The sequence below is a fragment of the Streptomyces laurentii genome (assembly GCF_040635425.1).
Taxonomy (GTDB): Bacteria; Actinomycetota; Actinomycetes; order Streptomycetales; family Streptomycetaceae; genus Streptomyces; species Streptomyces laurentii.
Genome location: NZ_JBEYHT010000022.1, coordinates 1 through 56500, shown reverse-complemented (window position 1 = coordinate 56500; position 56500 = coordinate 1). Strand labels below are relative to the sequence as shown.

At 74.6% G+C, this 56500-nt stretch carries 47 protein-coding genes, 1 tRNA gene and 4 pseudogenes (1 of these 52 cut by a window edge); 24 read left to right on the top strand and 28 right to left on the bottom strand.

What is annotated here, in order from left to right; genetic code table 11:
* The 6 genes from ABZ693_RS16450 to ABZ693_RS16425 all read right to left on the bottom strand — a co-directional run.
* Positions 1 to 677: the 5' portion of a M48 family metallopeptidase gene (locus ABZ693_RS16450; RefSeq protein ID WP_359877088.1), read on the bottom strand. It extends 589 nt beyond the left edge of the window; the window shows 677 of its 1266 coding nt (coding positions 1-677); its start codon is at positions 675 to 677; the stop codon falls past the left edge of the window.
* 231 nt (positions 678 to 908) lie between these two features.
* The gene (locus ABZ693_RS16445; RefSeq protein WP_359877085.1) at positions 909 to 3938 is read right to left on the bottom strand and encodes a tetratricopeptide repeat protein; all 3030 of its coding nucleotides are present in this window, start codon (positions 3936 to 3938) and stop codon (positions 909 to 911) included.
* Entirely contained in the window at positions 3939 to 5816 is a 1878-nt protein-coding gene (locus ABZ693_RS16440) for an HSP90 family protein (RefSeq protein WP_359877082.1), read from the bottom strand.
* Between the two features lie 293 nt (positions 5817 to 6109).
* Positions 6110 to 7075: a hypothetical protein gene (locus ABZ693_RS16435; protein ID WP_359877079.1), complete on the bottom strand. Its 966-nt coding sequence runs from the start codon at positions 7073 to 7075 to the stop codon at positions 6110 to 6112.
* 171 nt (positions 7076 to 7246) lie between these two features.
* The gene (locus ABZ693_RS16430; protein WP_359877076.1) at positions 7247 to 8515 is read right to left on the bottom strand and encodes an MFS transporter; all 1269 of its coding nucleotides are present in this window, start codon (positions 8513 to 8515) and stop codon (positions 7247 to 7249) included.
* Positions 8516 to 8647: 132 nt separating this feature from the next.
* A tRNA-Leu gene (locus ABZ693_RS16425) sits at positions 8648 to 8735 on the bottom strand.
* A 195-nt stretch (positions 8736 to 8930) separates the two neighbouring features.
* On the opposite strand from ABZ693_RS16425, the pseudogene ABZ693_RS16420 reads away from it, so the two are divergent.
* Positions 8931 to 9302: pseudogene (locus ABZ693_RS16420) on the top strand (hypothetical protein); the annotation flags it as partial.
* 84 nt (positions 9303 to 9386) lie between these two features.
* Here the strand turns inward: ABZ693_RS16420 and ABZ693_RS16415 are convergent.
* Positions 9387 to 9788, bottom strand: coding sequence for a nuclear transport factor 2 family protein (locus ABZ693_RS16415; RefSeq protein ID WP_359877204.1), 402 nt, complete (start codon positions 9786 to 9788; stop codon positions 9387 to 9389).
* A 234-nt stretch (positions 9789 to 10022) separates the two neighbouring features.
* On the opposite strand from ABZ693_RS16415, the gene ABZ693_RS16410 reads away from it, so the two are divergent.
* From ABZ693_RS16410 to ABZ693_RS16385, 6 genes and pseudogenes are all read left to right on the top strand, one after another.
* The gene (locus ABZ693_RS16410) at positions 10023 to 10772 is read left to right on the top strand and encodes a hypothetical protein (RefSeq protein WP_359877073.1); all 750 of its coding nucleotides are present in this window, start codon (positions 10023 to 10025) and stop codon (positions 10770 to 10772) included.
* A gap of 33 nt (positions 10773 to 10805) precedes the next feature.
* Positions 10806 to 11234, top strand: a complete 429-nt coding sequence (locus ABZ693_RS16405) for an NUDIX hydrolase (RefSeq protein ID WP_359877071.1) — start codon at positions 10806 to 10808, stop codon at positions 11232 to 11234.
* Positions 11235 to 11604: 370 nt separating this feature from the next.
* Positions 11605 to 11973, top strand: coding sequence for a BlaI/MecI/CopY family transcriptional regulator (locus ABZ693_RS16400; protein ID WP_359877069.1), 369 nt, complete (start codon positions 11605 to 11607; stop codon positions 11971 to 11973).
* A gap of 44 nt (positions 11974 to 12017) precedes the next feature.
* A pseudogene (locus ABZ693_RS16395) lies at positions 12018 to 12278 on the top strand (pyridoxal-phosphate dependent enzyme); the annotation flags it as partial.
* Positions 12279 to 12498: 220 nt separating this feature from the next.
* Positions 12499 to 13707: an AI-2E family transporter gene (locus tag ABZ693_RS16390; protein ID WP_359877067.1), complete on the top strand. Its 1209-nt coding sequence runs from the start codon at positions 12499 to 12501 to the stop codon at positions 13705 to 13707.
* Positions 13708 to 13853: 146 nt separating this feature from the next.
* On the top strand, positions 13854 to 14795 hold the full coding sequence (locus tag ABZ693_RS16385; protein ID WP_359877065.1) for a glycoside hydrolase family 113 protein: 942 nt from the start codon (positions 13854 to 13856) through the stop codon (positions 14793 to 14795).
* An 86-nt stretch (positions 14796 to 14881) separates the two neighbouring features.
* Here ABZ693_RS16385 and ABZ693_RS16380 read toward each other — a convergent pair.
* The 7 genes and pseudogenes from ABZ693_RS16380 to ABZ693_RS16350 all read right to left on the bottom strand — a co-directional run bounded on the left by ABZ693_RS16380 (position 14882) and on the right by ABZ693_RS16350 (position 22788).
* Positions 14882 to 16089: pseudogene (locus tag ABZ693_RS16380) on the bottom strand (CaiB/BaiF CoA transferase family protein).
* Between the two features lie 105 nt (positions 16090 to 16194).
* A complete protein-coding gene (locus ABZ693_RS16375) occupies positions 16195 to 18084 on the bottom strand; it encodes a helix-turn-helix domain-containing protein (protein ID WP_359877062.1) in 1890 nt (629 codons plus the stop codon).
* Positions 18085 to 18222: 138 nt separating this feature from the next.
* The gene (locus ABZ693_RS16370) at positions 18223 to 19056 is read right to left on the bottom strand and encodes a 3-hydroxybutyrate dehydrogenase (protein ID WP_359877059.1); all 834 of its coding nucleotides are present in this window, start codon (positions 19054 to 19056) and stop codon (positions 18223 to 18225) included.
* A 55-nt stretch (positions 19057 to 19111) separates the two neighbouring features.
* On the bottom strand, positions 19112 to 19594 hold the full coding sequence (locus tag ABZ693_RS16365; protein ID WP_359877056.1) for an NUDIX hydrolase: 483 nt from the start codon (positions 19592 to 19594) through the stop codon (positions 19112 to 19114).
* 68 nt (positions 19595 to 19662) lie between these two features.
* Complete coding sequence (lnt, locus tag ABZ693_RS16360; RefSeq protein WP_359877054.1) at positions 19663 to 21300, bottom strand: apolipoprotein N-acyltransferase; 1638 nt, start codon at positions 21298 to 21300, stop codon at positions 19663 to 19665.
* A gap of 73 nt (positions 21301 to 21373) precedes the next feature.
* A complete protein-coding gene (locus ABZ693_RS16355) occupies positions 21374 to 21940 on the bottom strand; it encodes a hypothetical protein (RefSeq protein WP_359877051.1) in 567 nt (188 codons plus the stop codon).
* Between the two features lie 53 nt (positions 21941 to 21993).
* Positions 21994 to 22788, bottom strand: coding sequence for a glutamate racemase (locus tag ABZ693_RS16350; protein WP_359877048.1), 795 nt, complete (start codon positions 22786 to 22788; stop codon positions 21994 to 21996).
* 58 nt (positions 22789 to 22846) lie between these two features.
* On the opposite strand from ABZ693_RS16350, the gene ABZ693_RS16345 reads away from it, so the two are divergent.
* The 5 genes from ABZ693_RS16345 (at position 22847) to ABZ693_RS16325 (ending at position 29547) form a co-directional block, all read left to right on the top strand.
* Positions 22847 to 24046, top strand: coding sequence for a glycosyltransferase (locus tag ABZ693_RS16345; protein ID WP_359877045.1), 1200 nt, complete (start codon positions 22847 to 22849; stop codon positions 24044 to 24046).
* 374 nt (positions 24047 to 24420) lie between these two features.
* A complete protein-coding gene (locus ABZ693_RS16340; protein ID WP_359877042.1) occupies positions 24421 to 25089 on the top strand; it encodes a DUF6643 family protein in 669 nt (222 codons plus the stop codon).
* A 96-nt stretch (positions 25090 to 25185) separates the two neighbouring features.
* Positions 25186 to 26031 (top strand): MOSC domain-containing protein, encoded by an 846-nt coding sequence (locus ABZ693_RS16335; RefSeq protein ID WP_359877039.1) that lies wholly within the window; start codon positions 25186 to 25188, stop codon positions 26029 to 26031.
* Positions 26032 to 26171: 140 nt separating this feature from the next.
* Complete coding sequence (locus ABZ693_RS16330; RefSeq protein ID WP_359877037.1) at positions 26172 to 26897, top strand: Rv1733c family protein; 726 nt, start codon at positions 26172 to 26174, stop codon at positions 26895 to 26897.
* Between the two features lie 217 nt (positions 26898 to 27114).
* Complete coding sequence (locus tag ABZ693_RS16325) at positions 27115 to 29547, top strand: right-handed parallel beta-helix repeat-containing protein (RefSeq protein ID WP_359877034.1); 2433 nt, start codon at positions 27115 to 27117, stop codon at positions 29545 to 29547.
* Here ABZ693_RS16325 and ABZ693_RS16320 read toward each other — a convergent pair.
* Positions 29520 to 31970 (bottom strand): hypothetical protein, encoded by a 2451-nt coding sequence (locus ABZ693_RS16320; protein WP_435842437.1) that lies wholly within the window; start codon positions 31968 to 31970, stop codon positions 29520 to 29522. The two genes, ABZ693_RS16325 and ABZ693_RS16320, sit on opposite strands and share 28 nt — an antisense overlap.
* Positions 31971 to 32440: 470 nt before the next feature.
* Here ABZ693_RS16320 and ABZ693_RS16315 point away from each other — a divergent pair.
* The 3 genes and pseudogenes from ABZ693_RS16315 to ABZ693_RS16305 form a co-directional block, all read left to right on the top strand.
* Positions 32441 to 33262, top strand: a pseudogene (locus tag ABZ693_RS16315) (DeoR/GlpR family DNA-binding transcription regulator); the annotation flags it as partial.
* A 170-nt stretch (positions 33263 to 33432) separates the two neighbouring features.
* On the top strand, positions 33433 to 33885 hold the full coding sequence (locus ABZ693_RS16310; protein WP_359877029.1) for an SRPBCC family protein: 453 nt from the start codon (positions 33433 to 33435) through the stop codon (positions 33883 to 33885).
* Positions 33886 to 33957: 72 nt separating this feature from the next.
* Positions 33958 to 34461, top strand: coding sequence for an SRPBCC family protein (locus ABZ693_RS16305; protein ID WP_359877027.1), 504 nt, complete (start codon positions 33958 to 33960; stop codon positions 34459 to 34461).
* Here the strand turns inward: ABZ693_RS16305 and ABZ693_RS16300 are convergent.
* Entirely contained in the window at positions 34421 to 35539 is a 1119-nt protein-coding gene (locus tag ABZ693_RS16300) for a PLP-dependent cysteine synthase family protein (RefSeq protein WP_359877024.1), read from the bottom strand. The two genes, ABZ693_RS16305 and ABZ693_RS16300, sit on opposite strands and share 41 nt — an antisense overlap.
* 251 nt (positions 35540 to 35790) lie before the next feature.
* Between ABZ693_RS16300 and ABZ693_RS16295 the strand changes: the two genes are divergently transcribed.
* Both ABZ693_RS16295 and ABZ693_RS16290 read left to right on the top strand, forming a co-directional pair.
* Positions 35791 to 36081 carry a hypothetical protein gene (locus ABZ693_RS16295; protein WP_359877021.1) on the top strand — a complete coding sequence of 97 codons (291 nt, stop codon included), beginning with the start codon at positions 35791 to 35793 and terminating at the stop codon, positions 36079 to 36081.
* A 275-nt stretch (positions 36082 to 36356) separates the two neighbouring features.
* Positions 36357 to 36911, top strand: a complete 555-nt coding sequence (locus ABZ693_RS16290) for an ATP-binding protein (protein WP_359877018.1) — start codon at positions 36357 to 36359, stop codon at positions 36909 to 36911.
* An 83-nt stretch (positions 36912 to 36994) separates the two neighbouring features.
* On the opposite strand, the gene ABZ693_RS16285 is transcribed toward ABZ693_RS16290, so the two are convergent.
* Positions 36995 to 37297 carry an SHOCT domain-containing protein gene (locus tag ABZ693_RS16285; protein WP_359877015.1) on the bottom strand — a complete coding sequence of 101 codons (303 nt, stop codon included), beginning with the start codon at positions 37295 to 37297 and terminating at the stop codon, positions 36995 to 36997.
* Positions 37298 to 37454: 157 nt separating this feature from the next.
* Between ABZ693_RS16285 and ABZ693_RS16280 the strand changes: the two genes are divergently transcribed.
* Together ABZ693_RS16280 and ABZ693_RS16275 are read left to right on the top strand one after the other, a co-directional pair.
* Positions 37455 to 38042, top strand: coding sequence for a TetR/AcrR family transcriptional regulator (locus tag ABZ693_RS16280; RefSeq protein WP_359877013.1), 588 nt, complete (start codon positions 37455 to 37457; stop codon positions 38040 to 38042).
* Between the two features lie 106 nt (positions 38043 to 38148).
* A complete protein-coding gene (locus tag ABZ693_RS16275; protein WP_359877011.1) occupies positions 38149 to 38742 on the top strand; it encodes a DUF4865 family protein in 594 nt (197 codons plus the stop codon).
* Positions 38743 to 38942: 200 nt separating this feature from the next.
* Here ABZ693_RS16275 and cpt read toward each other — a convergent pair whose 3' ends face one another.
* From cpt to ABZ693_RS16260, 3 genes are all read right to left on the bottom strand, one after another.
* On the bottom strand, positions 38943 to 39476 hold the full coding sequence (gene cpt / locus ABZ693_RS16270; protein ID WP_359877008.1) for a chloramphenicol phosphotransferase CPT: 534 nt from the start codon (positions 39474 to 39476) through the stop codon (positions 38943 to 38945).
* Positions 39477 to 39547: 71 nt separating this feature from the next.
* Positions 39548 to 40378 carry an SAM-dependent methyltransferase gene (locus ABZ693_RS16265; RefSeq protein ID WP_359877005.1) on the bottom strand — a complete coding sequence of 277 codons (831 nt, stop codon included), beginning with the start codon at positions 40376 to 40378 and terminating at the stop codon, positions 39548 to 39550.
* Positions 40379 to 40389: 11 nt separating this feature from the next.
* Entirely contained in the window at positions 40390 to 41622 is a 1233-nt protein-coding gene (locus tag ABZ693_RS16260) for an ROK family protein (RefSeq protein WP_359877003.1), read from the bottom strand.
* Positions 41623 to 41804: 182 nt separating this feature from the next.
* Here ABZ693_RS16260 and ABZ693_RS16255 point away from each other — a divergent pair, with 182 nt between their 5' ends.
* Positions 41805 to 42563 (top strand): maleylpyruvate isomerase family mycothiol-dependent enzyme, encoded by a 759-nt coding sequence (locus ABZ693_RS16255; protein ID WP_435842438.1) that lies wholly within the window; start codon positions 41805 to 41807, stop codon positions 42561 to 42563.
* 25 nt (positions 42564 to 42588) lie between these two features.
* On the opposite strand, the gene ABZ693_RS16250 is transcribed toward ABZ693_RS16255, so the two are convergent.
* The 3 genes from ABZ693_RS16250 to ABZ693_RS16240 all read right to left on the bottom strand — a co-directional run bounded on the left by ABZ693_RS16250 (position 42589) and on the right by ABZ693_RS16240 (position 45728).
* Positions 42589 to 43260: a response regulator transcription factor gene (locus ABZ693_RS16250; protein WP_359876998.1), complete on the bottom strand. Its 672-nt coding sequence runs from the start codon at positions 43258 to 43260 to the stop codon at positions 42589 to 42591.
* Entirely contained in the window at positions 43257 to 44606 is a 1350-nt protein-coding gene (locus ABZ693_RS16245) for a sensor histidine kinase (protein WP_359876995.1), read from the bottom strand. The genes ABZ693_RS16250 and ABZ693_RS16245 overlap by 4 nt, the downstream gene beginning before the upstream one ends.
* Before the next feature lie 417 nt (positions 44607 to 45023).
* A complete protein-coding gene (locus tag ABZ693_RS16240) occupies positions 45024 to 45728 on the bottom strand; it encodes a TetR/AcrR family transcriptional regulator (protein WP_359876992.1) in 705 nt (234 codons plus the stop codon).
* 142 nt (positions 45729 to 45870) lie between these two features.
* Between ABZ693_RS16240 and ABZ693_RS16235 the strand changes: the two genes are divergently transcribed.
* Positions 45871 to 46332, top strand: coding sequence for a nitroreductase family deazaflavin-dependent oxidoreductase (locus ABZ693_RS16235; RefSeq protein ID WP_359876989.1), 462 nt, complete (start codon positions 45871 to 45873; stop codon positions 46330 to 46332).
* Between the two features lie 75 nt (positions 46333 to 46407).
* Here the strand turns inward: ABZ693_RS16235 and ABZ693_RS16230 are convergent, their stop codons facing one another.
* Positions 46408 to 47769 (bottom strand): geranylgeranyl reductase family protein, encoded by a 1362-nt coding sequence (locus ABZ693_RS16230; RefSeq protein ID WP_359877202.1) that lies wholly within the window; start codon positions 47767 to 47769, stop codon positions 46408 to 46410.
* 268 nt (positions 47770 to 48037) lie between these two features.
* On the opposite strand from ABZ693_RS16230, the gene ABZ693_RS16225 reads away from it, so the two are divergent.
* Positions 48038 to 49405: a dipeptidase gene (locus ABZ693_RS16225; protein WP_359876986.1), complete on the top strand. Its 1368-nt coding sequence runs from the start codon at positions 48038 to 48040 to the stop codon at positions 49403 to 49405.
* Between the two features lie 92 nt (positions 49406 to 49497).
* On the top strand, positions 49498 to 50184 hold the full coding sequence (locus ABZ693_RS16220; RefSeq protein ID WP_359876984.1) for an MBL fold metallo-hydrolase: 687 nt from the start codon (positions 49498 to 49500) through the stop codon (positions 50182 to 50184).
* A gap of 20 nt (positions 50185 to 50204) precedes the next feature.
* On the opposite strand, the gene ABZ693_RS16215 is transcribed toward ABZ693_RS16220, so the two are convergent.
* Together ABZ693_RS16215 and ABZ693_RS16210 are read right to left on the bottom strand one after the other, a co-directional pair.
* Positions 50205 to 51389: an NUDIX hydrolase gene (locus ABZ693_RS16215; protein ID WP_359876982.1), complete on the bottom strand. Its 1185-nt coding sequence runs from the start codon at positions 51387 to 51389 to the stop codon at positions 50205 to 50207.
* Positions 51390 to 51584: 195 nt separating this feature from the next.
* Positions 51585 to 52535 carry an ROK family protein gene (locus tag ABZ693_RS16210; protein WP_359876979.1) on the bottom strand — a complete coding sequence of 317 codons (951 nt, stop codon included), beginning with the start codon at positions 52533 to 52535 and terminating at the stop codon, positions 51585 to 51587.
* A gap of 205 nt (positions 52536 to 52740) precedes the next feature.
* Here ABZ693_RS16210 and ABZ693_RS16205 point away from each other — a divergent pair, with 205 nt between their 5' ends.
* Positions 52741 to 53778: a LacI family DNA-binding transcriptional regulator gene (locus ABZ693_RS16205; RefSeq protein ID WP_359876976.1), complete on the top strand. Its 1038-nt coding sequence runs from the start codon at positions 52741 to 52743 to the stop codon at positions 53776 to 53778.
* 59 nt (positions 53779 to 53837) lie between these two features.
* Here the strand turns inward: ABZ693_RS16205 and ABZ693_RS16200 are convergent, their stop codons facing one another.
* Together ABZ693_RS16200 and ABZ693_RS16195 are read right to left on the bottom strand one after the other, a co-directional pair.
* Positions 53838 to 55136 carry a DUF6986 family protein gene (locus ABZ693_RS16200; RefSeq protein WP_359876970.1) on the bottom strand — a complete coding sequence of 433 codons (1299 nt, stop codon included), beginning with the start codon at positions 55134 to 55136 and terminating at the stop codon, positions 53838 to 53840.
* A gap of 184 nt (positions 55137 to 55320) precedes the next feature.
* Positions 55321 to 56295, bottom strand: coding sequence for an electron transfer flavoprotein subunit alpha/FixB family protein (locus ABZ693_RS16195; RefSeq protein WP_359876967.1), 975 nt, complete (start codon positions 56293 to 56295; stop codon positions 55321 to 55323).
* Positions 56296 to 56500: the final 205 nt, after the last annotated feature.

Genomic DNA, 56500 nt, shown 5'->3' with positions numbered 1-56500 from the left:
CGCCACTCGCCGAGCGTCCGCAGCGCGCTGCCGACGACCAGCGAATGACGGGTGTCGCCGTGCGCGTAGTGGCCGAACTCGTGCCCCAGCAGGGCGACTCGCTCCTGCGGGCTCAGCACGGCCCACAGGCTCATGCCGAGCCACAGCACCCGCTGCCGGCGCAGCCCGTAGGTCTGCACGGCGGCGTTGGCGTCCGCCTCGACCACGACGATGTCGACGCCGCGGGTTCCCACGGCCTCGGCGACGTCGTCGAGCAGCGCGAAGAGGTGCGGGGCGTCGGCCCGTTCGAGGACCGCCTCGCTCTCGCGCAGCCGGGCGGGGCCACCGAGGCGGGGGCGCAGCACGACCGCCAGGCCCAGGAGCAGCACACCGAGGAAGGGCTGTATCCCCTCGCCCCAGCCCGCGATCAGCAGCCACAGACCGGATACCAGTACCGCCAGGGTGATCCCGTGCACGAGCAGCGCGAGCAGCACCGCGAGCACGCGGGCGGCGGGCGAGCGGCGCGCGCCCGTCCCGGTCAGGGTGAGCTCCGCGTACAGCTGCTCGCCGTAGCGCCGGGCCATCCCGCGCCGCAGTCGCTCGAACAGCCCCTGGTCCGGCCGCTTCGCCTCGTCTCCGGGATCCGCGTCCCACCCGCAGGCGGCGCACCAGACCACGAAGCGCGGGTCGACCGGCATCCGGGATCCGCACGCGGGACAGTCCCGCGCCGGGCTCGCACCGGTCTCCGCGCCCGCGCCCAGCACCGGTGACGGCGTCGCGGGCCCCGGCTCGCACGCCGATCCCGACGCGGACTCCGCTGCCGACTCCGATGCCGGCGCCCGCACCGGCCTTCGGCTGTCGTCCGGTGCCTGCGGCTCCGTCATGTCCCCCACTCTCTCCCGCTGTGTACGACCGGTCCCGTCCCGATGTCAGCGGGACAGGTAGTCCTGCCGCAGGGCGTCCAGGATGCCCGCCGCCTCCTCCATCCCGGCCGCCCGGCACCGTGCGATCTCCCCGGTCAGACGGGTGATGGCGTCGTTCAGGCGCTCCAGTCCGTTGCCCTCGATGAGGGCCGCGATCCGGGTGGCCTCGGCGCGCGGGAACCCGCCGTTCTCGCCGCCGCGTTCGTAAGCGACGACGGCGGCCTCCGCCTCGGCGAGGGCCTCTGGGTGGCGGTCCGCGCCCGCGAGGACGCGGGCGCGCCGGTAGTGGACCTGCCCGGTCTCGTACCAGTGGGCGAAGTCCGTGGTGTCCTCCGGTACGGCGGCCAGCACGGCGTCCGCCCGGGCCAGGTGCTCCAGCGCCGTGTCGAGGCCCTCGGTGTCCCGGGACATCATGGTGAGGCGCGCGAACTCGCGTGCCATCTCGGCGATCCGGGGCCAGTTGGGCGCCTCTTCGTGGGCGGCGACGGCGCGCGCGTACGCGGTGTCCGCGGCCTCCCAGCGGTCGGCCATCGCCAGTGCGACGGCGGCGTCCGCGGCGACCATGGTGTGGATGTGCCGGTCGTCCTCCCACCCGGCGACGGTGTCCGCGAGGCGCAGGAACTCCTCGGCCGCCGGGAGGTACTCCTCCAGGTCCCGCAGCCCGCGTGCCAGTGTCAGCCGGACCTGGGCGAGCAGCCGGTCGTCCGGCGCGGGTGCCGTCTCGTCCCGGGCGCCGGACAGGACCGACTCCAGGACCGCGACGGCGTCGGCCTGCTGGCCGGAGCGGGCCAGCACGTCGGCGAGCTGGAGCCGGGCGTCGGTGGCGTCGTCGGGTTCCCCGGCCTGGTCGAACCGCGCGGCCGCTTCGGAGAGATGACGCACCGCGCCGCCGAAGTCGCCCAGGTGGGAGGCGGCGTGGCCGAGCATCGCGTACGTGGGGGCCAGCGGGAACTCGGTGTCGTCGTGGCGCACGGCGTCGGCGATCGCCTGGTGCAGCAGCTCCGCGGCCTCGGCCGGCTGGTCCTTCGCCATCAGCAGCCGGGCGAGCTGGGCGCGCGGGCGCGAACCGCGCCACGGCCGGCCGGCGGCGGCCACGTCCCGCAGGGCCGCGCGCAGTTCGGCCTCGGCACGGTCCAGGTCGCCGCCGCGCCCGGCCATGTCGGCCGCGTACTGGCGGGCGTTGGCCACCTGGTGCGGCAGGTTCAGCCGTTCCGCCTCGGTCCGCAGCGTACGGGTGTGCTCCTCCGCGCGGGCGAGGGAGGCGTCCGACGGCTCCGGCTCCTCCGCCATGGCCTCCTGGAAGGCCGCGTAGGCACGGGCGTTGAGCACGGTGAGGTATTCGACCGCGCGGGCCTTCCCCAGGTCGGCGCCGAACGCGGCCTCGCCCGCGCCCGCGTTCTCACCCGTGAACGGGGCCTCGGTGGTGAGGCGTTCGGCGTCGCGCAGGAGCGCGTCGAGACCGGCCCGCATGTCCTCGGCGGTGTCCGTCCCGTTGCCGGCCCCGCCCTCGGCCTCGTTTTCGTTCTCGCCGCCCTGGTAGGTGCCCCAGGCGAGGCCGCGGGTCCGGGCGGACAGGGCGTGCCAGGGCATGCCGGCGCGCTCGTACAGTCCGGCGGCCCGGTTCAGCCAGGCCAGGCCCTCGTGATGACGGTCCGTCATGCCATTGCGGAACGCCTCGTGTTCGGCGAGTTCCGCCCGCAGCCGCTCCTCCGGGCCGAGTTCGCCGCCGTACGGGACGGGGTCGGGGGCGGTGCCGTCGGCGAGGCGCTCGCCGATCCGGATCCACAGCCGGCCGGCGCCGGGGTGCCCTTCGAGGTCGAGCCGGCGTGCCTCGTGGACGAGGGTCACGAAGTCGTCGGGGACGGCGGTCACCGTGGCGAGGGCCGGTGCGGGCGCCGGTCCGGGCGTCGTCGCCCCGGCGGTACGGGCCAGGGTGGCGCGCAGCCCGAGTGGCAGGGGCTCGTCGAGCAGCGGGCGCCGGGCGAGGCGCTCCCGGCGGCGGTCGCCGACGGTGCCGGTGCCGTTGCGCGCGTCGAAGGCGGCGGCGAGCCGGTCCGCCTCGGCGCGGACGTGGGCGAGGAGTGTGCCGGCGGTCCACTCGCGGCCGGCCGGACCGGCGACCGCGGTGTCGGCGTGGCCGTCCTCGTCCAGCCGGGCGAGCAGCACCTCGACGCCGGTGAGGAAGTCCAGGTGGTCGAGCGGCGCGCTGTCGGAGGCGAACAGCGGGCGGTTCTCGGCGAGGATCTCCAGGCCGCGCCCCTCGTTGCGGGACAGCGCGCAGAACTCCAGGTGCAGGCCGACCTCGTTCTGCGTGCCGGTGTTGCCGCGCACCTGGCGGTAGCCGGCCAGGTGGAACGAGCGGGCCTCGTCGAGCCGGCCGGTGCGCAGCAGCGGCAGCAGGGCGCGGGCCTGGCTGGTCTTGGGCTCCTCGCTGCAGCTCTGGCTGCGGTCGAAGACCGGGCCCCAGGCGTCGAGGGCCGCCTTGTCGTCACCGGTCCGCACGAGGTGGGAGGCGAAGCGCCGGGTCTCGCACGCCTCGCAGTCGCTCAGCTTGGTGCGGGGCCGGGTGGCCCACAGGTCGTAGGCGTCCTCGATGCCGACGCCGGTGTGGGCGGCGATGTGGTAGCGCATGGCGGCGACCGGCTGGACGCCGTGCCCGGCGGCCTCGTACCGCTCGCGCATCCGGTCGGTCCAGCCCTGGACGGTGGCCAGCGGCACCTCGGGCACCTGGAGCAGGGAGGTCGTCACCCACTTGAAGTTCCAGAAGACGTGGTGGGCCTCCCACTCGCTGAAGGACTCGGGGGTGGTGTCCCAGAGCTTGAGGAGCCGGGCGAAGACGACGGGCGCCTTACGGTGCTCGCCGGTGTACTCGTACGCCGACATCAGCTCCAGCAGGGCGGTGACGAGGACGTCGGGCTTCTCGAAGGCCTCGGCCGCCTCGACGAGTTCCTCGGCGGTGACGGTGCGCTGGAGGCCGTAGGGCCGCTCGTGGTTCTCGCGCAGGGCTTCGAACACGGCCTCGGGGGTGTCGAGCATCTAGATGTCCTTCCGGGGCTCGGTGCCGGGGGTGTCGGTGCCGGGGGCGTCGGTGCCGGAGTGGTGCATGGCGTGCGTGAGCAGGCCGATGAAGGCCCGGTTGAGCAGGGCGCTCTCGCTGGCCTTGAGCGGGCGGCGGCTGAGCAGCAGCGCCTGCCCGTACAGCGCTTCGGCGGTGGTGACGGCCAGGCCGCGCTCGGTGATCGTGACGGCCTGGCGGACCAGCGGGTTGAGGTGGTTCAGGACGAGCTGGGCGCGCGGGGTCTCCTGGCGCAGGGAGCCGAGGATGTCGGCCCACAGTCCGTCGCTGTCGGCGGCGAGCCCGGCCCGGGTCCGCTCGTGCCGTGCCTCGCGGTTGTCGAGGAGCAGCGCGGGCGCGGTGACCGGCTGGAAGTCGCGCAGGACGACGTCGCAGTCGTGCAGGGCGATCGTCTCGCGGGCGACGGTGAGGAAGCCGGCGGCGCGCAGTTCGGCGGTCGGGTCGACGGCGTCGAGGTGGGCGGTGACGGTGGCCGGGTCGAGGTCGGTGACGGACGTGCCGGGGCGGATCTCGGGCAGCCGGTGGACCAGGTCGTGGTCGTAGGTGTAGCCGCCGTTGACGACGCCGAGCCCCGCGGCCGAGGCGATCGGGGCGACCTGCCGGAACTCCTCGACGCTCCGGGTGACCAGGAGCGTCGGGTGGGTCCGGGCGAACTCCTCGAGGGTGACGTTGCCGTCGGTGGTCTCGAACGGCAGCCACGGCAGCACGATCCGCAGCAGCTCGTCGTCGTAGCGGGCGAGCGCCTTGACCGCGAGGTGGTGCGTGTCGATGAACCGGTGCAGAAGGGCCGGGTCGCTGGCGGCCAGGCCGGTGAGCCAGTCCCGGATCCGGTCGCCGAGGGCGTCGCGCACGGCGGACAGCGTGCCGTCCTCGTACAGCGACTCGCGCGAGGCGGTGGGCCGCAGACTGGTGGTGTCGACGACGCAGCGTACGAAGAACGCCCAGTCCGGGAGGAGTTCGGGCGCCTGGTCGGTGAGCAGCATGCCCTTGAGGTGCACCCGGTGGCCGGCCCGCTGGGCCGGGCTGACGGCGGTGGGCAGGACGTACGCGACACCGCGCAGTCCGGCCGCCGGGAGGTCCAGCTCGATCGTGTCGAGCGGGGTGAAGTCGAAGAGGGTGCGGCAGTACGCGGTGAGCGCCTCGCGGCGGGCGAGCGGGGAGCGGTGGTCCCGCTCCCACGGCGGCGCCTCGTTCACCCGGTGGGTCTCGCCGCGCGCGGTGACGACGGTGACCTCGTGCCGGAGCAGACCGCCGTAGTGCCGGGCGAGCGCCACGACCTGGTCGGGGCTGGTCCATTCGGCGTTGTCCGGGCGCGGGGTCAGTCGCACGGTGGTGCCGGGCTCGGGGACGGCGGACGGGGGCAGCGTACGCAGGGTGTAGCGGCCGTCGGAGTGGCCGCGCCACTCGACGGCGGGCGCGGCCGGGTCGGCGGCGGACCGGCTGAGGACGGTGATCTCGTCGGCGACGACGAAGCAGGCGAGCAGGCCGATGCCGAACTGTCCGATGAACTCGCCGCGCGCGGCGTCGAGTCCGGCGCCGTCGAAGGCGCCGTCGGCGGTCCGCTTGGAGCTGCGCCCGATGGTGGCGAGGAAGCGGTGGACGTCCGCCTCGGTCAGCCCGACGCCGGTGTCCGTGACGGTGAGGGTGTCGCCGGTGCGCACGGTGATGGTGCCGGGCGCGGCGGGATCGAGCGCCTGGCGGGCGGTGATGGCGTCGACGGCGTTCTGGAGCAGTTCGCGCAGGTAGACGCGGGGGCTGGAGTAGAGGTGGTGGGAGAGCAGGTCGACCAGTCCGCGCAGGTCGACCTGGAAGGTGTGGGACGTCTGGGATGGGGACACCTGGTGAGGTCCTTCGGTACGCGCCCCGCGCGGTGGGCGGGGCGGAAGACGGGGGTTCGGCGAGCGACGGGCGGGCTCGCCGTACGGGATGCGGGATGCGGGAGAGGGGTGCGGGAAAAGGGCGCGGGGTCACGGCCCACGGCGTACGGGATACGGGCGCGGGGTCACGCCGACCGCGGCCCGGCCGGTGGCCGGGTTGCGGGGCGGGGTCCTGGTCCGGGCCTGGGCGCCGTACCGGACGGCGGCCGGCCTCCCGGCCGGCTCGCGTCCGGTCGCCCGGACACGGCGTCGGGTCAGCGCGCCCACTTGCGGTAGGCGGCGGCCGGATCGGCGCCGTCGAGGTACTGCCAGGGGAACTCGCTGACCCGGCCCTCGATCGCGTCGAAGCACTCGCGCGCGGCGGGCACCTCGCCCGAGAGCGCGAAGGCCATGGCGAAGGCGTTGAGGACCCCCAGCCACGCGCCCTCACGGACGAAGTCAGGGTGCCGGTACGAGTGGTCGGCGGCCTCGTTGAGCGACGCCACGACCTCGGGCGAGGTGATGTACTCCCCGTCCGGTCCCGACTCCATGTCCAGCCACTGTTCGATGTGGGCGAGGGCGACCAGCTCGCCGAGCGGGGTGCCGGCGGGCGCGCCGAACACGGCCGCGCGCGCGAAGGCGTGCATCTCCTCGTGCGACCCGCTCCACTTCGCGCAGACCTGCTGGAGCTGCTGCTGGTGCGCCCCGGCGTGGTGCGGGGCGCGGCGTACGGTCGCCTCGAACCGGCGGCGGGCGACGGTCTGTCCGACCTCGAGCCCGCGGCCGCTGATCTGCAGGACGTACCAGGGCGAGGCCCAGCCCGGCTCCAGCTCGGCCGCCTCGTACAGCCACTTCTCGGCCTTGCGCAGCCGCTCGTGGAAGATCTCGAACTGCTCCTGGGAAACCTGCGAGGCGCGCGCTCCGGTACGGGCCTCCCAGCCCCAGTCGACGTACCGTACGCCGGCCACGAGACGCGGCAGCGCGGCGTCCGGCGCGTCGGCGATCACGCCGGTGATCCATGTCTCGACGCCGGCGGTCTCCCCGGCGGCCCACAGCAGTTCCGTCCAGTCCCCGCCCTCGGGGCGCGCTTCCAGCAGCGCCCGCAGGGTCTCCCAGTCGGCCGCCTCGGCGGCCATCCGCGCCCGCGCCACGTCGGGATCGCCGGAACCCTTCTGTACCTGTGCGACGGGCCTCCCGGCCCGCTTCGCCAGCGTGCGCCCCCAGCCACGGAGCAACGCCATGTCCCCACCCCTTGATTCGTACGTGCGGGCGAGAGTCGGTGACCGCCTCACCCGGTGGAGTAGTGACTATCACGCGCCACTGACACCCGCACGCCAGTATCCCCGCGACAGCCGGCCCGGCCGCTGTCGGGGCGGTTCCGCGGGCAGACCGTTCCTCGGGCCGGCCGTCCCTCAGCCGGGAGCCCGCCGTCCGCCCCAGAGCCGCGCCACGAGAGCGGCGGCGGCCAGCACGAGGGTCACCGCGCCCGACACGGCCAGCACCTGACGGGCACCCAGCGCGGCGACGAGCGGACCGCCGAGCGCGGTGCCCACGGGCGCCGCGGTGAGCAGGGCGGCGCTGCGGGCGGCCAGGACCGTGGTCAGCCACGCCGCCGGCGTGCGGTCCTGGAAGAGCGTGTACGAGAGGGCGGGGAACGGCCCGTAGATCGCACCGCCGAGCGCGAAGCAGCCGAGGGTGACGACGACGGGCACGTCCAGGCCGAACGGCAGGAGCATCAACCCCCAGCCGGCGACGACGCCCAGGATGACCGGCCACAGCGGAAGTCTGCGCAGCGCTCCCGCGGTCAGCCCGCCGACGACGGCGCCCGCGCCGAACAGCGTCCAGTACAGCCCGAGCAGACCCGCGTCCGCGTGGAGGTCGTCCGTGACGTGCAGCGGCAGCGCGACCTCCACCGGCCCGTAGAGCAGGTTGAAGAACCACGTCAGGGCGAGGACGCCGAGGAGTTCGGGCTGCCGGCGCAACAGCGAGAACCCGGCGGCCGACCGGCCGGTGTCGACCGGGGCCGCCGACACCGCCGCCTCCTTGGCCGCGGCATCGTGCCCGCCATCGCCCAACCGGCCCGCCTGGAAGGCGAGTACGGCGAACGACAGGGCGTCGATGCCGATGATCCAGGCCGGGCCGATGCCCGTCGCCAGGAATCCGGCGAGCGCGGGACCGACGATCACGGACGCCGATCCGCTGGCGCTGACGAGCGCGTTCGCCGCCAGCCGCCGCTCGGACGGCAGGATGCGCGCGAGCAGTGTGTACTTCCCCGCGCTCCCCCAGGCGTGCAGGACCGACGAACCCGCGAGGAGGACGACGTACAGCACAGGGCTCAGCACCCCCGCGGCCCAGGCCACGGGCACGCCGCCGAGCAGCACCGCGCGCAGCCACCCGTCCAGGGCCAGCAGCCGCCGGGCGGGCAGCCGGCGCAGCCGACGGCCGAGGAGCAACGCCCCGGCGGCACCGGGGAGGGCGTAGGCGGCCACGGCGGCACCGACGACCGGTCCGGACTGCCCGGCGGGCGCGATGAGCACGGCCAGCCACGCCACGGCGACCACACTCATCCCGTCACCGACGTCCGAGGCCACCAGCGCGGGCAGCAGCCGCCGGAACCGGGCGTGGGCGAACAGCGGCCGGTACGTCGGCGGCAGAAGACGGGTGAGAGGGAGCAGCGCCACGCCGGTCAGCGTGGCAGTTCAAGCCCGCTTGAGGTCAAGGGGGTTGGGGCGGAGAAACCCTCCGTCACCATGCCCGGCCGGCCGCCACCGGGAACACGCGAAAGGCCCCTGCTGAAGCAGGGGCCTTTCGGCTGGTGTCCGAGGGGGGACTTGAACCCCCACGCCCGATAAAGGGCACTAGCACCTCAAGCTAGCGCGTCTGCCATTCCGCCACCCGGACGGGGTGTGTGCCGTTCGCTCGGTGTTTCCCTCGCGGCGACAAGAACTAATCTACCAGCAGTTTCGCCCCCTCCCGACCCATCCGCGGGGGCCGGCGGCGGGCCGGGCGTCGGCCGCGCCCGACCGCCCGATCCGTTCGCGCCACCCCCCTCCGGCGGCGTCGACCGGACGGCGGGGCGGCCGCGATACTGCCGAGATGACGTGCTTCGTACGGTTCCAGGCAACGACGCGCAGTCCACGGGGCCACTTCCCCGGGGTGTTCGCCTTGGCCAACGGGCTGGCCCGGGACGGCCGGCTGAGCGCCGCGGAGTACCGCTTCTGGCGGGAGTCCAACGACTGGTACGACGCCGCGTACCCCGATCCGTCGGCCGGCGACCCCGGGGTGTACGACCCCGTCCTGAACCCGGGCGCCGTCGCCTGGTTCAAGGGCACGGCCCGGCATCTGATCAACCGGGTGCCCGGCTATCTCGCGCTCCTGGCCGCGCACGGGGTGCCGTGCGTGCGCGTCGAGTCGGCGGATCCGGGACGGATCGTCTACGAGGACGACGTCCAGGTGGTGGTCGTGCCGTGGGGGCCGGACCGGGAGATCCGACCGGGAGATCCGACCCGGAGATCCGACCCGGAGATCCGACCGGGGCGGCCCCCGACGCCGTCAGCCCTGGGCCGCCGCCTCCGCCTCGCGCGCGATCCGCTCGAACTGGGCGCCCATCGCCTCGGCGAGGGCCTGCGCGGCCGAGAGCGGGCGGACCATGACCGTGAGGTCGTCGATCCTTCCGTCCTCGTCGAAGTGGAGGAAGTCGCAGCCCTGAAGGGTGCGGCCGCCGACGGTCGCGGTGAAGACGAGGGCGTGGTCGCGGCCGCCGGGGTCGGCGATCTCGCGCTCGTACGCGAAGTCCTCGAAGACCCGCATCACGGCGCGCAGGATCGCCGCGGTGATCGCCTTGCCCGGGTACGGCTTGAAGGCGACGGGGCTGGTGAAGACGACGTCGTCGGCGAGGAGCGCCTCGATGGCCGCGAGGTCACGGGCCTCGACGGCCGCGCGGAAGGGGTGCATGTCGAATCCGTCCCAGCCGGTCTCGATCGAGACCTGATAGCCACACACATGTACGAGGAAGAAGCGCGCTCACGCTAGGGGGTGGCCGGACAGGTGTCCAGGGGGAGTCCGGCGGGAGTCCACCCGGGGGCAGACGGGCGTCCGGGAGAGTCGCTGCCGTGTGCCCCGTCACATCGGCGGGCCCGCGCGACGTAGGCTCACAGCGGGCGCGGTCCCTGCGAGAAGGAGGAGCCCATGATGGCCACGGAGGAAGCCGAACAGCGGCTGGACGCGGCCGACGTCCTCAACGCGAAGCGGACCCTGGTCCAGTTGCTCGCCCGGGCCGGGGTCCACTCCGGCGACGCGGAGCACCTGATCGGCCTCGTCGAGGCGGGCTCGCTCGCCGTGGCCCGGGACGAGCTGGGCGGACTCGCGCGCGGCGGCCCCGACGCCGCCGGCACCCCGGAGGCGAAGGACGAGGCGTACGTCTCCGGCTGGCTCGCCGGCGCCGGGGCGGTCACCGGCGGACTGGCGGCCCTCGCCGAACGCGTCCTGCGCGAGACCGTCGGCACCGAACCGTCGGCGGCCGCGCCCGGTCCCCGGTCGCCCGTCACCCGTATGGAGGTCGAGCGGGCGAAGGTGGCCGTCCTGCCGCTCTATCTCTCCTTCACCACCGACTCCGACCTCGACCCCGAGGTGTCGGAGCAGGTCCTCACCGCCGTCCTCGGCACGATGACCGCCCGCCGCAGGGCCGGCTACGCGGGCCGGCTCACCGCGTTCGCGTCGGAACACCGGGCACGGGTGCGGCGGATGTACGCCGAGTACGGACCCGGCAGCGCCATCGCGATCCACGGCCGCTACTCTCTGCTCCACTCCCCCACCAGCATCGCCGTCCTGGAACGGCTCGTCACCGCGCCCGCGCCGCTGCGGGAGGAGTGGGACGCGGCCGAACTGCCGCCCGCCTGGCTGGACGGCCTCGGCACGGCGTGGGACGCCGCGGCCTGACCCCGTACCAAGTCCCCCGAACCCAGGAGAACCATGGACGGCACCCCCACGCCCCGCTCGCGCGTCTCGGCCTACGCGATAGCCGTGGACGACGAACGGCTGCTCCTGACCCGTCTGTCGGACCGGTCCCCCGTCTTCGCGCCGGGCCTGTGGCATCTGCCCGGCGGCGGGGTCGACCACGGCGAGCAGCCCGTCGAGACGCTGGCCCGCGAGCTGCGCGAGGAGACGGGACTCGACCTGGCCGAGGCGCGGCTCCTCGACAGCCGGGCGTACACCTCCGTGCGCGGCGGCACGCACTGGCATCTCGTCGCCCTCTTCTACGCCGTCACCCTCGGCCCCGGCACGCCGCGGGTCACGGAGACGGACGGCTCGACGGAGGCAGCCCACTGGGTGCCGCTGTCGGAGCTGCGCGCGGGCGGCCTCTCGCCCGCCGCGGCGGACGCGCTGCGGCTGCTCGGCTGAGCCGTCGTCACCCGCACCCGAGGCCCCTCCTCCGAGGGGCCTCCCGCGTACGGCAACCGGACCGGGCGGACGCCACCGTACGACGGCCCAGGGGGTCGACCGCCGTACCGGCTCCTCCGGGTCATCGCCCGGTCCGTGCCGCCGGACGCGACTCCCCGTGCCCGAGGGAGCGCGTCACGTGACGATCCTGGCGTCCCGCGCGGGCCGGGTCCAGGGACCACGGCGGCGCGTCCACGCGCTGGCGTGGTCCCGCCACGGGAGGGCCGGGCCGGCGGGCCTCCCGGTCCGCCCCCACGCGGTGACGTGCGCGTCTACTATGACCCCCGCGAAGAGCGAAGGATTTCCGGCACATCGCGGGAGGACACGGGGCATGCGTCGGCTGGGGGATCTCGAAGCGGAGATCATGGACCGCTACTGGCGCTGGAACCGGCCGGCCACGGTGCGCGAGATCGTCGACGACATCAACCGGCACCGGGACGTCGCGTACACCACCGTGACCACCGTGACCACGATCCTCTTCCACAAGGGCTATCTCACCCGGGCGCGGGACGGCCGGGTGTGGGTGTACCGGGCGGCGGCCACCCGCGAGATCTACGCGGCGGCCCTCATGGAGGACGGCCTGGCCGCGAGCGAGGACCGCCCGGCCGCGCTGCTGCGCTTCGTGGAGTGTCTGGACGAACGCGAGCGCGCGGCCCTGCACCAGGCGCTGCGCGTGGTGGCCCCCCGGCCCGCGGACTGACCTCCCCTCACCCCTCGCCCCCGCACACCTCGTCCCACCCACCCACGATCGCCTCCGGCGGCAACGCGGGGCTCGCGTGCGCGTGGGCGGCGCGCGAGCAGGGGGTGCGCGCGACGGTCTTCCTGCCGGAGACCGCGCCGAAGGTGAAGGTGGAGCGGCTGCGCGGGTACGGGACGGACGTCCGGCTCGGCGGGTCAAAGGACGCGGCGGCGCCGGCGGCCTGCGAGGAGTACGCGGCCAGGAGGCGTGCGCCGGCCTCGCACGCGTACGACCATCGGCTCATCGCCGCCGGGGCGGGCACCCTCTCGCTGGGCGCCCGCCGGGCCTCGGCCGCCGCGGTGCACGCGGCCGGCGTGGTGCTCTGCGGCGCCCACACGGATCCGGCCGACCTGGCGAGCTGACCGCCGGCGCCACCGGCCGGCTGAACGACGCCATCCGTACGACCGCCGCGTCTCCGCGCCCCGGTCGGGCGAATGTCGCGGTGGCGGTGTGGCGCGGGCGGGCCGGGGTGGTACCTCGTTGGCCATGCGGTCCACTCCCCCGGCGGTCGCCCCGCTCCTGCGTACGGCAGCCGCGTACGCGTGGCGGGTGCTGGTCGTGGGCGGGCTCGTGTACGGACTGTTCGTCGTGCTCGGGCGCTTCCACGAGATCGGGGTGGCGGTCTTCCTGGGCCTGGTGATCACCGCGCTGCTGCGGCCGGTCGCCGATCTCGCCGCCCGGGTGATGCCGCGGCCGCTCGCGGTGGCGCTCACGCTCGTCGCCAGCATCGCGCTGGTCCTGGGTGTGCTCGCGCTGGTCGGCGAGGCGGTGGCGGGCGAGAGTGCCACGCTGGTACGGGAGTTGCGGACGGGTGTCGCACGGATCGAGGACTGGCTGCAACGGCCGCCGTTCCGGCTGAATCCGCGGGCGCTGGCGGATCTGGAATCCCAGCTCGGGGACTTCCTGACCCGTCACCGCTCGGCGCTGGTGAGCCGGGCGCTGAGCGGGGCGGGGCAGTTGATCCTGGTGCTCACGACCCTCGCGCTCGCGGTGTTCTGCTCGGTGTTCTTCATCCATTCGGGGGACCGTCACTGGGTGTGGTTCCGAGAGCAGTTGCCGGAGTCCGTACGGGGACGGGTGGAGGTCGGGGGGCGGGCGGCCTGGCGGACGTTCACCGGGTACACGCACGGGATCGTGCTGGTGGCGGCGACGAACGCGCTGCTGGTCGGGATCGCGCTGTGGCTGCTGCGGGTGCCGCTCGCGGTACCGCTGGCACTGCTCGAGTTCGTGGCCGCCTTCGTCCCGCTCATCGGCTCGCCGATCGCGCTGGCGATCGCCTCCGTCGTCGCGCTGGCCGCGCGCGGGCCGCTGGTGGCGGCGGTCGTGATCGCGCTGATCGTGGTGATCGGGCAGATCGAGGGGCATCTGCTGCACCCGCTGGTGATGAGCTGGGCGGTCCGGCTGCATCCGCTGGTGGTGGCGATCTCGGTGGTGGCGGGGGCGATCGCGGCGGGCGTGGTGGGGGCGGTGGTGGCCGTGCCGCTGGTGTCGGTGGTGTGGTCGGTCCATACGGCGCTGCGCGCGGACGGGGCCACCGAGCGGGCCCCGGCGGAGGGCGGCGGCAAGGGGCCGGAGGAGGAGGACGGAGGGCCGGCGCGCGACGAGACGCCGTCCGGACACCCGCCTCCCGACAACGAACCGGTCGACAACGGGCCGGTCGACGACGGGCCGCCGGACGACGAGGCGCCGAAGTGACGAGCGGTGGAGCGGCCCAGGTGTGACGTGACCGAGGGCGAAGTGGCCGAGGGCGCACCCTCCCCGACCTGAATTCCTGGACTGTGCCCGGCTGGTCGACAAGACTGCGGGCCGGAGCACGGCGTCCACATCCGGAGGGCAGTGGCATGCGCGCACGGGGCATCAACTACGACACCGGTTTCCTGCCGGGGCGGGACCTCTCCCGCCCGGCCTTCACCCCCGCGACGGTGCGGCGGGACATGGAGGTGATCGCGGGCGAACTGCACTGCGAGGCGGTCCGTGTCTCCGGCCGCGAGCCGGAACGGCTGAGCATCGCCGCCCGCTGCGCGGCGGAGGCCGGTCTCGAAGTGTGGTTCGCGCCGTTCCCCGTCGACGTTCCCGCCGACGATCTGCTGCCGTTCTTCGCCGAGTGCGCGCGCCGGGCCGAGACGGTGCGCCGGAGGGGGGCCGAGGTGGTGTTCGTCGCGGGCTGCGAGATGAGCGCGTTCTGCGGCGGCTTCCTCCCGGGCGACAGCTACGGCGAACGGCTGGCGACGATGGCCGGGGCCGACCTGGAGTGGTGGAACGGCCTCGGGCCGGTGCAGGAACGTCTCAACACCTTCCTCGCACGGGTCGCCACCACGGTGCGCGCCCACTTCGGCGGGCGGATCACCTACGCCGCGGCTCCCTGGGAGTTCGTCGACTGGACGCCGTTCGACCTCGTCGGCGTCGACGCGTACCGCGCCGCCTGCAACGCCGACTCGTTCCGGTCCGGGATCCGGGCGCACTTCGCGCACGGCAAGCCCGTCGCGGTGACCGAGTACGGCACCTGCGCCTACCAGGGCGCGGCCGAGCGCGGCGGCGCCGCCTATCAGGTGCCGGACGGCGCCGTCCGGGACGAGGACGAGCAGGTCCGCTATCTGAACGAGCTGCTCGACGTCTTCGAGGAGGAAGGCGTCGACACCGCGCTCTGGTTCACCTTCGCCGGGTACGGCAGGCCCGGGGAGGCGGATCTCGGCTCCTACGGGGTGGTGCGGGTCCACGACGAGACCCATTGGGAGCCGAAGAAGGTCTTCCACGCCCTGGCGGAACGGCACCGCCGCGACTGACGGTCCGGCGTCCGCCGGTGCGCCCCAGCCCCAGCCCCGGCCCCAGCCCCGCGCCCCGGCCCCTGGCCCCCTGCCCCCGACCCCGGTCAGACGACGCCGTCGGCGCGCAGCGCGTCGATGGCGTCGGGGCCGTGGCCCAGTTCGGCCAGGATGCCGTCGGTGTGTTCGCCGGCCGCAGGGACGGCGTCCATCCGCGGGGTGAGACCCGCGAGGTCGGCGGGCGGCAGGAGCGCGGGGACCAGGGCGCCGCCGGGCAGGGGGACGTCACGCCAGCGGTCGCGGGCGTCGAGGACCGGATGGGCCAGGAATCCGTCCATGTCGTTGACCCCGGCGTTGGCGATGCCGGCCTCGTCGAGCAGCCGGCCGGCCGTGGCGCTGTCGAGGCGGGCGAACCGCTCGGCGACCAGGGCGTCGAGCGCGTCACGGTGGGCGACGCGGTCGGCGCCGGTGGCGAACCGGGGGTCGGTGGCCAGCTCCGGGCACCGCAGGAACCGCTCGCACAGGGCGCCCCACTCGCGCTCGTTCTGGATGGAGAACAGCACTTCCTTGCCGTCGGCGGCGGTGAACGCCCCGTAGGGGGCGATGGTCGCGTGCCGGGTGCCGATCCGCGGGGGCTGCGTGCCGCCGTAGCGGGTGTAGTAGGCGGGCTGGTGCATCCATTCGGCGAGCGCCTCGAAGAGGGAGACCTCGATGGCGCGGGCGACGCCGGTGGTGGCGCGGGTGAACAGGGCGGTGAGGATGCCGCTGTAGAGGTACATGCCGGCGGCGATGTCGGCGACCGACACCCCGGCGCGTGCGGTGCCGTGCTCGTTGCCGGTGAGCGAGACCAGGCCGGTCTGGCACTGGACGAGCAGGTCGTACGCCTTGCGGTCGGCCCACGGCCCGCTGGTGCCGTAGCCGGAGAGCCCGGCGGTGATCAGCCGGGGAAACCGCTCGGCCAGCTCCTCCGGTCCGCAGCCGAGACGGGCGGCGGCGCCGGGGGCCAGGTTCTGCACGAACACGTCGGCACGGCCGAGGAGTTGTTCCAGGACCGCGCGCCCGGCAGCGGTCTTCAGGTCGAGGGTGATCGACTCCTTGGAGCGGTTCACCACACGAAATAGCTGGACTCGCCGTGCACGGTGGTGTCGTAGCGGCGGGCGAAGTCGCCGCCGCCCGGGCGCTCGACCTTGATCACGCGGGCGCCGAGATCGGCGAGCTGGCGGGTGGCGAAGGGGGCGGCCACGGCCTGTTCGAGGCTGACGACGGTGATCCCGGCGAGCGGCAGCGCGTCCGGCGCGGGAGGAGGCGGGGTCATCGGGCGGTCTCCAGGGGCGGTGCGTACGGGCGTGGGAGCGGGCGGACGTGGGATCGGGCGGACGTGGGATCGGGCGGACGGGCGTCCGGGCGCCGGGAATGCGGGTCAGCGTATGACGGCGGACGAGAGGGCGTGCAGCCGGAGGGCCAGCTGTATCTCCAGGGCGCGGGCCGGGGACTGCCAGTCGGTGCCGAGGAGCCGGCCGATCCGCTCGACCCGCTGGGCCACGGTGTTCACATGGACGTGCAGGTCGTCCTTCGTACGGGCCGGACTCATCCCGCTCGCGAAGTAGGCGTCCATGGTGCGGACGAGGTCGGTGCCGCGCCGCCGGTCGTAGGCGACGACCTGGCCGATGGTGCGGTCGACGAAGCCCTCGATGTCCCGGGTGTCGGCGAGGAGCAGGCCGAGGAAGCCCAGGTCCTCGGCGGCGGCTCCCTCTCCGGGGCGGCGCAGCAGGCGCAGCGCGTCGAGACAGCGGCGGGCCTCGGCGTAGGCGGGGGCGACCCGCTCGGGGTGGGCGAGGGGTGCGGTGACGGGCGCGGAGGCTCCGACGGTGACGGGGTCCCGCAGGGCTCCGCCGAGGTGTCTCGCGGTCTGCCGGGCGAGGTCGGCGGCACTCTCGCCGGGGCCGAGCGGCAGCAGCAGGACCGTGCCGCCGTCGCGGGCGGAGGCGAGGCCCTGGCGGGTGGCGGCCAGGTGGGAGGCGGCCGAGCGCAGCCGCCGGCGGTCGGCGCTCTCCCGGTCGGCCGGGTCGGGTGCGCTTCCCGCGCTCTCCCGGTCGACCCGGGCGGCGAGCACGACATGCGGGGCGTCGGTGTCGGTACGCAGCCGGGCCGCGCGCTCGCGCAGCAGCCGCGGGTCGCGGTCGGGGGCGTCGAGGAGGTCGTCGAGAAGTTCGCCGCGGACCCGTTGTTCGGCTTCTCCGGCGGTGCGGCGGGCGAGCAGCAGCAGGGAGGTGACGAGCGCGGCGCGCTCCAGGGTGCGCAGGTCGACGGGGTCGAGGTCGGGCCGTTCGCGCAGGACGAGGGCGCCGAAGGTCTCGCCGCCGGCGGAGACGGCGGCGACCCAGTCGTCGCCGTCTCGGGTGGCGTGGCCGGCGGAGATCCTGGCCGGCTCGACCCGCTCCTCGGTGAACTCGACGTCTCCGCCGAGGACTTCGGAGACGGCCGCGGCCACGTCGGCGACTCCGCCGCCGCGCAGGACGAGTTCGGTGAGCCGGTCGTGGACCTCGGAGGCGCGCTCGATGACGCCGCTGTGCTCGCGGATGATGTCGTTGGCGCGTTCCAGCTCGGCGAGGGCGGAGCGGGTCTCGGCGAGCAAGTTGGCGGTGTCGATGGCGATGGCGGCGTGGGCGGCGAAGGAGCCGAGCAGGGCGACCTGGCCCCGTTCGAAGACGCGGGCGCGCCGGTCGGCGGCGAAGAGCACGCCGATGACCTGGCTGCCGAGGGTGAGCGGTACGCCGAGGATGGCGACCAGGCCCTCGTCGCCGACGGCGGTGTCGATGGTGCGGGTGTGCTGGAAGCGGCCGTCCTGGAAGTAGTCGTCGGTGACGTAGGGGCGGGCGGTCTGGGCGACGAGTCCGCCGAGGCCCTCGCCCATGCCGAGGCGCAGCTGCTGGAACCGGGCGGAGACGGAGCCCTCGGTGACGCGCATGTAGGTGTCGCCGCGGGGCGGGTCGTTGAGGCTGAGGTAGGCGACCTCGGTGCCGAGCAGGGAGCGGGCGCGCTGCACGATGGCGCGCAGCACGTCGTCGAGGTCGCGCAGGCCCGCGAGGTCGTTGGCGGTCTCGAAGAGCGCGGACAGTTCGGCCTCGCGCCGGCGCCGGCCCTCCAGTTCGGCGCGGACCCGCAGCGCGAGCTGCTTGGCCTGTTCCAGCTCGGCCAGTTCCTCGGGTCCCGCGCCGCTCGCACGGGCGAGCAGCGCGGGGCGGTCGTACGCCTCGGTGGCGGCGCCGCGGGTGAGGAGCTCCAGGTAGGAGGCCTGTTCGTGGGTCATGGTCACAGGGATACCTGTCCTCCGGGGGATCGCACCAGCCCTGTGGATGACTCTCGACGGCCGAACGCGGGCCGCGGCGCGACGGCTTCGGCCCGCGTTCGGCCGCGTTCAACCGCGTTCGGCCCCGCGGAGCGGTCGTCAGTGCGCGGTCCAGCCGCCGTCGAGGACGAGGGAGGTACCGGTGACGAACGAGGCCTGGGGGCCGCACAGATAGAGCACGGCGTCGGCCACCTCCTCGGGTTCGATCAGCCGCTTGAGCGCCGAGTCCTTCAGCAGGACCTCGGTCAGGACCCGCTCGGCGGGAATGCCGTGCGCGGCGGCCTGGTCGGCGATCTGCCGTTCGACGAGGGGCGTGCGCACATATCCGGGGTTGACGCAGTTGGAGGTGACCCCGTGCGGGGCGCCTTCGAGGGCCGCGGTCTTCGACAGGCCCTCCAGACCGTGTTTGGCGGCCACATAGGCGGACTTGAACGGCGAGGCGCGCAGCCCGTGGACGGAGGAGATGTTGACGATGCGGCCCCACCCGTGCGCGTACATCCCGGGCAGCGCGCCGCGGATGAGCCGGAACGGGGCCTCCAGCATCACGGTGAGAACGGTGTGGAAGACGTCCGGAGGGAACTCTTCGAGGGGGCGGACGAGCTGGAGTCCGGCGTTGTTGACGAGGATGTCGGTGCCGGCGGCGGCCGCTTCGGCGGCGTCGAGGTCGGTGAGGTCGAGCAGCCGGGGTTCGACGCGGCCGGGCAGGCCCCGGGCCGCCTCGGTCAGCTCGTCGAGTCCGCCGGCGGCCCGGTCGACGGCTCTGACGAGGGCCCCCGCGGCGGCCAGCCGCAGCGCGCAGGCGCGGCCGATGCCGCCGGCCGCGCCCGTGACGAGCGCGGTGCGCCCGGAGAGGTCGAGAGGGACGGACCCGGGGGCGGGCCGGGGCGCGGGGGCCGGGTCCGGTGCGGGTCCTGTGCTGATGGGGGCGCTCATGCCCCGCACCCTATGAAGCGGCCCACCCCCGACCGATGTGTGCCGGACACACAGTTCAGCCCTGGGTCGTGTTGTCGAACCATGTGGGTTCGTCGGCGAGGGCCCGCTCGATCCGGAAGTTCGAGAAGCGCTTCATCTCGGGGAGCGCGTCCAGGGCGAACCAGCCGACCTCGGTCGACTCGTCGTCGTTGACCCGGGCCTCGCCGCCGGTGGCCCGGCAGCGGAAGGAGACGTCCATGAACTGGCACTGGTCGCCGTTGGGGTAGACGACGGGCTTGCGGAGCGTCTGGACGAGGACGATGCGCTCGACCTCGCAGTGCACGCCGGTCTCCTCGTACACCTCGCGTACGGCGCAGGCGGCGGGCTGCTCGCCGGGCTCGACGATGCCGCCGACCACCGCCCACATCCCGTTGTCCGCGCGGCGGCCGAGGAGGACGCGTCCCTGGCCGTCGAAGACGACGGCGGAGACGCCCGGCAGGAACAGCAGCTGGTGGCCGGCGGAGGCCCGGATGTCGCGGATGAAGTCAGGGGTGCCCATGCCCCGACCCTAGATCACGTCCGCGCGCGCCCGGCCCGGGCCCCGGCCCGGCACCCGACGGGACCGCCTCAGGCGGTGCGGCTCCGCCGGGCCCGTACCGCCCGGACCGCCGACCAGCCGAGCCCGGCCGCCGCGAGGGCGACGAGCAGTGCCTCCGGCAGGGTGCCGAGGCGGGTCGCCGGGGTCTGCGAGGACCGCAGCGGCACCTTCTCGACGAGCACGTCCGGGGTGAAGAGCTCGGACCGGGCGACGATCTCCCCGTCGGGCCGGATGATCGCGCTGACGCCGCTGGTGACCGGCACGACCACGCTGCGGCTGTGCTCGACGGCCCGGACCCGGGACATGGCGAGCTGCTGGTAGGTCATCTCGCTGCGGCCGAAGGTGGCGTTGTTGCTGGGGACGGTGATCAGCTGCGCGCCGTGCGTGACGGTGTCCCGTACCGCCCAGTCGAAGGCCGCCTCGTAGCAGGTGGCGAGGCCGACCTTGGTGCCGGCGAGGTCGAAGACGCCGACCTTGTCGCCGGGGCCGAAGTCGCGGCTGACCCGGTCGACGTCCTTGTTGAAGAGGCGGACGAAGGGCCGCATCGGGATGTACTCGCCGAAGGGCTGCACATGCCGCTTGTCGTACTCGGCGACCGGGCCGCGGTTCGGCTCCCACTGGATGAGGGTGTTGCGCAGCTTGCCGGTGGGCGGGCTGATGACGGCGCCGACGACGGTGGGCGCGTTCACCTCGCGTACGGCGTCGCTGATCGCCTGGTACGCGTCGGCGTTGGCGTACGGGTCGATGTCGGAGGAGTTCTCCGGCCACAGCACGAAGTCGGGCTGCGGCTCGCGGCCGGCCTTCACGGCGTCGGCCAGTTCCTCGGTGCGCTTGACGTGGTTGTCGAGGACCTGGCGGCGCTGGGCGTTGAAGTCGAGGCCGAGGCGGGGCACGTTGCCCTGGATGGCGGCGACGGTGGCGGTGCCGTCCTCGGCGGCGTCGGACACCAGGGGCCGGGCGGCGAGGGCGCCGGTGACGGGGACGAGGACGGCGAGCGCGGCGGCGAGCAGCGGCCCGCGGGCGGGAGCGGGGGCCGGGGCGGCGTCCTCGGAGCGGGCGGCGGCGCGCCGGGCCAGGACCTGGCACACCAGCTCGTACAGGCCGAAGCCGCACAGGGCGACGGCGAAGCCGAGCACCGGGGTGCCGCCGACTGCCGCGAGCGGCAGGAAGATCCCGTCCGCCTGCCCGAAGGCGATCTTGCCCCAGGGGAAGCCGCCGAAGGGCACGCGCGCGCGTGCGGCCTCGCCGGCGATCCACAGGCCGGCGGCGAACACCGGCCATCCGGGCAGCCGCGAGACGGCGGCGATGCCGAGTCCGGCCGCGCCCATGAACAGAGCCTCGACACCGGTCAGCGCCACCCACGGCAGCCAGCCGACCACCGCGTCGGTCCAGATGAGCAGCGGCATGAGGAAGCCGAGCCCGGCCAGGTAGCCGAGTCCGAAGCCCGCCCGGAGCCGCCGGCCCCGGAGGGTCCAGCCCAGCAGGGCGAACGCGGGGACGGCCAGCCACCACAGGGGCCGGGGCGGGAAGCTGAGGAAGAGCAGCACCCCGGACAGGACGGCCGCGGCGGGGCGGACGAGCCGCCTCGGCAGGCCGCGGCCCCCTGTGGGGGTGGCGGTCGGGGCGGGGGACTCGGGCACGTCGGCCGGGGCGATCGTGGTGCTCACCCGCCGGAGTCTACGGCGCCCGGCGTATCGGCCGGATGAGGAAGAGAGCACGGCCGGGGGCGGGATGGCGGGTTCAGACGCTCGCCGGGCCCGTCGGGGCGGGCGGCGCGGCGCGCCGCAGAAGGCCGCGGATGGCGTGGACGCCGGATTCGGCGTCGTCGACGGTGACGGTGAAGATTCGGCCGTCGCCGAGCCGCAGCACCAGGCCCTCGCCGCGGCGGACGATGACGGCCGTGCCCTTCTCGGGGCGCCAGCGGTAGCCCCAGCCGCCCCACTGACGCGGGGTCACGGCGGGATCGAACTCGGCGCCGACGACGTGGGAGAGGGGGATGCGGCGGCGCGGGACGCCGATGTGGCCGCAGCGGACCTCCATGGCGTGGTCGTCGACCCGGACGGCGACCTGGACGAAGGCGAGGGTGCCGAAGAGCACCAGGAGCCCGACGGCGACACAGCCGATGACGGCCATGAGGAGCGGCGCGATGCCGGAGGCCCAGGAGGAGACGACGGCCAGTCGGATGCCGAGGGCCAGGCAGGCCGCTCCGCCGACGGCGGGCAGCCACTGCATCCGGTTGGTCGCGCGACCGGTCCAGACCGGCGGCGCGGGACCCTCGGGGCCGGGGCGCGGCGCGTGCTGCCTCATATCGCCAGCCTACGCACGTTCCCGCGATACGGCTCCTCAGCGCACGCGTACGGTCACACTCCGTGTGCGAGCGGCGCCCCGGCCGCGAGGCCGCGGCCCTCGGCGTAACCGAGCGCGGCACGCGTCAGCTCGCCGGTCCGGCCGCTGAGCAGCACGGTCAGCGTGCCCGTGGGCGCGGCCTCGGGGGTGGCCTGGGCCCCGATCCGGCGCAGCGCCTGGGCGGCGACGGCGCCGGCGGAGCCGCGCAGCACGACGGGCGGGCGGCCGGTTCGGCGGAGGGCCGCCCGGATGGGTTCGGCGACCAGTTCGTAGTGGGTGCAGCCGAGGACGACGGCGCGGACGTCGGGGGGCGTGAGGGCGGCCGCGGCGGCGACGGCCGCGCGGACGGCGTCCTCGTCGCCGTGCTCGACGGCGTCGGCGAGACCGGGGCACGGCACCTCGGTGACCTCGGCGGCGCCGGCGAAGTCGCGGATCAGTCCGCGCTGGTAGGCGCTGCCGGTGGTGGCGGGGGTGGCCCAGATGGCGACCTTGCCGCCGCCGACGGCCGCGGGCTTGACGGCGGGCACGGTGCCGATCACCGGAATGCCCGGCTCCAGAGCGGCGCGGAGGGCCGGCAGGGCGTGGACGGTGGCCGTGTTGCAGCCGACGATCAGGGCGTCGGGGGCGTGTGCGGCGGCGGCCCGGGCGACGGCGAGCGCGCGCTCGGTGAGGTCCTCGGGAGTGCGCGGGCCCCAGGGCATGCCGTCGGGGTCGGAAGAGATCACGAGGTCCGCGTCGGGCCTCAGGCGACGGACCGCCGCCGCAGCCGGGAGCAGGCCGATTCCGGAGTCCATCAGTGCGATCTTCACCCTGTCACCCTAGCCGACCCCCCTTCTTCACCCGTCGATCTGGGGCAGACTGCGGCGAATGAGCCCGCTTTCGTGGATCGCGACCGGTTCCCTCGCCACCTGGGTGTGGCTGCTCCTGGGCCAGGGTTTCTTCTGGCGTACGGACCAGCGCCTCCCGGCCCCCTCCCAGGCGCCCGAAACTCCCGCCGAGTCCCCCGGCGACCCGTGGCCGCGGGTCGTGGTGGTGGTCCCGGCGCGGGACGAGGCGGAGGTACTGCCGCTGAGCCTGCCGTCGCTGCTGGCGCAGGACTATCCGGGGCCCGCGGAGGTGATCCTGGTGGACGACGGGAGCACCGACGGCACCGGGCGGCTGGCCGAGGAACTGGCGCGCGGCCGGACGGGGCTGCCGCTGGCGGTGGTCCGGCCGGGTGAGCCGGAACCGGGCTGGACGGGCAAGCTGTGGGCGCTGCGGCACGGGATCGCGCTGGCACGCGCGCGTGAGCCGGAGTTCCTGCTCCTGACGGACGCGGACATCGCCCACGAGCCGGACAGCCTGCGCCTGCTCGTGGCGGCCGCGACCGGCCACCGGCTCGACCTGGTGTCACAGATGGCCCGGCTGCGGGTGGCGAGCGGCTGGGAGCGGCTGATCGTGCCGGCGTTCGTCTATTTCTTCTGCCAGCTCTATCCGTTCCGGTGGATCAACCGCCGCCGGCCGCTGGCGACGGCCGCCGCGGGCGGCTGTGTGCTGCTGCGCGCGGACACCGCCGAGCGCGCGGGGGTACCGGAGGTGATCCGGCAGGCCGTGATCGACGACGTGTCCCTGGCCAAGGCCGTCCGGCGGGCCGGCGGTCGCGTGTGGCTGGGGCTCGCGGACCGGGTGGACAGTATCCGGCCGTATCCGGACCTGGCCGATCTGTGGCGGATGGTGGCGCGCAGCGCGTACGCCCAGCTGCGGCACAACCCGCCGGCGCTCCTGGGGACGGTCGCGGGCCTCGCGCTCGTCTATCTGGCGCCGCCCGTGACCCTGGCGGCCGGGCTGCTCACCGGCGACGGGCCGGCGGCGTGGGCGGGCGGGGCCGCCTGGGCGGTGATGACCGGCACATACCTGCCGATGCTGCGCTACTACCGGCAGCCGCCCTGGCTCGCGCCGCTGCTGCCCTACACCGCCCTGCTCTACCTGCTGATGACGGTGGATTCGGCCGTCCGGCACTACCGGGGACAGGGCGCGGCGTGGAAGGGCCGGACGTACGCCCGCCCCGAGGCGGCGCCGGACCGGTGACCCGTCGCGAAACCAAGAAAATCCGGCGCCGAAACGAACACGGGGCCAATTAAGGCGACTTCATGTTTCTCCATCCGGCCGGAACCGACGGAGAATTTCCACGCTCTTCACTCTCCGAGCACGAACATCTTCCCTCCGTCATGTGCGACACCGCGTCAAGATTCTTTTATACGGGGCAGGAAGGGGTCTTCCGGGAGGTTCCGCGACCGGCGGGTAACCCCTTCCGAACTCGGCTTTTCCAAGATCAGTGACCTGGACCGCGACCTGTTTTGCCGGATTCGCTCACATTGCCGGGTGGCGGTCGTGGCCAAACCGGCGAACAAGCCCATGGGCCGGGCTCCCCAATCGGCACATCGTGGGCTTAACTTATGGCCATGACCTCCCCGCGCTCCGCCTACGGAGGCGGTTACCACACCGCGCCGTCGTTCACCGAGACCCCGATCTACGACTCCCTCGTCGCAGAGCGGGGCACGCCCCAGATCGCCCCGATCCGGGTGAACTCCCCCTACGACACGGGCAGCGGCTTCCCAGGAAGCAGCAGCTACCCGCCCGCGCTCCCCTCGGCGCTGCCCGCGCTCCCGGCCGCGCCCTCCCCGCAGCCGGCGCCCCACCCGGCGCCCGCGCCGGCGCCTCCGTACGGCGGCAACACCGGTGGCGGCTACGGCTATCCGCACCCCGCCGCGCAGCCGCAGCGCCCCCAGCTTCCGCAGCTCCCGTCGGCGGCGCCGATGTCGCCCGCGGCGCATCTGACGCCGGCCGCGCAGATGTCGCCCGTGCCGCTGCCGAACACGCCGACCCCGTACATCCCGCAGCAGCCCGCCGTGCCGCGCGGCTACCCGGCCCCGCAGGCGCCGCAGCCGCCGCGTCCGATGGCGGGCGGATACGAGGCGATGCGCCCCGCGGCACCCCGTCCGGCCCCGGCCCCCGCGCCCGCGCCGTACGAGGACCCGTACCAGCAGCCCCACCAGGGCCGCGGATACGACGGCCAGGGATACGACGGCCGCGGATACGACAACCGGGGGTACGACGGGCGAGGGTACTGACCGCCGGGAGTACTGACGGCCGGAGGCACCGACCGCCGGGGGCGAGGCGAGAAGCCGAGCTTCACCGCCCGGCGGGGCGGCTGGCAGGATGCGGACATGCCGATTCCTGTGTTGCGCTCCGTCCATGTCCACCCGGTCAAGGCACTGCGCGGGTTCGCCCCCGCCGAGGCGGAGGTCCAGCCGTGGGGACTGGCCGGTGACCGCCGCTGGGCTCTCGTGGACGACGCGGGCAAGGTCGTGACCCAGCGCCGGCACGCACGGCTGGCGCTGGCATCGGCGGCGCCGCGCCCGGACGGCGGGGTCACCCTGTCCGCGCCCGGGCGCGAGCCGCTGACAGTGGAGGCCCCGGCCCCCGCCGGAGCGGACGGGGAGGGCGACGGCACCCTCCCCATGGAGATCTTCGGCACCGTGGTCCGTATGGTCCCCGCGATCTCCGAGGCCGACGCCTGGTTCAGCGCCTACCTGGACAGCGCTGTGCGCCTGGTCCATCTGGACGACCCGGCCCGCCGCCGCCCCATCGACCCGGAGTACGCGCTGCCGGGCGAGACGGTCAGCCTCGCCGACGGCTATCCGCTGCTCGCCACCACCACCGCGTCCCTCGACGCCCTCAACTCCCTGATCGCCCAAGGCGATCACGCCGACGAGGGCCCGCTGCCGATGAACCGCTTCCGGCCGAACGTCGTCGTCGACGGCACCACGCCCTGGGCCGAGGACGGCTGGCGGCGCCTCGCCATCGGCGACGTCGTCTTCCGGGTGGCCAAATCCTCCGGCCGCTGTGTCGTGACCACCACCGACCAGAGCACCGGCGAACGCGGCAAGGAGCCGCTGCGCACCCTGGCCCGGCACCGCAAGGACGGCAGCCGGCTGATCTTCGGGCAGAACCTGGTGCCCGAGCACCGGGGGATCATCCGGGTCGGCGACCCGGTCGAGATCCTCGACTGACCCCATCCGCCCCCACCACGCCCCCGCCACGCCCCCTCACGAGAACGTCTCCGGCGAGCGCGGAACCCACCGCCGGGTCACACTCGTTGGAAGACCGTGAACCGCCGATGGGCCGTCGACGAGACGAGGGGGTACGGAGCGTGCGCGCTGCCACCGGGCTCTGGCGCTGGCGGCACAATCCCCTGCGCAGGACCACGGACCTGATCGAGGCATGGGTGGCGCTGACGGCCGCCGTTCTGCTGTTCCTGGCCGTACCTCTGGCCGGCTGGGCGGCGGGGGCGTCCGCCGACGCCTCGCTCCGGCGTGAGGCTCGGGCCCAGGCACGGGAGCGCTTCCCGACCGTCGCCCGGGTGCTGCGGACCGCCGACCGGGCCGACGAGCGGACCGAGGGCCGAACCGACGGCCCGACCGACGACCGGACCGCGGACGGAGCCGGCGCCCCGGCCGAGACCCCGGCCACCGACAAGGCCGCGGACCAGGCCGCCGACCGGAAGACCGAGCGGTCGGCGGCGGATCCGGCCGAGGGACGGCGGCTGAGACCCTCCGTGGTGGCCGTCTGGACGGCGCCCGACGGCACCCCGCGTGCCGGCACTCTGACCACCGGCCGTCAGCAGGCCCGCCCCGGCGTCACCTTCCCGTTGTGGACCGACCGGTCGGGCCGGGTCGTGACGCCCCCGATGACCGATTCGGCCGCCCGGGCGCACGCGGTGATCACCGGCTTCACGGTGTCGGTGTTCGCCGCGTTCCTGGTGGAGGCGGCCCGCCGGCTGACCCTCCACCGCCTGACGCGACGGCGGTACGCGCGCCTCGACCACGCCTGGGCCCAGGCCGGTCCGGACTGGGGCCGGACGGGCACCGGCAGCTGACTCCTTGGTGGGACAGGGGGCCGACCGGTCAACCCCGCGGCGCCACGCGCGCTACGGTGGGTCGTCGGAACCGGGTCACCGGTTCCGGCTTCCCGGATCATGCCTCCCTCGTCCCCGGTCCCGGATCCGAGCTCTCGGATGCGGGACGCACCCGCGCGGACACGGGTTCCACGGTCCGGTCCAGCGACGACGCACGAGGTGGGGGCAAGGCACACCCATGGCACAGGGCACGGTCCAGGTGACGCACACCGGTACGTCGCGGTGGCGGCGCCGCACGGGCGAGTACTCCACCCTCGCCGCCGCCCTGGAGGCCGCGGGCGACGGCGACGTCCTCACGATGTCCCCCGGCACGTACCGGGAGAACATCGTCGTCCAGCGGGCCATCGTGCTGCGCGGCGGCGACGGCTCGACGGGTTCGGTGCGGATCGCGCCGGCCGACGGGGTGCCACTGACCGTACGGGCCTCGGCCACCGTGCAGGACCTGCACATCGAGGGGCAGGACGCGGCGGCCCCGGCGCTGCTCATCGAGGACGGCACCCCCGAACTGCTCGATCTGCGGATCTCCACCCGGTCGGCGGCCGGTGTGGAGGTGCGGGGCGCGGCCCGGCCGACGGTCCGCCGCTGCACGGTCGACAATCCGGCCGGCGTCGGCCTCGCCGTACTCGACGGCGCGGGCGGGGTGTTCGAGGAGTGCGAGGTGGTCCGGGCCGGGCAGTCCGGGGTCTCGGTGCGCGGCGGCGGCCATCCCCGCCTGGAGCGCTGCCGGGTGCACCACGCGTCCGGCTCCGGGATCACCGTCACCGGCGAGGGCAGCGGCCTGGAGGGCATCGGCTGCGAGGTGTACGAGATCAAGGGCGCCGGGCTCCAGATCGCGTCCCGGGCCAGCGCGCACCTCACCGACTCCAGCGTGCACCGCACCTCCGCCGACGGCATCACCCTCGACACGGACGCGGTGCTCACCCTCTCCGACTGCGACATCCACGACATCCCCGAGAACGCCGTGGACCTGCGCTCCCGTTCGGTGCTCACGCTCACCCGCTCGACGGTGCGGCGGTTCGGCCGCAACGGTCTGTCCGTGTGGGACCCGGGGACCCGGGTGGACGCCAACCAGTGCGAGATCCACGACAGCACGGGCGACTACCCGGCGGTCTGGGTGAGCGACGGCGCGACCGTCGTCCTCGACTCCTGCCGGGTGCACGACGTACCGGACGCGCTGTTCGTCCTCGACCGCGGCTCGCGCGCGGACGTCGTCGACAGCGATCTGTCGCAGGTGCGCAACACGGCCGTGTCGGTGAGCGACGGCGCGACGGCACAGCTCGACGACTGCCGGATCCGGGAGGCGTCGACCGGCGCCTGGTTCCGGGACCACGGCAGCGGCGGCAGCCTGGGCGGCTGCACCATCGACGGGGTGCAGACCGGCGTCATCGTCACCAAGGGCGCCGACCCGACGATCGAGCGGGTCACGGTCAGCTCGCCCGCCGAGGCCGGCTTCTACGTGTCGGCGGAGGGCCGGGGCACCTTCCACGGCTGCCGGGTGACGGGCAGCGGCGGCTACGGCTTCCACATCATGGACGGCTGCCGTACGACGCTGCGCAAGTGCCGTACGGAGCGGTGCGCGCGCGGCGGTTACGAGTTCCCGGAGGTGGGGCCGGTCTCCGAGGACTGCACCAGCGACGAGAGCCAGGTGCGCACGCCCGCGGCGGCCGAGCCGGGCACCGTCCTGACGGCCACCCGGACCGGCGGCCTGCTCGGCACCGTCCCCTCCCCCCGTCCGGCCGCACCGGCCCCCCCGGTCAGCACGCCCGCGGCGGCGCCCGCAGAGGAGTCCGCCGGGCCCGCCCGTCCGTCGCAGGACGTGCTCGCCGAACTGGACGCGCTGGTGGGCCTGGAGAGCGTCAAGCACGAGGTGCGGATGCTCACCAACATCATCGAGGTGGGCCGGCGGCGCCAGGAGGCGGGCCTGAAGGCGGTCTCCGCGCGCCGCCATCTCGTCTTCACCGGCAGTCCCGGCACGGGCAAGACGACGGTGGCCCGGCTCTACGGCGAGGTGCTCGCCTCGCTCGGGGTCCTGGAGCGCGGCCATCTGGTGGAGGTGTCCCGGGTCGACCTGGTCGGCGAGCACATCGGCTCGACCGCGATCCGTACCCAGGAGGCGTTCGACCGGGCGCGCGGCGGGGTGCTGTTCGTGGACGAGGCGTACGCGCTGTCGCCGGACGACTCGGGACGGGACTTCGGCCGGGAGGCGATCGACACCCTGGTGAAGCTGATGGAGGACCACCGGGACGCGGTCGTGGTGATCGTGGCCGGGTACACGGCGGAGATGGAGCGGTTCCTGACCGTCAACCCCGGCGTGGCATCGCGTTTCTCACGGACCATCACCTTCTCGGACTACCTTCCGGAGGAGCTGCTGCGGATCGTGGAGCAGCAGGCGGAGGAGCACGAGTACCGGCTGGCGCCGGGCACGAACGAGGCGCTGGTCAAGTACTTCGCCGAGCTGCCGAAGGGCCCCACCTTCGGCAACGGCCGTACGGCGCGCCAGACGTTCGAGTCGATGGTGGAGCGGCACGCGGGCCGGGTCGCCGCGCTCGCGGATCCGAGCACGGACGACCTGACCCTCCTCTTTCAGGAGGACTTGCCCGAACTCCCTTGAGGGGACGCGTCGTTGTCGCGCTGCCGGGGCAGCGCGGGCGGCAGCCGGTCGAGCAGGGCGGCACGCGCGGCGGCGAAGGCCGGGTCGGCCTGGTAGTCGGAGTGGCCCAGGATCGGTTCGGGCAGCGGGTGTTCGCGGGTGCGCCCGTAGACGACGGGGTCGAGCAGCGCGGGCCGGTCGACGGGCGGCCGGCCGTCCTCGGCGGGGACCCGCATCGGACCGCCGATGGGGTCGGTGGCGCGGAAGAGGTTGCTCCAGCAGTGCACGGTGCGGTGCAGGCCGGACAGGGCCTCGGGACCGAAGTAGGCCGGGAACCAGCGCCCGTAGAGCCGTTCGAGCGGGGAGCCGTACGTGAGGAGGGCGACCCGCGAGCGGGTGGCGGGCGCCAGTTGCCAGACCGCCGCCGCGGCCAGGACGCTGCCCTGGGAATGGCCGGAGATGACGAGCCGGCCGCCGGTGCGCCGGGTCCAGGAGCTCATCCGCCAGGTCAGGTCGGGGACGGCCCGTTCGGCGTAGCAGGGCGGGGCGAAGGGGTGGGCGGCGCGCGGCCAGAAGGTGCCGACGTCCCACAGGATGCCGATGGTGCGGCGGGCCGACTGGTCCTTGTAGGCGCGGCGGCCCCAGGTGACGAAGAGCAGGAAGCCGAAGCCGACCATCCAGGAGCCGAGCGCCTGGGCGGCGGTGGCGGCCGAGGTGATCGCGGGGTGGGCGCCGTCGAAGGCCCGCCCGGGGACGTTGCCGCTGGCCCAGGCCCCGGCGACGGACGCGGCGCCGAGGAGCAGGGTGGCGCCGGCGACGACGCCGACGAGGACGGGCGCGGAGTCGGTGAGCCCGGCCCCGGCCCGTACCGCGGCGATCCGGTCGGTACGCAGCCGGTCCCGGTCCCGGTCGGCGGTGCCGTAGTCGGCCTCGACGACGGAGCGGGTCCGGCGGGCGGTGACCAGGGTGCGGGCGACGAGCAGCGCCGTCGGCACGAGCAACAGCAGGAGCAGGACGGGGATGACGGACGCCTGCCAGCTGAGCAGGACGGGCGGTCCGGTGATCAGGCCGTCGCCGGCGCCGGGGGTACCGGATCCGTCGAGCCAGTCGGCCATCCGCTGGGCGACACCGCCCGTCATGACGCCGCCGAGGGCACAGGCCAGCATGGCGACGGCGGGACCGCCGAGTCCGCGCAGCGCGGTGCGCGGGTCCCGGCGCGGGCGGGCCAGAAGCAGGGCGACCACGCCGAGGGCGGCGACGAACGCGCCCTGAGCGAGGGTGAGGAGACCGAAGACGGTGTCGCCGGGGAGGGTGCCGGAGGAGCGCCAGCCGGGGCGGGCCCAGGCGGCGTGCACGGCGGTGAGCACGAGCAGCAGCAGGGCGGCGCCGGGCAGCCAGGAGACAAGGGCGCGTTCGAGGGTGAGGTCGAGCCGGCGCTCGCTGCGGCCCCGGCGGCAGATCACCCACAGGACGACGACGGCGAGGACGGCGATCCCGCCCTGCAGAGTCCAGCCGAGGATCTCGCGCAGGGTGCCGTGGGCGGTCCGGTGGTCCTGGGGGGCCGTGGCCCTGGCGAGCGCGGCGGCGACGGTGAGGAATCCGGCGGCGGTGTGCGCGGCGCGCAGCCGGGCGACGAGCCGGCGCCCGTACCAGAAGCCGGGGCGGCCGAGGGCCGGCCGCGGGACGGCGGGCGTGGCCGGGACGGTTCCGGCCTGGGCGGTTCCGGCGGGGGTCGCGGGGTCGGCCGGGGCGTCGGAGTCGTAGCCGACGGGCGGGCGCTGGGCCTCGTACGCGCTCCAGGTGCGGTTGGACAGGTACCAGAGCAGCCCGACGAGCGCGGCGGGCGCGACGGCGGCGAGGGCGAGCCGGCGGCCGGGCGCCGACCACCAGCCGCCGCGCTCGGCGGACAGGAAGCCGAGCCAGGAGCGCTGCGCGGCGCAGGCGCCGGAGCCCGCGCACTGCCAGGCCGTCAGGTCGAGGGCGACCTCGCAGACGGCGGCGGTCAGCAGCACGGTGAGGGTGAGCGCGACCAGCCGGACGAGCACCCCGTAGAGGCGGACGAGCCCTGGCCGGCCCTCGCTGGGCGGGCGCATCCAGTGGGCGAGGTTGGCCACCATGAACGGCAGGAGCAGCAGCCACAGGGCGCGGGCGCCGTTGCCGGAGGTGAGGTTGGACCAGCAGTACGCCTCGGGGACGGGCCCGTCGGCGTAGCGCTCGGGGTGTTCGTCGGCGTCGACGTCGTCCCGGCGGCGGTGCATGGCGGCGGTCTTGTCGCCGGTGATCCGCACGGTGCGCGGGTCGTCCAGCATGTCGGCCGCGGTGGTTCCGCCCACGCCGTGGACGAGCAGTTCGAGCGCCGCACCCCCGCTCTTCGGGTCGGGTGTGGCAGAAGACAATGCGGGGACTCGCTTCCTGGGTGGGAGGATCGGGAGGACGGGGTCCATGTCCGGAGTCCGGGGTGCGGATTCCGGGGCACGGATTCGGGTGCGGAGTCCGCGGTGCGGGATCCCGGGGTGCGGGATCCCGGGGTGCGGGATCCCGGGGTGCGGGATCCCGGGGTGCGGATTTTCGGAGTGACGCGCTCCGGGTCCGGGTCGGGGACCCCGCGCGGGGGCGCCGCGGAAATCCGGGAGAATGCGGGGAGGACGGCAGGAAGGCCCGGAAGGATGGTCCGGACGGACGGAAGACGGCGACGACGGCAGCGGGTATCAGGATCGCGGACGGACGGGCCGTGGAGCGCGGTCCTCACCGGATCCGCCGCCCTTCTCCTCTCCTACCCCGCACCATGCCCGCCCGTTCACCGGCGGGACCGGATTTTCGTCCCCTCGCCCCTCTGTTCGCTTCTTCGTCCCCTCCGAACCGTCCCCGCATCACTTCCCCCACGTTCAGCTTCCGGAAAGGACCGGCCCCGATGGTGAGTGACCATCAGAACCTGCTCGCGGAGCAGCGGCGCGCGCTGATTCTCGACGAGGTGCGCCGGCGCGGAGGTGTCCGGGTCAACGAGCTGACCCGCCGCCTCAACGTCTCCGACATGACCGTCCGCCGCGACCTGGACGTCCTGGCCCGGCAGGGCATGGTGGCGAAGGTGCACGGCGGGGCGGTACCGGTGGTGGAGGCGAGCACCCACGAGCCGGGCTTCGAGGCCAAGTCGGCGCTGGAGCTGGACGCCAAGGAGGAGATCGCGCGGGTGGCCGCCGCGATGGTGCGGCCGGGTACCGCGATCGCCCTGTCGGGCGGCACCACCACGTACGCGCTGGCCCGGCATCTGCTGGACGTACCGGATCTGACAGTGGTGACGAACTCGGTGCGGGTCGCGGACGTCTTCCACGAGTCCCGGAACATCAGTTCGGGAGGCGAGTCGCGGCCCGGTGCGGCGACGGTCGTCCTCACGGGCGGGGTACGGACTCCGTCGGACGCGCTGGTCGGCCCCGTGGCCGATCAGGCGATCCGCTCGCTGCACTTCGACGCCCTGTTCCTCGGGGTGCACGGCATCTCGGTGGCGGCCGGCCTGTCGACGCCGAACCTGGCGGAGGCCGAGACCAACCGGCGGCTGATGCGCTCGGCCCGGCGGGTGGTGGTGGTCGCGGACCACACCAAGTGGGGGACGCTGGGCCTGAGTTCCTTCGCGCGGCTCGACGAGGTGGACGTGCTGGTGACGGACCGGGGTCTGTCGGACGAGGTACGCGCCGAGATGGCCGAGCACCTGCCGGGACTGGTCGTCGCGGGCGAGGAGGCGGGCGGCGGACCGGTCTCCGGGCAGGAATCCGGGACGGGATCGGGGACGAGATCGGGGCCGGAGTCCGGGACCCGGTCCGGGGCGGCCCCGGGTCAGGTCTCCGGGGACGCCGTCGCGCCGGGCGGGGCGCCGGGCGGCGGTTCCGGTGCGAGCAGCGGGCCGGCGTCGGGATGAGCCGCTTCCGGGTCGAGCGGACCGTGGCGCTGCCGCCCGCCGAGGTGTGGCGCCGCCTCACCGACTGGCCGGCGCACGGCGAACGGATCCCCTTCACCCGTACGACCGTGCTCACACCAGGCCCGAACCGGGTCGGGACCCGGTTCACGGCCCGGACCCGGGTGGGCCGGTTCGGTTTCGACGACCCTATGGAGATCGTACGGTTCGAGCCACCCGGCCCCGAGGGCCGGACGGGCGTGTGCGGGCTGGAGAAACACGGCCGGGTGGTCCGCGGCCGGGCCGTCTTCGAGGTGACCGGTACGGGTCCGGGCAGCCGGGTCGTGTGGCGGGAGGAGTTGCGGCTGCGCGGCGTACCGGGCGTGCTCGATCCCGTACTGGCCGCGGTGGGACGGGTGGTCTTCGGCCGGGCGCTCGACGGCCTGCTGGGAAACGGGACGGCCGTCGGCTAAGGTGTGCGCCCCCTCGGGCCGTCTGGGGCAAGTCCCTCCCGGCCCGCCCGCCGCACTCCCGGAGGTCCGGTCATGCAGCGCCGACTGAGGCCGGTGGAACTCGACTTCGTCACGTCCGCACCCACACGGCTGGTCTTCACCACCGAGTTGACCGCGCCGCCCGCCGCCGTCTACCGGTCCCTCGCGGTGGAGGTCGGCAGCTGGTCCGCCTGGTTCCGGGCGGTGCGCTCCGCCACGCCCACCCGTGACGGCACGGGCCGGACCATCCTGCTGACCGGCGGCGGCCGCATGGAGGAGACGATCATGGCGGCGGAGCCGGACAGCCGCTACGTCTACCGGATCGACACGATCAACGCCCCGGGCGTCACGGCGCTGATGGAGGAGTGGGCGCTGTCCCCCACCTCCACCGGCGGCACCCGGGTCCGCTGGACCATGGCCACCGCCGGCAACTTCCCCTACACCCTTGTGCTGCGACTGGCCCGGCCCGGCTTCACCCTGTCGTTCCGCGACGCGATGCGACAGCTCGACCGGCGGCTCACTCCGGCCAGACGCCCGTCTCCAGGAACCGGTCGATAGCGGCGGTGTACGGCGCGATGTCGAGGCCCTGCCCGGCCAGCCACTCGTCCGAGTAGTACCGGTCGAGGTAGCGCTCGCCGGGGTCGCAGATCAGCGTGACGACGCTGCCGGTGCGCCCCTCGGCGACCATCTCGCCGACGATCTTCAACGCGCTCCACAGTCCGGTGCCGGTCGAGCCGCCCGCCTTGCGGCCGATGACGTTCTCCAGGACGCGGACGGCGGCCACGCTCGCCGCGTCGGGCACCTTCATCATGCGGTCGATGGCGCCGGGGACGAAGCTCGGCTCCATCCGGGGCCGGCCGATGCCCTCGATCCGGGAGCCGCAGTCGGCGGTGGCGTCGGGGTCGTGGCGCAGCCACCCGTCGAAGAAACAGGAGTTCTCGGGGTCGGCGACGCACACGCTGGTGTCGAACTGCATGTAGTGCACATAGCGCGCGATGGTCGCCGAGGTGCCGCCGGTGCCGGCCGTGGCCACGATCCACGCGGGCTCCGGGTAGCGCTCCAGCTTCAGCTGCTCGTACATCGATTCGGCGATGTTGTTGTTGCCCCGCCAGTCGGTGGCCCGCTCGGCGTAGGTGAACTGGTCCATGTAGTGGCCACCGGTGCGCGCGGCGAGCGCCGCGGCCTCGTCGTACATGGTCCGCGAGTCGTCGACGAAGTGGCACTGACCGCCGTGGAACTCGATCAGACGGCACTTCTCGGGGCTGGTGGTGCGCGGCATGACGGCGATGAACGGCACGCCGATCAGCTTGGCGAAGTACGCCTCGGAGACGGCGGTCGAGCCGCTGGACGCCTCGATGACGGGCGCGCCGGGCCGGATCCAGCCGTTGCACAGGCCGTAGAGGAAGAGCGAGCGGGCGAGCCGGTGCTTCAGGCTGCCGGTGGGGTGCGTCGACTCGTCCTTGAGGTAGAGGTCGATGCCCCAGCTGTCGGGCAGCGGGAAGCGCAGGAGGTGGGTGTCGGCCGAGCGGTTGGCGTCGGCGTGCACCTTGCGGACGGCTTCCTTGAGCCAGGAGCGGTAGGCGGGGTCGCTGCGGTCGACGTCCACGGTCACCAGGGGACGGTCGGTGGTGGTCATGAGTGCCTCTTCTCGTCGTGCCCACAGGGCTGGCCCCAGGTAACCGACAATACCCCTCCCACCTGGGCAAACGTTCCCTTTGAGACTCCATAGGGGAGCCTTGGGAGGGCGTCGGAGAGCGCTGTGGGAGGGCCGCGGGAGGGCCCCTTCGGCCGCCGTGCGGCGACATCGCGGGGGAGGGCTGCTGGTGCCGGACGCGACGGCCCGGCACACTGGAGTCAGGCATTCTGCGCTAAGGGGGCGGGAGCACCATGTCACAGCCCGAGTTCACGGCCACGGGGGTCCGCATCGACCGATGGCCCCGGTCCCTGACCCGCGCGGGGGAGGTCCGCATCGAGGACGGCCGCTTCGCCCTGCTGACGAGTTACGGCAGTGAGATCGACAGCGCGCCGCTCGGTTCGGTCCGGGCCGGCCGGCCCTGGTTCGCGAAGGCCGACGAGGCGGTGGCCACGGTCAACGGCACGCGGTACCGGATCTCCGGTTCGGCCTCGGGGCGAATGCTCGACGCGCTGCGCAAGGCGGTGTCCCGGTCCCGGTCCTGACGGCGGGGCACCCCGCGTTCGCCGGTGGCCCGCCCGCCGTCCGGGGCAGGCGGCGGAGGACGCCGTGCGCCGCCCGCGTCATCCCCGCCCCGGGGCGGGTCGCCGCGAGTTGCGGGGCTGTCACCACTGGTTCACCCTGGAACCACCTCACCGAGGGTGCCACGGCGGTGACGCCGCGAGCCGGCGCCCACCGCCCGGCTCCTCGTCGCATGACAGATCCGAATCGCCGTCTTCCGAATCTCCGTCTTCCGGACCTACTTCGGGGAGTCGCAGCCGTGATCAGCGAGCCCAGCAGGTATTGCACGGTGGAGCTCCAGGCCCTGCCGTCGCGGATCGGTCAGGTCCGCAGAATCGTTTCCGCGCATCTGCGCTACTGGCAGCTCGACGCCTTGATCGACCATGCGTCGCTCGGTGTCACCGAGCTCCTGACGAACGTCCACCGGCACGCGCTGCCGGACAAGCTCTGCACCGTCGAGGTCGCGCTGCTGCTCGACCATCTCACCATCTCCGTACGCGACAACGATCCGCGGATGCCGGGCACCGGCCAACCGAGCCCCCACGCGGACGAGTTCGCCACCTCCGGGCGCGGCCTCGCCATCATCGAGGCGCTGAGCGAGAGCTGGGGCGCCCGCCCGCAGGACGCGGGCAAGGTCGTCTGGTTCACGCTCCAGGCCCCGCCCTCCCCCGTCGCCTTGGCGCCGCACGCGCACTCCGTACGGGGCGCCACGACCGACGGGCCGTTCGCCGACCGCGCCCTGGAGATCGTGCCGTTCCTCATGGCGGACGAACCGCTGCACGCGGCGGCGGGACGGTCCGCGCTGGCCGGCTGAGCGCCCCCCGAGCGGGACGCGGGGTCCTGAGTACGGCGCGCGGGGCGAGGGCCGCGCCGGTGGCCGGCGGCGGGCCGCGGTGCTCACGCCCGCCGTCCCTTGTCCCCCGTCGCGAGGCGGCCGAACTGCTCCTCCAGGACGGTCAGCCGCCGCCAGTACTCGTCCTCGTCGATCTCGCCGGCGGCGAAGCGGCGGCCGAGCAGCGCGATCGGCGACCGGTCGGCGGCGGAGGAGGTGGCGCCGGGGCCGCCCCAGCCGCGGACACCGTGCGGACGGCGCCCGCCGAACCGGCGCAGCACGGTGATCACCGCGATGATCACGGCCGCCCAGACGAACGGGACGAAGACGATCCACGGGCCGGGGCCCGCGTAGGCCAGAGTGTTCATCGTCGGTCAGCTCCTCGGTGTGTGTCCCGACTGCTCGATGGTTCGAGACTGCCGCGCGAGCGGCCCGGAAGCGTCGTACGGCCGGGGCCTCCTCGCGTACCCCGGCGGGAGTAGCCGGGCTCCGGCCGGCTGCTCCCTCGACTCTGTACCTACTGGTATGTACAGTACGGGCATGAGCGCGAACGCGTCCGAGCGACTGATCGAGGCCACCCGCGAGCTGCTGTGGGAGCGGGGGTACGTCGGGACCAGCCCCAAGGCCATCCAGCAGGCGGCGGGCGCCGGCCAGGGCAGCATGTACCACCACTTCGCCGGCAAGCCCGCTCTCGCGCTCGCCGCGATCCGGCGGACCGCCGAGGAGCTGCGGGCGGCGGCCGAGACCGAGCTGGGCGGGACGGGTCCGGCGTACACCCGGATCGAGGCCTACCTGCTGCGCGAGCGCGACGTGCTGCGCGGCTGCCCGGTCGGCCGGCTGACGATGGACCCGGACGTGATGGCGGACGCGGAGCTGCGCGCGCCGGTCGACGAGACGCTGGACTGGCTGCGCGGCCGGCTCGCCGAAATCCTCCAGGAGGGCCTGGACAGCGGGGAGTTCAGCCCCTCGCTGGACGCCCGGGAGACCGCCGCCGCGATCGTCGCGACCGCCCAGGGCGGCTACGTCCTGGCCCGCGCCGCCGGTTCTCCGGCCGCCTTCGACACCGCCGTACGCGGCCTGCTCGCGCTGCTGTCCCCCCGTACCGCCCACTGATCCGCCCCTGATCAGCCCCTGGTCCGTGCCCTCCCCCGGATCCGGACCGTCGTTCCGCCGCTCGCCACTCGCCGCTCGCCGCTCGCCGACCTCAGGAGCCCGTCCCGTGCACGCCATGCAGTACGACATCACGCTGCCCGCCGACTACGACATGGGCGTCATCCGCACCCGGGTCGCGACCCGCGGTCATCTGCTCGACGACTTCCCCGGGCTCGGCCTCAAGGCGTATCTGATGCGCGAACGGGCCGACGGCTCGCCGGTGAACCAGTACGCGCCGTTCTATCTGTGGGCCGAGGCGGCCGGGATGAACGCCTTCCTCTGGGGGCCCGGATTCCAGGGCATCGTGAACGACTTCGGGCGACCCGTCGTCCAGCACTGGACGGTGCTCGCGTACGACGAGGGGCCGGCGACCGCGGCGGCGCCGCGTACCGCCACGCGCCGGCGCCATCCGCTGCCCGCGGGCATCGCCCCGGCCGACGCGGTCGCCGAGGCCCTGGAGCGGCACGCCGTGCGCGCGGCGGGCGACGGGGTGGTGGCGACGGCCCTGGCCGTGGACCCGCGCCACTGGGAACTGCTCGTCCTCACTGTGCGGGCCGACACCTCCCCCGGTATCCCGGACGCCCCGGACACCGACCGGTTCCAGGTGCTGCACCTGTCGGCCCCGGGGCGGTCCGGGCTCGGGGCCGGGCGCAGCTGGTGAGCCGAGGTGGCCGACTCCCGCTCGGCCAGTTCGACGGCCTCGTCGAGGGACCGTGCCCGGAACAGCACGACACGCTCCTCGTAGGGAGAGTTTTCCCAGGTCGACCATCTATAAGAAGGTTCTGGCGCCGTACCACGCCTTCGGCTCTTGCCTCATTGCGGACCGTCATCTCCTCGCGCCGGACAAGGCCCTGGTCGTGGTCAGCGGACGTGGGTGGCGATGGCCCGCGCGCACTCCAGGGACTCGGCGCGGGTGGTGTCCACCTCCACGTCGTAGGTGACGCCCCGGTGGACGAGGTCCGCCTGGCCGGCGGCCATGCCCGTGACGCGGTCCCCGCGGGCGATCTCCCGGCCGGCCGCGACCGCACTGTCGCAGCGGACTCCGACCCAGAGCACGTCGACCCCGTCGAGGTCCTTCCGCCAGCGCTCCTGGGAGGCGGCACCGCCGAGGAACACGTCGTCCACGACGATGCGGGCGCCGGCCCGGGCCATGGCCACGATGCCCGTGGTCCAGGCCGCCTCCAGGGTCCGGAACTCCGGGCCGACCTCGATGCCGCCGTCGGCCGCGAACTCGATCCCGCCCTCCCCGTTCCGCAGCTTCGCGGGCAGCGCGTCGACGAAGGAGTCGACGCCGAACGCCAGCCACGGGTCGGGGAGCACGGCTTGGAGGCAGCGGACGATGCCGGACTTGCCCGCGCTGGAGCCGCCGTTGAGGATGATCATCTGGGTCGTCACGGCGCCACCGTAGACCGTGCGCCGCCGCGCGCGGAACCGGTTTCGGGCCCGCCTCCCGGCCCCGGGCGGGGTCAGCCCACCGGGACCAGGGTCAGGTAGGCGATGCCGAGGATGCCCCGGTAGCCGAGCCAGGCCGAGCGCTGGCGGTCGACGCGTTCGCGGGTCTCGGCCGCGAGCGGGTGATCGGGGTGAGTGGCGAGCCAGACCTCGACGGCGTGCCGGTAGCCGGACTCGAACTCCTCCCATTCGTCGCGGGTCGCCGTCTCGACCCACGCGGTACGGAAGCCCGCCTCGACCGCCAGGTCCACCAGCCCGGCGAGGGTGCAGTGGTCAAAGGACGCGGCGCCGGGCCACATCCGGGCGAGTTCGGCGGCGGTCGGAACGCGCTCCCAGAAGCCCTCGGCGAGCAGCACACGGCCGCCGGGACGTACCAGACGGCGCAGTTCGCGCAGGGCGGCGGCCACGTCGTGGGGCTGGTCGGGGTCCAGCAGGGCCTGGCTGGAGCCGACGCACAGCACGGTGTCGGCGGCGGCGCGGGTGGTGCCGTGGCCGGACTCCTCGGCGTACTCGACGCGGTCGGCGAGCCCGCGCGCGGCGGCGAGGGTGCGGCCGTGGGCGAGGTCGCCGGCGTCGATGTCGATCCCGGTGCCCCGGGCGCCGGGGGTCTCGGCGAGGACGCGCAGCATCAACTCGCCCCAGCCGCAGCCGATGTCGAGAACGGTGCCGGGCGCGGGCGCGGCGAGGCGGGAGACGATCCGGGTGGCCCGGGTCTCGGAGAGCGGGCCGTGGAAGGTGAGTCCGGCGCCGAAGCGCGGCGGGGCGGTGTCCTTGCCGGTGTCGGAGGTGCGGGCGGTGCGGGCGGTGCGGGCGGTCCGGGCGGTGGTGTCGATCGCGTCGGTCATGGGGCGCGACCCTAGTCGCCGGACGCCGCGGCTCCCAACGCTTTTAGGGGGTCGTCGAGGACCGGCTGCCAGGCGAGTTCGGCGGCGCCGACCAGACTGTTGTGGTCGAGGGTGCAGGGCAGGATCGGGACCCCGCCGCTGCGGCCCCACAGGCTGCGGTCGGCGACGACGGCGCGCAGCCGGTCCCCGTCGGCGTCGAGGAGTTCGCGATGGAGACCGCCGAGGATGATCCGGTCGGGGTTGAGGATGTTCACGAGCCCGGCCAGGCCGAGGCCGAGCCGGTCGATCAGTTCCTCGGCCGCGGCGCGCACCCCGGGGTCGTCCGGCTGGTCGCGCAGCAGGTCGCGGGACTGCTGGAGGAGGGAGACCTCGGGGCCGGGGGCGCGGCCCGCGGCGGTGAGGAAGGCGAGCGGGTCGGTCTCGACGTCGAGGCAGCCGCGGGCGCCGCAGTGGCAGGGGCGGCCCTCGGGGTTGACGGTGAGGTGGCCGACTTCGAGGGCGAGGCCCGAGCTGCCGGTGTGCAGACGGCCGTCGAGGACGAGCGCGCCGCCGACCCCGCGGTGGCCGGTCGCCACGCAGAGCAGGTCGCGGGCGCCGCGGCCGGCGCCGTGCCGGTGTTCGGCGAGGGCGGCGAGGTTGACGTCGTTGCCGGTGAAGGCGGGGCCGTCGATGCCGGCGGCCCGTACCCGCTCGGCGAAGATCTCGCCCACCGGCGCACCGGCCGGCCAGGCGAGGTGCAGCGGTTTGAGGGCGATCCCCTCGGGCTCGGCCACCGCGGAGGGCGCGGCGAGCGCCGCGCCGACGCAGCGGCGCCCGGAAGCCCGCAGCAGCTCGACTCCGGCGTCGACCACGGCGCCGAGGACCTGGGCGGGGTCGGCGGAGACGGTGACGCAGCCGGGGGCGGTGGCGACGATGGTGCCGCCGAGGGAGACCAGCGCGGCGCGGAAGCCGTCGGCGTGGACCTGGGCGGCGAGCGCCACCGGCCCGTCCTCGGCGACGGAGAGACGGTGCGAGGGGCGGCCCTGGGAACCGGCGGCGGCGCCCGGATTGGAGTCGACGCGGATGAGGCCGAGTGCCTCCAGCTCGGCGGCGACGGCTCCGGCGGTGGCCCGGGTGACCCCGAGCTCGGCGGTCAGCACGGCGCGCGTGGGTGCCCGGCCTGTGTGGACCAGCTCCAGCGCGGGTCCGAGCGCGCCGCGCCCCCTGTCCAGCCGTGTGCGGGTCGTCGTCGCCTTGCCGTTCATGCTGGCGAGTCTCCCACGCCCGGCCTCCCGCGGGTCGCCGTCCGTGATCTTCGCCCGGGCCCGTCCCCGCGCGCGCTCGGCCGGCGGCGCGGCACGGGGGCGTGGCACGGAGGCGGCGCGGCACGGGGGCGACGCGGGGCGCGTGCCCCCGCCATACTCCGGGCATGGACACCACGAGCACCGTGAGTACCGGCACCCACATCGACGCGCTCGAAGCGGCGGGCACGGCACTCGTCGAGGCCGCCGCGACGGCGGGTCTCGACGCGGAGGTCGCCACCTGCCCCGGCTGGCGGGTCCGCCATCTGCTGCGGCACATGACGAAGGTCCACCGCTGGGCCGCCGCCACCGTGTCCGGGCGCCGCACCTCGTACCACCCGGCCGGCGCCGACACGGAGCTCGACGGCGACGCGCTCCTCGCGTACGTCCGCGAGGGCCACGCCCTGCTGGTCGACGCCCTGCGCTACGCACCGGAGGACCTGGAGTGCTGGACGTTCCTGCCGGTGCCGTCGCCGCTCGCGTTCTGGGCGCGGCGGCAGGCGTACGAGACGACCGTGCACCGGGCCGACGCCGAGTCGGCGCTCGGTCCCCTGGACGCGCCCGGCCTCGTGGGTCCCGCGCTCGCCGCCGACGGCATCGACGAGCTGCTGTCCGTCTTCCACTCCCACGACCTCAGCCACGTGCGCACGGAGCGGCCGCGCACGCTGCGGGTCCGCGCCACGGACACCGGCCGCGTCTGGAGCGTACGGCTCTCCCCGCGAGCGCCGCTCGTCCTGCCGTCCGCCGAAGGACCCGCCGACTGCGAGCTGAGCGGACCGGCCGGCCGGCTCTTCCTGCTGTTGTGGAACCGGCTGCCGCAGGACGCCGTGACCGTCACCGGCGACACTTCCCTGGCCCGGCTGTGGCGGGAGAAGTCACCCCTCGACGGGTCCCGGCGGGACTGAGGGGGCCTGAGGATGCCTGAGGAGGTCAGCCGAGCCAGCCGGGCCGGACCAGGCCCGACTCGTAGGCGAGGACGACGAGTTGGGCGCGGTCACGGGCGCCGAGCTTCACCATGGTGCGGCTCACGTGGGTCTTCGCGGTGAGCGGGCTGACGACGAGGCGGCGGGCGATCTCCTCGTTGGACAGGCCGAGTCCGACGAGGGCCATCACCTCCCGTTCGCGCCCGGTGAGCCGGTCGAGGGACGACACGCCCGTCGCGGCCGGCGGCCGGGAGCGGGCGGCGAACTCCTCGATGAGCCGGCGGGTCACACCGGGCGACAGCAGCGCGTCGCCGTCGACCACCGTCCGTACGGCGCGCAGCAGTTCGTCAGGTTCGGTGTCCTTGACGAGGAAGCCGGAGGCGCCGTTGCGCAGGGCCTCGAAGACGTACTCGTCGAGTTCGAAGGTGGTCAGCATGACCACCCTCACCGTGCCGAGGTCCGGGTCCTCGGTGATCAGACGGGTGGCGGCGAGACCGTCCCGGCGCGGCATGCGGATGTCCATCAGGACGACGTCCGGGCGCAGTTCGCGGACCCGGTCCACGGCCTCCTCGCCGTCGGCGGCCTCGCCCGCCACCTCGATGTCCGGCTGGGCGTCGAGCAGGGCGCGGAACCCGGCCCGGACGAGCGACTGGTCGTCGGCGAGCACGACGCGGATCACGGGGACTCCTCGGGTGGGGCGGGCGGCCGTTCGGGGCCGGCGGGATCGCGGGGCGGCGCGGCGCCGCGTACCGGCGGACCGTCGGCCGGGCGCCGTACCGACTGATCGCCCGAGCGTACGGGCAGGACCGCCGACACCCGGAAGCCGCCGTCCGGCCGGGTGCCCGCCTCGAGCGTGCCGCCGAGGGCGGCGGCGCGCTCCCGCATGCCGACGAGTCCGTTGCCGCTGCCGCCCGCGTCCCCGCCGGTGGCCGGGCCGTCGTCGTCGACTCGCAGGCCGAGCGCGCCGGGCCGGTAGTCGAGGGCGACGACGGCGGTACGGGAACCGGAGTGCCGCACCACGTTGGTCAGCGCCTCCTGCACGATCCGGAACGCGGCCAGTTCGGTGCCGGGCGGGAGCCGCCGTTCGCGGCCCGTCCGCTCGGTCCGCACGGCGAGACCGGCGGCTCCGGCCTGGTCGACGAGTTCGGGGAGGCGGTCGAGGCCGGGCGCGGGGGTGAGCGGCGCGGCACCGGGGGCGCGCAGGGTGTCGAGCACCTGCCGGACCTCGCCCAGGGCCTCCTTGCTGGCCGCCTTGATGGTGGTGAGGGCCGTGCGGGCCTGGCCGGGGTCCGCGTCGAGCAGGGCGAGGCCGACGCCGGCCTGGACGTGGATCACGGAGAGGGAATGGGCGAGGACGTCGTGGAGTTCGCGGGCGATCCGCAGCCGTTCCTCGTCGGCCCGGCAGCGTTCGGCGGCTTCCTGTCCGGCGCGGTCGCGCGCCGCCTGCTCGCGGCGGACCCGGACGAGTTCGGAGGCGGCGAGGACGGCGGCGACGAAGGCGGCGACGGGGAGTTCCAGGCCCCATGAGGCGGGGCCGTCGCCCGGGGGCGGCAGATAGCGGTAGAGCCAGTGGACGAGCAGCAGGTGCCCGGCCCACAGCAGGCCGAGCGCCCACCAGGCGGCCCGCCGGTGGCCGTGCACGACGGCGGCGAAGCAGGCGACGACGACCGTCGCGAAGACGGGGCCGTACGGGTAGCCCGCCGCGAGGTAGGCCAGGGTCGCGGCCGAGACGCCGGAGACGACCGGGACGGGATGGCGGTGGCGGAGCAACAGGGCGGCGGAACCGAGCAGGAGCAGCGCGCGGCCGAGGGCGTCGAGGGTGACGCGGTCGGGCTGCTCGCGGGCGGCGAAGCCCGTACCGACGAGGACGAAGACGGCGAGGACGAGTGTGGAACGCCAGGGCAGCCCGTCGCCCGGCTCCCACACGACCCATCCGGCGGGGCCCCGGCGCCCGGGTCCGGGCCCGCACGGCGGCCCCGCACGGCCCGGGGCCGGCGCCGGGGCACGGGTCGGCTGTTCGTCCATGCGGCCACGCTAGACGCGCGCGGCACACGGCGGCGTCCGCCGGGCGGCGCGATCACCTGTACTCCCCGGGGAGTACGTGGTGGGGGCGGGGCGGGGCCAGGGTGCGGAGGCCCCGGCGGTACGGGCCTGGCGGCGCGGCCCTCGCGGAACGTGCGGGGCGCGCCCGCCCCGTCCCCCGACGCCGGACGGGGGGTGAGGCCGACGTACGGGCCGGGTGGCCCGTCGGTGGGGACGGAGCGCGGAGGGGGCCTGCGGTACGGGCCCTGTGGCATGGCCCTCGCGGAACCTGCGCGGACCGAGGCGCCGCGCCTGGAACCCCCGGCCACCGAACAGCGGTCGGGGGCGCGGCCGGGGCCGGGGCCGGCGTACGCGCCTGGCGGCACCGCACCGCGCCAACACCCCTGGGGGCTCCGCCGGTCAGGGGCGCGGCAGCAGTCCCGTCTCGCGGCCGAGGCGTTCGGCGGCCACGGCGAAGAACGTGTCCCGGTCCTCGACGACCCGGTCGAACTGGCCGAAGAGCTCGAAGGAGATCAGCCCGAAGAGCTGGGACCAGGAGGCCACCAGGGCCCCCATGAGTTCCGGCGGCAGATCGGGCGCGAAGTCGGCGGTGAGGCGTTCGGCCTCGGGGCGCAGGGCGGCGGGGAGCGGGGGCGGGGCGACGCCCTTGTCGCGGTGGGCGGCGCGGGCGGTGGCCATGAGGACGAGGCCGACGCGGGAGGCGGGTCCGATGGTGTCCTTCGGCGCGGCGTAGCCGGGGACCGGGGAGCCGTAGAGGAGGGCGTACTCGTGGGGGTGCGCGAGGGCCCAGGCGCGGACGGCGCGGCAGACGGCGGTCCAGCGGGCGAGATGGGCGTGCGGGGCCGCGGCTTCGGCGGTGGCGTGGGCCTCTTCGGCGGCGGCGCCGACAGCGTCGTAGGCGTCGATGATCAGCGCGGTCAGCAGGTCGTCGCGGCTGGGGAAATAGCGGTAGAGCGCGGAGGAGACCATGCCGAGCTCGCGGGCGACGGCGCGCAGCGAGAGCTTGGCGGCGCCCTCGTCGGCGAGCTGGCGGCGGGCCGCGTCCTTGATGGCGGCGGTGATCTCGATCCGCGCGCGGGCGCGGGCTCCCTGGACGGTCGTCATGGAGAGCAGTCTTCCACGTTTCGGAGCATCGCACCGAAACGAGAGCACTGCTCTTGCGAGTGAGCACCGATCCGTGCACACTGACCAAAAGAGAGAGCACCGCTCACAAACGAGAGCGGCACCCACACTCCAAGGAGTCCACATGGCGTCGCAGCAGCCCTACTACCGCCAGGGCAGCCCGCTCACGATCCGGTTCAACAGCCTCGTCGGCCGGCTGGCCCGCCACGGCATCAGCCTGCTCGGCACCGCCGAGCTGTCCGTCCCCGGACGCAAGAGCGGTCGCCCGCAGCGCATCCCCGTCAACCCGTACCGCCACCGGGGCGCGCAGTACCTGGTCTCGGCCCGCGGCCACTCCCAGTGGGTCCGCAACATGCGAGCGGCCGGCGCCGGCGAACTGCGCGTCGGCCGCACGGTCCGCCATTTCACCGCTGCCGAGATCCCGGACGCCGAGAGGGTGGAGGTGCTGCGCGGCTACCTGAAGCGCTGGGGCTGGGAGGTCGGCCCGTACTTCCAGGGCGTGACCGCCCGTTCCACCGACGCCGAGCTCCTGGCGGCCGCCCCCGACCACCCTGTCTTCCGGATCACCACCACCCGGGACGCGTGAAGGGCGGTACGGAGGAATCCGTACCGCCCTTCCCTCACCGGTCCCCCGGCTCCCCGCCCACTCCCGCCCTACGGGTCAGGAGGCGTCGGGCGCCGCGGACGCGTCCCCGTCCCGCGCGTCCCGGGCGTCTCGCGCGTCCCGCACCGGCTGCTCCGGCTTCTCTGACTGCTCGGGCTTCTCCGGCTTCTCCGACTGCTCCGGCTCCGCCTCCTTGTCGCCGCGCGGCGTGACGCCCCGCCCCGCCGGGCCCACGCCCGCCGAGGTGTCGATCCGGCGGTCGAGCATCTCCAGCGCGCGGTGCGCGATGCCGCCGCCGCGGACGAGCCCGGCCAGGGTCGTCGTCCCGCGGGTGATGTCCGCGAACGCCCGCCAGGCCGGCCGCAGGGTGGTGATCGCCGCATGCAGAAGCCCCGGCCGGCGCTCGAACACGGAGAGCATCCGCCGTCCGACCGCCATCTCCACACCCAGCCCGGCCTTGATGGCGAAGGCGTAGTTCAGTGCCTGCCGGCGCGCGTCGACCGCGTCGCCCGACTCGGCTATCCGGACCGCCCACTCGCCCGCGAGCCGGCCCGAGCGCAGCGCGAACGAGATGCCCTCACGGGTCCACGGCTCCAGCAGACCGGCCGCGTCACCGCAGACCAGCACCCGGCCGCGGGAGAGCGGCGAGTCGTCGGTGCGGCAGCGGGTCAGGTGGCCGGAGGAGATGGCCGGTTCGAAGCCGGCGAGCCCGAGCCGGGCGATGAAGTCCTCCAGGTACCGCTTGGTGGCGGCGCCTTCGCCGCGCGCCGAGATGACGCCCACGGTCAGCGTGTCGCCCTTGGGGAAGACCCAGCCGTAACTGCCCGGCAGCGGCCCCCAGTCGATGAGGACCCGGCCCTTCCAGTCCTCCGCCACGGACCGCGGCACCGGGATCTCGGCCTCCAGGCCGAGGTCGACCTGGCCGAGCTTGACGCCGACGTGGGCGCCTATCCGGCCGGCGCTGCCGTCGGCCCCGACGACGGCGCGGGCGAGCACGGTCTCGCCGTCGGCGAGGACCACGGCGACGGTACGGCGGTCGGGCACGGCCGGGCCGTGCTGCTCGACCCGGCTGACGGCGGCTCCGGTCCGCAGCTCGGCGCCCGCCTTCTGCGCGTGCTCGACCAGGCGGGCGTCGAACTCGGGCCGGTTGACCAGGCCGAAGAGCATGCGCCGGGAGCGGCGGGTGCGCGGGAAGCGGCCGTCCAGCTGGAAGGTGACGGCGTGCACGCGGTCGCTCAACGGCAGTTCGAAGCCGGGCGGCAGCGCGTCGCGCGAGGGGCCGATGATGCCACCGCCACAGGTCTTGTAGCGGGGCAGTTCGGCCTTCTCCAAGAGCAGGACCTTCCGGCCGGCGACGGCTGCCGCGTAGGCCGCCGAGGCCCCGGCGGGTCCCGCGCCGACCACGACCACGTCCCACACCGGCTGTCCGCCGTCCGGGCCTGTCTCCCGCGCTCCGGCCGCTCCGTCCGCTGCCGCTCCGGCGTCTGCGTTCTCGCTGCTCACGATGTGCTTCTGCTCCTGATCAGACCGGTGGTTCCTGGTGTGGTCGCATCCTACGGCTCGGTAGGTAAACCGGGCCGCCCCGCCCCGCGCCGGGAAACGACCGTAGGATCGGCCATGCGTTCGCCGGATCCACCGACAACCCGGCGTCGTCACGAACAACGTCGCACCCACCAGGAGCGTGCCCATGACCGCGAATCCGATCGCCGAGACCGTCGCATCGCTGATGCCCGCCGCGAAGGCGGAGCTGACGGAGCTGGTGGCCTTCCACTCGGTGGCGGACGAGGCCGTCGCGCCGCGCAGCGAGTGCGAGGCCGCCGCCAATTGGGTGGCGGGCGCGCTGCGCGCCGAGGGCTTCGAGGACGTGGAGCTGCTCGACACCCCCGACGGTTCGCAGTCGGTGTACGGCGTGCTGCCCGGCCCGGCCGGCGCCCCGACCGTCCTGCTCTACGCGCACTACGACGTGCAGCCGATGCTGGTCGAGGCCGCGTGGCTGACCCCGCCGTTCCAGCTCACGGAGCGCGAGGACGGCCGCTGGTACGGACGGGGGACGGCCGACTGCAAGGGCGGCGTCATCATGCACCTGCTGGCGCTGCGCGCCCTGAAGGCCAACGGCGGCGTGCCGGTCACGGTCAAGGTGATCGTGGAGGGCTCGGAGGAGCAGGGCACGGGCGGCCTCGAGCGGTACGCGGAGGCGCACCCCGAGCTGCTGACGGCGGACGCCATCGTCATCGGCGACTCGGGCAACTTCCGGGTGGGCCTGCCGACGGTGACGGCGACCCTGCGCGGCATGACGATGGTCCGGGTCACGATCGACACGCTGGAGGGCAATCTGCACTCGGGTCAGTTCGGCGGTGCCGCCCCGGACGCGCTGGCGGCGCTGATCCGCGTCCTGGACTCGCTGCGCGCCGAGGACGGTTCGACCGTCATCGACGGACTGCCGACGGACGCGGAGTGGGAGGGCCTGCAGTACCCGGAGGCCGACTTCCGCAAGGACGCGAAGGTGCTGGACGGGGTGGACCTGACGGGCACCGGCACGGTCGCCGACCGCATCTGGGCCCGCCCGGCCGTGACGGTCATCGGCATCGACGCGCACCCGGTGGCGGGCGCGACGCCGTCGATCCCGTCCACCGCCCGCGCGCAGATCAGCCTGCGGGTGCCGCCCGGCCAGGACGCGGCGAAGGCCACGGAGCTGCTGTTCGCGCACATCGAGAAGCACACCCCGTGGAACGCCCGGGTCTCCATCGAGCAGGTCGGCCAGGGCCAGGCGTTCCAGGCGGACATCTCCAGCCCGGCGTACGCGTCGATGGCCGAGGCCATGCGGGTCGCGTACCCCGGCGAGGAGATGCAGGCCTCCGGCATGGGCGGCTCGATCCCGCTGTGCAACACGCTGGCGGCGCTCTACCCGGAAGCGGAGATCCTGCTGATCGGCCTGAGCGAGCCCGAGGCGCAGATCCACGCGGTCAACGAATCGGTGTCGCCGCAGGAGCTGGAGCGCCTGTCGGTGGCCGAGGCGCACTTCCTGGTGAACTACGCCCGCTCGAAGCAGGCCTGACCGGCCACTCGTCCCCGATCACGCTCTGGGCGGAACTCGCCCAGAGCGTAGGACTGTCCACCGGGGGCCGGGTGCCACGTACGGTCGCAGGCATGGACCTCGTGGCGCTCGGCCCCCAGCTGCATCTGCTCCGTTTCCCCATCGGCCAGGCCTATCTCTGGCGGGACGGGGAGGACTCGACCCTGATCGACGCCGGATGGGCCGGTTCGGCGGCCGCGATCGAGACGGGGCTGCGCGAGGCCGGCCTCGATCCGTCCCGGCTGCGGCGGATCGTCCTCACCCACGCGCACCGCGATCACGTGGGCGCGGCCGGGGAGTTGGCGGACCGCTTCGGCGCCGAGATCCTGGCGCACCCCTTGGACGCGCCGATCATCCGGGGCGAACTCCCCGTACCCGAACCGGATTTGCTGGACTGGGAGCGGCCGCTGTACGAGCACGGGCTCACCGTCCCCGTCGCGCCGCCGACCCGGGTGGACCGCGAACTCGCCGACGGCGAGGTGCTGGACTTCGGCGACGGCGCGGTGGTCGTGCACACCCCGGGCCACACGCCCGGTTCGCTCGCGGTCCATCTGCCGCGCCACGGCGTGCTGTTCACGGGGGACACGGTGGCGTCGGTCCCGGACGTGATGTTCGGGGTGTTCCATGTGGACCGGGCCGCGGCCCTCGCCTCGATGCGCCGGCTCGCCGCGCTCCGCCCGTCGGTGCTGTGCTGCGGGCACGGCGACCCGGTGACGACCGACACGGCGGAGCGGCTCGCGCGGGCGGCGGAGCAGGCTTAGTGCCCTGTTCACGGCGGGGCTCAGCCCACCGGGACGCCCGCTTCCAGGTTGAGGACGGTGCCGCGTTCGCGGGCGCGCAGGGCCCAGCGGAGGCGGTCGTAGCGGACCGGGGGGAGCAGGTGGGCGGCCTCGGCCTCGGTGACGAAGCGCCAGCCGCGCAGTTCGGCGCCGGGCAGCAGCAGGCGTTCGGCGTCGGCGGCCGGCAGCCGGCCGCCGTCGAAGAGCAGGCGCAGACCGCCGTAGCCGGGGGGCTGGGGACGTTCCCAGTCGACGAGGAGCAGCCGGGGTACGGCGTCGAGCCGGAGGCCGATCTCCTCGGCGACCTCCCGTATGCCCGCGCGCGTGGGCGACTCTCCCGGTTCGACGATGCCGCCGGGAAACTCCCAGCCGGGCTTGTAGGTGGGGTCGACCAGCAGGACGCGGTCGTGTTCGTCGAAGAGCAGGACGCCGGCGGCCAGGGTCTCGCCGGTCGGTTCGGGCGTCTGCACGATGCCGCAGGGCGCGGCGCGGCCGGTCGCGACGGCGTCGGCGACGACGCGGGCGGTCTCGGCGGCGGTGAGCGTGGAGTTGTCGACGGGGTACGCGTCGGCGGCCAGCCAGCCGGCGAGCGCGTCCTGGAAGGAGCCGATGTGGTCGAGACACCAGCGGCGGGTCCGCGCGGCGGCCTCGGACTCGGCCGTCTCGAACCCGGACCCGGACTCGGTCTCGGACTCGGACTCGGGCCCCGCCTTGACTCCCGGCCCGGCCAGGGCCCCGGTTCTCGGGACGGGCACGACGACGCGGTCGCCCTCGGCGGTCACGGATTCCGGACCGGCCTCGGCCTCGATGGCGGCGCGGCGGTCGATCCGGTCGCGCAGGATCGTTTCGTCCGGGGTGAGGACGACATGCCTGACCTTGATCCTGCGAGCCGCGAGGGCGCCGAATATCTCGTCCCGGTACTCCTGGCGGATCAGCGTCATCGGAACCACCAGGACCCCGTCCAGCTCGGCGAGGAGCGCCGCCGCCGTGTCGACGACGAGTCTGCGCCAGATGGGGAGGTCCTGGAAGTCGGCGACCTCCGCGAGCCGTTTGCGCGGGAGCAGCCGACGCATCGTGGCACCGGTGAACTCCGGGTCGTACAGCGTGCTGTTCGGGATCAGATCGACCAGCTCGCGCGCGGTGCAGGTCTTCCCCGCACCGAACGTCCCGTTGATCCAGACGATCACGATTCCCCCCTCCCGGGCAGCCCCCGGTGGACCGCCCCCACCACCCTGCCACGGAAACCCCGGGGGCGGGCGGGGCGAACCGGCGCACGCCCGGCGCGCGTTCGCGCCCCCACTGTGTCCGCTCACATCCCGCCACATCCCGCTATGTCACCCCCGTAGCGCAGCCTGGCTCCGCCGGTGACGAGACGGGGCGCCTCACTCCCGTACGGGATCGCCCGCCCCGCCCGCCGTCGCGGCCGCCGCCGCGCCCAGCAGCCCGGCGTCGGTGCCGGTCAGGGCGGGGACGACGGTGAGGCCGCGGACGAAGGAGAGCGTGGCGTACGTCCGCAGGCCGCGCCGCAGCGGTGCGAACAGAACCTCGCCCGCGCCCGCCACTCCCCCGCCCACGACCGCGATGTCGATCTCGACGAGGGAGGCGGTCGCGGCGATCCCGGCGGCCAGTGCCTGCGCGGCGCGCTCGAAGGAGGCGACGGCCACCGGGTCGCCGGCCCGGGCGGCGGCGGCCACCGCGGCGGCGGAGGTGTCGCCGTCGGGCCCCGGGCGCCAGCCGTTCGCCAGGGCACGGCGGGCGATGTGCGGGCCGCTGGCGATGCGTTCGACGCAGCCACGGCCGCCGCAGGCGCACGGGTCGCCGTCGAGGTCGACGCTGATGTGGCCGAGGTGACCGGCATTGCCGGTGGGACCCGTGTGGAGACGCCCACCGAGGACGAGACCGCCTCCGACACCTGTGGAGACGACGAGGCAGAGCGCGTTGTCGTAGCCGCGCGCGGCGCCCTGCCAGTGCTCGGCGGCCGTCATGGCGACGCCGTCGCCGACGAGGGTGACGGGCAGTCCGCCGGTTGCCCGGCGGACCCGCTCGACCAGCGGGAAGTCGCGCCAGCCGGGCACGTTGACCGGACTCACGGTGCCGGCGGAGGCGTCGACCGGACCGGCGCTGCCGATGCCGACGGCCGTCACCGCGGCCCACAGCGGGGAGGCGGCGAGCTCCGCGAGGACGGCCTCCACCTGCCGTACCACCGTCTCGCCGGACTCCTGGGCGGGCGTGGGCCGCTGGGCGCGCAGCAGAATCCGGCCGTCCGCGCCGACCAGCGCCCCGGCGATCTTGGTGCCGCCGAAGTCGAGGGCGGCGACGAGGTCAGTGCGCATGAGTGAACGGTTCTCCGGGGAACGACGGGTGTGCTGCGGGTCCAGTCTCCCGGTCGCGTGACAACGTTGTCCAGGGCCTATGCTCGACGGCAACGCGTTCGAAATCCACCTGGCCCGGTCGGGCGGCCCCGCCCCGAAGGCCCCCGGCGGACGGACGCCGCCCAGGTCGGACCCCGGACCCCTGACGACGGAGGAACCGCGCACCGTGGCCGAGATCGCCCGCCGCTCCGCACACCGCTACGGCCACCGGCCCACGATGAAGGACGTCGCCGCCCGCGCGGGTGTCGGTCTCAAGACCGTCTCCCGGGTCGTGAACGGCGAGCCGGGCGTCACCGCCGACACCGAGCGGCGGGTCCAGGAGGCCATCGCGTCCCTCGGCTTCCGCCGCAACGACAGCGCGCGGGTGCTCCGCAAGGGGCGTACGGCGTCGGTCGGGCTGGTCCTGGAGGATCTGGCCGACCCGTTCTACGGGCCGCTCAGCCGGGCGGTGGAGGAGGTCGCGCGGGCCCACGGGGCGCTGCTCATCAACGGTTCCAGCGCGGAGGACCCGGACCGCGAGCGGGAGCTGGCCCTCGCCTTGTGCGCGCGGCGGGTCGACGGGCTGATCGTCATCCCCGCGGGCGACGACCACCGCTATCTGGAGCCGGAGATACGGGCGGGCGTCGCCACGGTCTTCGTGGACCGGCCGGCGGGCCTGATCGAGGCCGACGTGGTCCTGTCCGACAGTTTCGGCGGGGCCCGCACGGGCGTCGCGCATCTGATCGCCCAGGGCCACCGCCGGATCGGTTTCGTCGGCGACCGGCCCCGGATCCACACGGCGACGGAACGGCTGCGCGGCTACCGCGCGGCCATGGAGGACGCGGGCCTCCCCGTGGACGAGGCCTGGGTGTCCCTGGGCCCGACCGACCCGGAGCACGTCGCGGCGACGGTCGCGGCGACGCTGTCCGGACCGGAGCCCGTCACGGCGCTCTTCGCGGGCAACAACCGGGTGACCGTCACCGCCGTACGGGTCCTCGCGGGCCGCGAACGCCCCGTCGCCCTGGTCGGGTTCGACGACATCGAACTGGCCGACCTGCTCGGCATCACGGTCATCGCCCAGGACGCCGCCGCGCTGGGCCGCACGGCGGCCCAGCGGCTGTTCCGCCGCCTCGACGGGACGGCCGAGGCGCCGGAGACGACCGTCCTGGGAACCACGCTGATCACCCGCGGCTCGGGCGAGATCGCACCGCCCGAGGGCACCTGACCGGCCGTCGCGCGGAAGTGGCCCAGGGCGCCGGACCCCGGGGGCCGGCGCCCTCGGCGCTATCCCGCGTTCGCCGTCAGGTCGCCCCGGCGCGGGGAGGCGAAGCGGTCGAGGTCCGCGCGGGTCAGGCCGGTGAGGGCGTCGACCTCGGGGGCGTCCAGCGCCCCGCAGCGCAGGCCCCGCAGCAGGTAGGAGGCGAGGGCCTTGGCGGTGGCGGGCTCGTCCATGACGTCGCCGCCCGCGTGGTTGGCGTAGGCCGCGAGGCGCCGGGCGGCGGTCTCGAAGCCCTCGCGGTAGAAGGCGAAGACGGCCGCGTAGCGGGTGGGCAGGTGCCCGGGGTGCATGTCCCAGCCCTGGTAGTAGGCGCGGGCGAGGGCGCGGCGGGTCAGGCCGTAGTGCAGCTTCCACGCCTCGTGGACCTGGGCGGTGGGGCCGACGGGCAGCACGTTGGTGGAGCCGTCGGAGACCCGGACGCCGGTACCGGCGGCGGCCACCTGCATGATCGCCTTGGCGTGGTCGGCGGCGGGGTGGTCGCTGGCCTGGTAGGCGGCGGAGACGCCGAGGCAGGCGCTGTAGTCGAAGGTGCCGTAGTGCAGGCCGGTGGCGCGGCCCTCGGCGGCGCCGATCATCCGGGCGACGGTGGCGGTGCCGTCGGCGGCGAGGATGGCCTGGCTGGTCTCGATCTGGATCTCGAAGCCGAGCCGGCCGGCGTCGAGGCCGTGGGTCTTCTCGAAGGCTTCGAGGAGCCGGACGAAGGCGGTGACCTGCTCCGGGTAGGTGACCTTGGGCAGGGTGAGGACGAGCCCTTCGGGCAGGCCGCCGTGCTCCATGAGGCCGGTGAGGAAGACGTCGGTGGTGCGGATGCCGCGGTCGCGGACGGCCGCCTCCATGCACTTCATGCGGATGCCGGTGTACGGGGCGGCGGTGCCGTCCGCGTACGCCTCGGCGACGATACGGGCCGCGCCGGCCGCGTCCCGGTCCTCGGCGGCGTCGCCGGCGCCCCCGTATCCGTCCTCGAAGTCCACCCGCAGGTCCTCGACGGGCTCGCGCTCCAGCTTGGTCCGCACCCGGGCGTACACGTCCTCGGCGAGGTCGTCGGCGAGACCGAGGACGCGGGCGAAGGCGCCGGCGTCGGGGGCGTGTTCGTCGAGCGCGGCGAGGGCCTGGTCGCCCCAGGAACGGATCGTCCCGGCGTCGAAGAGGTCGCCGGGGACGTAGACGGTGTGCACGGGCTGGCGGGTGCCGGGATCGCCCGGGTAGCGGCGGTCCAGCTCGGCGTCCACGGCGGCGAGGGAGGCGCTGATGTCCTCGCTGACCGCGCCGGCGAGGCTCGTCGTCACCTGCTCCTGCTGACCCATCCCACACCCTCCTATTTTCCGCTGAACGGAATCGATCATCCGTATGGCGAAGCTAGTGGGCGTCGGGAGTCGCGTCAATGGTGCCCGCCGGGAGGACGCGCCCCGGCGGGAAGACGCCCGGAAACGCCCGGGGGCCGCGCGGTGAGTGCACCACGCGGCCCCCGGGCCGTACCGATCCGGTGGATCAGCCCTTGCGGGCCTGGATCTCCTGGGTCAGCTGCGGGACGACGTTGAAGAGGTCGCCCACGACGCCGTAGTCCACGAGGTCGAAGATCGGGGCCTCGGCGTCCTTGTTGACGGCGACGATGGTCTTCGAGGTCTGCATGCCCGCGCGGTGCTGGATCGCGCCGGAGATGCCGGACGCGATGTACAGCTGCGGCGAGACCGACTTGCCGGTCTGGCCGACCTGGTTGGAGTGCGGGTACCAGCCGGCGTCCACCGCGGCGCGGGAGGCGCCGACGGCCGCGCCGAGCGAGTCGGCGAGGGCCTCGATGATCGCGAAGTTCTCGGCACCGTTGACGCCGCGGCCGCCGGAGACCACGATCGCGGCCTCGGTCAGCTCGGGGCGGCCGGTCGACTCGCGCGGGGTGCGGGCGGTCACCTTGGTGCCGGTGGCCAGCGCGCCGAAGGAGACCGCGAGGGTCTCGACGGCACCGGCGGCCGGGGCGGCCTCGACGGGCGCCGAGTTCGGCTTGACCGTGATGACCGGAGTGCCCTTGGAGACACGGGACTTGGTCGTGTACGAGGCGGCGAACGCCGACTGCGTGGCGACCGGGCCCTCGGCGCCGGCCTCGAGGTCCACGGCGTCGGTGATGATGCCGGAGCCGATGCGGACGGCGAGGCGGGCGGCGATCTCCTTGCCCTCGGCGGAGGACGGGACGAGCACGGCGGCCAGGGAGCCCGCGGCGGACAGCGCCTCGTACGCGGCCTGGAGCGCGTCGACCTTCGGGACGACGAGGTAGTCGGCGAACTCCGCGGCCTCGGCGGTCAGGACGCGGGTCGCGCCGTGCTCGGCGAGGGTGGCGGCGGTGCCGGCGGCACCGTTGCCGAGGGCGACGGCGACCGGCTCGCCGAGGCGGCGGGCCAGCGTCAGCAGCTCCAGGGTGGGCTTGCGGACGGCTCCGTCGACGTGGTCGACGTAGACGAGAATCTCAGCCATGGGACTTCAATCTCCTGCGGAAGAAACGGGGGAGGCCAAAGGGGCGGCGCGGTGCGCGAGCCCTCAGTCGCGGCGCCGGTCCCGGGGATGCCCCGGGACGGCGGTGGCGACTAGTGCTGCGACCGGGAAGGTTTGCCGGGTGGCTCGCGGCGTCCGGTGCGGTGCATCGCAAGGCGGAGAATCGCCCTCGTACTGGATGTACTTG

Bases quoted from the DNA above. Each gene is read 5' to 3' on its own strand.
- ABZ693_RS16340 (WP_359877042.1), top strand. From the start codon at position 24,421: ATGACCTCCCCGCGCTCCGCCTACGGAGGCGGTTACCACACCGCGCCG.
- ABZ693_RS16370 (WP_359877059.1), bottom strand. From the start codon at position 19,056: ATGAGCGCCCCCATCAGCACAGGACCCGCACCGGACCCGGCCCCCGCG.
- ABZ693_RS16385 (WP_359877065.1), top strand. From the start codon at position 13,854: ATGCGCGCACGGGGCATCAACTACGACACCGGTTTCCTGCCGGGGCGG.
- ABZ693_RS16235 (WP_359876989.1), top strand. From the start codon at position 45,871: ATGGCGTCGCAGCAGCCCTACTACCGCCAGGGCAGCCCGCTCACGATC.
- ABZ693_RS16240 (WP_359876992.1), bottom strand. From the start codon at position 45,728: ATGACGACCGTCCAGGGAGCCCGCGCCCGCGCGCGGATCGAGATCACC.
- ABZ693_RS16405 (WP_359877071.1), top strand. From the start codon at position 10,806: ATGGACGGCACCCCCACGCCCCGCTCGCGCGTCTCGGCCTACGCGATA.
- ABZ693_RS16195 (WP_359876967.1), bottom strand. From the start codon at position 56,295: ATGGCTGAGATTCTCGTCTACGTCGACCACGTCGACGGAGCCGTCCGC.
- ABZ693_RS16225 (WP_359876986.1), top strand. From the start codon at position 48,038: ATGACCGCGAATCCGATCGCCGAGACCGTCGCATCGCTGATGCCCGCC.
- ABZ693_RS16345 (WP_359877045.1), top strand. From the start codon at position 22,847: ATGAGCCCGCTTTCGTGGATCGCGACCGGTTCCCTCGCCACCTGGGTG.
- ABZ693_RS16210 (WP_359876979.1), bottom strand. From the start codon at position 52,535: ATGCGCACTGACCTCGTCGCCGCCCTCGACTTCGGCGGCACCAAGATC.
- ABZ693_RS16300 (WP_359877024.1), bottom strand. From the start codon at position 35,539: ATGACCACCACCGACCGTCCCCTGGTGACCGTGGACGTCGACCGCAGC.
- ABZ693_RS16415 (WP_359877204.1), bottom strand. From the start codon at position 9,788: ATGCACCCCTTCCGCGCGGCCGTCGAGGCCCGTGACCTCGCGGCCATC.
- ABZ693_RS16445 (WP_359877085.1), bottom strand. From the start codon at position 3,938: ATGCTCGACACCCCCGAGGCCGTGTTCGAAGCCCTGCGCGAGAACCAC.
- ABZ693_RS16400 (WP_359877069.1), top strand. From the start codon at position 11,605: ATGCGTCGGCTGGGGGATCTCGAAGCGGAGATCATGGACCGCTACTGG.
- ABZ693_RS16390 (WP_359877067.1), top strand. From the start codon at position 12,499: ATGCGGTCCACTCCCCCGGCGGTCGCCCCGCTCCTGCGTACGGCAGCC.
- ABZ693_RS16200 (WP_359876970.1), bottom strand. From the start codon at position 55,136: ATGGGTCAGCAGGAGCAGGTGACGACGAGCCTCGCCGGCGCGGTCAGC.
- ABZ693_RS16260 (WP_359877003.1), bottom strand. From the start codon at position 41,622: ATGAACGGCAAGGCGACGACGACCCGCACACGGCTGGACAGGGGGCGC.
- ABZ693_RS16325 (WP_359877034.1), top strand. From the start codon at position 27,115: ATGGCACAGGGCACGGTCCAGGTGACGCACACCGGTACGTCGCGGTGG.
- ABZ693_RS16355 (WP_359877051.1), bottom strand. From the start codon at position 21,940: ATGAGGCAGCACGCGCCGCGCCCCGGCCCCGAGGGTCCCGCGCCGCCG.
- ABZ693_RS16265 (WP_359877005.1), bottom strand. From the start codon at position 40,378: ATGACCGACGCGATCGACACCACCGCCCGGACCGCCCGCACCGCCCGC.
- ABZ693_RS16305 (WP_359877027.1), top strand. From the start codon at position 33,958: ATGCAGCGCCGACTGAGGCCGGTGGAACTCGACTTCGTCACGTCCGCA.
- ABZ693_RS16220 (WP_359876984.1), top strand. From the start codon at position 49,498: ATGGACCTCGTGGCGCTCGGCCCCCAGCTGCATCTGCTCCGTTTCCCC.
- ABZ693_RS16320 (WP_435842437.1), bottom strand. From the start codon at position 31,970: ATGGACCCCGTCCTCCCGATCCTCCCACCCAGGAAGCGAGTCCCCGCA.
- ABZ693_RS16365 (WP_359877056.1), bottom strand. From the start codon at position 19,594: ATGGGCACCCCTGACTTCATCCGCGACATCCGGGCCTCCGCCGGCCAC.
- ABZ693_RS16285 (WP_359877015.1), bottom strand. From the start codon at position 37,297: ATGAACACTCTGGCCTACGCGGGCCCCGGCCCGTGGATCGTCTTCGTC.
- ABZ693_RS16280 (WP_359877013.1), top strand. From the start codon at position 37,455: ATGTACAGTACGGGCATGAGCGCGAACGCGTCCGAGCGACTGATCGAG.
- ABZ693_RS16310 (WP_359877029.1), top strand. From the start codon at position 33,433: ATGAGCCGCTTCCGGGTCGAGCGGACCGTGGCGCTGCCGCCCGCCGAG.
- ABZ693_RS16335 (WP_359877039.1), top strand. From the start codon at position 25,186: ATGCCGATTCCTGTGTTGCGCTCCGTCCATGTCCACCCGGTCAAGGCA.
- ABZ693_RS16245 (WP_359876995.1), bottom strand. From the start codon at position 44,606: ATGGACGAACAGCCGACCCGTGCCCCGGCGCCGGCCCCGGGCCGTGCG.
- ABZ693_RS16435 (WP_359877079.1), bottom strand. From the start codon at position 7,075: ATGGCGTTGCTCCGTGGCTGGGGGCGCACGCTGGCGAAGCGGGCCGGG.
- ABZ693_RS16295 (WP_359877021.1), top strand. From the start codon at position 35,791: ATGTCACAGCCCGAGTTCACGGCCACGGGGGTCCGCATCGACCGATGG.
- ABZ693_RS16410 (WP_359877073.1), top strand. From the start codon at position 10,023: ATGATGGCCACGGAGGAAGCCGAACAGCGGCTGGACGCGGCCGACGTC.
- ABZ693_RS16375 (WP_359877062.1), bottom strand. From the start codon at position 18,084: ATGACCCACGAACAGGCCTCCTACCTGGAGCTCCTCACCCGCGGCGCC.